Annotated in this window: 40 protein-coding genes (2 of these 40 running past the window's edge); 19 read left to right on the top strand and 21 right to left on the bottom strand. The window is 53.7% G+C overall.

What is annotated here, in order from left to right; translation table 11 throughout:
* Positions 1-1,047, bottom strand: partial view of a translocation and assembly module lipoprotein TamL gene (gene tamL / locus GGR27_RS14645; protein WP_168038620.1) — the beginning only. Its footprint begins 1,470 nt before the window's first position; the window shows 1,047 of its 2,517 coding nt (coding positions 1-1,047); it begins with the start codon at positions 1,045-1,047; its stop codon lies off the left edge, out of view.
* Between tamL and GGR27_RS14650 the strand changes: the two genes are divergently transcribed.
* The 4 genes from GGR27_RS14650 (at position 1,025) to GGR27_RS14665 (ending at position 3,897) form a co-directional block, all read left to right on the top strand.
* Positions 1,025-1,774: a TrmH family RNA methyltransferase gene (locus tag GGR27_RS14650; RefSeq protein WP_168038622.1), complete on the top strand. Its 750-nt coding sequence runs from the start codon at positions 1,025-1,027 to the stop codon at positions 1,772-1,774. The genes tamL and GGR27_RS14650 overlap by 23 nt on opposite strands.
* A 224-nt stretch (positions 1,775-1,998) precedes the next feature.
* The gene (locus GGR27_RS14655; protein ID WP_168038624.1) at positions 1,999-2,622 is read left to right on the top strand and encodes a flavin reductase family protein; all 624 of its coding nucleotides are present in this window, start codon (positions 1,999-2,001) and stop codon (positions 2,620-2,622) included.
* Between the two features lie 139 nt (positions 2,623-2,761).
* Positions 2,762-3,280, top strand: coding sequence for a hypothetical protein (locus GGR27_RS14660; RefSeq protein ID WP_168038626.1), 519 nt, complete (start codon positions 2,762-2,764; stop codon positions 3,278-3,280).
* Positions 3,281-3,303: 23 nt separating this feature from the next.
* Positions 3,304-3,897, top strand: a complete 594-nt coding sequence (locus tag GGR27_RS14665) for a Uma2 family endonuclease (RefSeq protein WP_168038628.1) — start codon at positions 3,304-3,306, stop codon at positions 3,895-3,897.
* Here GGR27_RS14665 and GGR27_RS14670 read toward each other — a convergent pair whose 3' ends face one another.
* Positions 3,898-5,007 (bottom strand): VWA domain-containing protein, encoded by a 1,110-nt coding sequence (locus GGR27_RS14670; RefSeq protein WP_168038630.1) that lies wholly within the window; start codon positions 5,005-5,007, stop codon positions 3,898-3,900.
* 110 nt (positions 5,008-5,117) lie between these two features.
* Here GGR27_RS14670 and GGR27_RS14675 point away from each other — a divergent pair, with 110 nt between their 5' ends.
* On the top strand, positions 5,118-5,759 hold the full coding sequence (locus GGR27_RS14675) for an MBL fold metallo-hydrolase (RefSeq protein ID WP_168038632.1): 642 nt from the start codon (positions 5,118-5,120) through the stop codon (positions 5,757-5,759).
* A gap of 394 nt (positions 5,760-6,153) precedes the next feature.
* Here GGR27_RS14675 and GGR27_RS14680 read toward each other — a convergent pair whose 3' ends face one another.
* Positions 6,154-7,044 carry an aldose 1-epimerase family protein gene (locus GGR27_RS14680; RefSeq protein ID WP_168038634.1) on the bottom strand — a complete coding sequence of 297 codons (891 nt, stop codon included), beginning with the start codon at positions 7,042-7,044 and terminating at the stop codon, positions 6,154-6,156.
* 131 nt (positions 7,045-7,175) lie between these two features.
* Between GGR27_RS14680 and GGR27_RS14685 the strand changes: the two genes are divergently transcribed.
* The 10 genes from GGR27_RS14685 (at position 7,176) to GGR27_RS14730 (ending at position 24,721) form a co-directional block, all read left to right on the top strand.
* Positions 7,176-8,816, top strand: a complete 1,641-nt coding sequence (locus GGR27_RS14685) for a CotH kinase family protein (RefSeq protein WP_168038636.1) — start codon at positions 7,176-7,178, stop codon at positions 8,814-8,816.
* 128 nt (positions 8,817-8,944) lie between these two features.
* Entirely contained in the window at positions 8,945-9,691 is a 747-nt protein-coding gene (gene rlmB, locus GGR27_RS14690; RefSeq protein ID WP_168038638.1) for a 23S rRNA (guanosine(2251)-2'-O)-methyltransferase RlmB, read from the top strand.
* A gap of 177 nt (positions 9,692-9,868) precedes the next feature.
* Positions 9,869-12,106 carry a patatin-like phospholipase family protein gene (locus GGR27_RS14695; protein WP_168038640.1) on the top strand — a complete coding sequence of 746 codons (2,238 nt, stop codon included), beginning with the start codon at positions 9,869-9,871 and terminating at the stop codon, positions 12,104-12,106.
* Between the two features lie 139 nt (positions 12,107-12,245).
* On the top strand, positions 12,246-15,482 hold the full coding sequence (locus tag GGR27_RS14700) for an ATP-dependent helicase (RefSeq protein WP_168038642.1): 3,237 nt from the start codon (positions 12,246-12,248) through the stop codon (positions 15,480-15,482).
* A 475-nt stretch (positions 15,483-15,957) separates the two neighbouring features.
* Positions 15,958-16,260, top strand: a complete 303-nt coding sequence (locus tag GGR27_RS14705) for a hypothetical protein (RefSeq protein ID WP_168038644.1) — start codon at positions 15,958-15,960, stop codon at positions 16,258-16,260.
* Positions 16,261-16,434: 174 nt separating this feature from the next.
* Complete coding sequence (locus GGR27_RS14710) at positions 16,435-20,025, top strand: hypothetical protein (RefSeq protein WP_168038646.1); 3,591 nt, start codon at positions 16,435-16,437, stop codon at positions 20,023-20,025.
* Between the two features lie 219 nt (positions 20,026-20,244).
* On the top strand, positions 20,245-21,564 hold the full coding sequence (locus tag GGR27_RS14715) for a flavin-containing monooxygenase (protein ID WP_168038648.1): 1,320 nt from the start codon (positions 20,245-20,247) through the stop codon (positions 21,562-21,564).
* Positions 21,561-22,331, top strand: coding sequence for an alpha/beta hydrolase (locus GGR27_RS14720; RefSeq protein ID WP_168038650.1), 771 nt, complete (start codon positions 21,561-21,563; stop codon positions 22,329-22,331). Before GGR27_RS14715 ends, GGR27_RS14720 begins: the two co-directional genes overlap by 4 nt.
* A 302-nt stretch (positions 22,332-22,633) precedes the next feature.
* Positions 22,634-22,813: a LytTR family transcriptional regulator DNA-binding domain-containing protein gene (locus GGR27_RS20625; RefSeq protein WP_168039050.1), complete on the top strand. Its 180-nt coding sequence runs from the start codon at positions 22,634-22,636 to the stop codon at positions 22,811-22,813.
* A 99-nt stretch (positions 22,814-22,912) separates the two neighbouring features.
* Positions 22,913-24,721 carry a DUF5060 domain-containing protein gene (locus tag GGR27_RS14730; RefSeq protein WP_168038652.1) on the top strand — a complete coding sequence of 603 codons (1,809 nt, stop codon included), beginning with the start codon at positions 22,913-22,915 and terminating at the stop codon, positions 24,719-24,721.
* 349 nt (positions 24,722-25,070) lie between these two features.
* On the opposite strand, the gene GGR27_RS14735 is transcribed toward GGR27_RS14730, so the two are convergent.
* The 8 genes from GGR27_RS14735 to GGR27_RS14770 all read right to left on the bottom strand — a co-directional run bounded on the left by GGR27_RS14735 (position 25,071) and on the right by GGR27_RS14770 (position 32,133).
* Positions 25,071-25,508: an SMI1/KNR4 family protein gene (locus GGR27_RS14735; RefSeq protein ID WP_168038654.1), complete on the bottom strand. Its 438-nt coding sequence runs from the start codon at positions 25,506-25,508 to the stop codon at positions 25,071-25,073.
* Between the two features lies 1 nt (position 25,509).
* A complete protein-coding gene (locus tag GGR27_RS14740; RefSeq protein WP_168038656.1) occupies positions 25,510-26,367 on the bottom strand; it encodes an HNH endonuclease in 858 nt (285 codons plus the stop codon).
* 656 nt (positions 26,368-27,023) lie between these two features.
* A complete protein-coding gene (locus tag GGR27_RS14745; protein ID WP_168038658.1) occupies positions 27,024-27,350 on the bottom strand; it encodes a type II toxin-antitoxin system RelE/ParE family toxin in 327 nt (108 codons plus the stop codon).
* Positions 27,344-27,631, bottom strand: a complete 288-nt coding sequence (locus tag GGR27_RS14750; protein WP_168038660.1) for a hypothetical protein — start codon at positions 27,629-27,631, stop codon at positions 27,344-27,346. The genes GGR27_RS14745 and GGR27_RS14750 overlap by 7 nt, the downstream gene beginning before the upstream one ends.
* Positions 27,632-27,709: 78 nt before the next feature.
* Positions 27,710-28,606, bottom strand: coding sequence for a tyrosine-type recombinase/integrase (locus tag GGR27_RS14755; protein ID WP_168038662.1), 897 nt, complete (start codon positions 28,604-28,606; stop codon positions 27,710-27,712).
* The gene (locus GGR27_RS14760) at positions 28,603-29,511 is read right to left on the bottom strand and encodes a tyrosine-type recombinase/integrase (RefSeq protein WP_168038664.1); all 909 of its coding nucleotides are present in this window, start codon (positions 29,509-29,511) and stop codon (positions 28,603-28,605) included. The genes GGR27_RS14755 and GGR27_RS14760 overlap by 4 nt, the downstream gene beginning before the upstream one ends.
* Before the next feature lie 60 nt (positions 29,512-29,571).
* Positions 29,572-30,945: an ATP-binding protein gene (locus GGR27_RS14765; protein WP_168038666.1), complete on the bottom strand. Its 1,374-nt coding sequence runs from the start codon at positions 30,943-30,945 to the stop codon at positions 29,572-29,574.
* A 219-nt stretch (positions 30,946-31,164) separates the two neighbouring features.
* On the bottom strand, positions 31,165-32,133 hold the full coding sequence (locus GGR27_RS14770; protein WP_168038668.1) for a toprim domain-containing protein: 969 nt from the start codon (positions 32,131-32,133) through the stop codon (positions 31,165-31,167).
* Between the two features lie 179 nt (positions 32,134-32,312).
* Here GGR27_RS14770 and GGR27_RS14775 point away from each other — a divergent pair, with 179 nt between their 5' ends.
* Positions 32,313-32,645: a helix-turn-helix domain-containing protein gene (locus GGR27_RS14775; protein WP_168038670.1), complete on the top strand. Its 333-nt coding sequence runs from the start codon at positions 32,313-32,315 to the stop codon at positions 32,643-32,645.
* A 500-nt stretch (positions 32,646-33,145) separates the two neighbouring features.
* On the opposite strand, the gene GGR27_RS14780 is transcribed toward GGR27_RS14775, so the two are convergent.
* The 5 genes from GGR27_RS14780 to GGR27_RS14800 all read right to left on the bottom strand — a co-directional run bounded on the left by GGR27_RS14780 (position 33,146) and on the right by GGR27_RS14800 (position 47,568).
* Positions 33,146-39,706, bottom strand: a complete 6,561-nt coding sequence (locus tag GGR27_RS14780) for a polymorphic toxin type 23 domain-containing protein (protein ID WP_168038672.1) — start codon at positions 39,704-39,706, stop codon at positions 33,146-33,148.
* Between the two features lie 56 nt (positions 39,707-39,762).
* A complete protein-coding gene (locus GGR27_RS14785) occupies positions 39,763-41,052 on the bottom strand; it encodes a zinc-dependent metalloprotease (protein WP_168038674.1) in 1,290 nt (429 codons plus the stop codon).
* Between the two features lie 654 nt (positions 41,053-41,706).
* Positions 41,707-41,844 carry a hypothetical protein gene (locus tag GGR27_RS14790; protein WP_168038676.1) on the bottom strand — a complete coding sequence of 46 codons (138 nt, stop codon included), beginning with the start codon at positions 41,842-41,844 and terminating at the stop codon, positions 41,707-41,709.
* Between the two features lie 185 nt (positions 41,845-42,029).
* Positions 42,030-47,054 carry a DUF4132 domain-containing protein gene (locus tag GGR27_RS14795; RefSeq protein ID WP_168038678.1) on the bottom strand — a complete coding sequence of 1,675 codons (5,025 nt, stop codon included), beginning with the start codon at positions 47,052-47,054 and terminating at the stop codon, positions 42,030-42,032.
* Positions 47,055-47,154: 100 nt separating this feature from the next.
* The gene (locus tag GGR27_RS14800) at positions 47,155-47,568 is read right to left on the bottom strand and encodes a hypothetical protein (protein WP_209037955.1); all 414 of its coding nucleotides are present in this window, start codon (positions 47,566-47,568) and stop codon (positions 47,155-47,157) included.
* Between the two features lie 436 nt (positions 47,569-48,004).
* Here GGR27_RS14800 and GGR27_RS14805 point away from each other — a divergent pair, with 436 nt between their 5' ends.
* Positions 48,005-48,997, top strand: a complete 993-nt coding sequence (locus GGR27_RS14805) for an AAA family ATPase (protein WP_168038680.1) — start codon at positions 48,005-48,007, stop codon at positions 48,995-48,997.
* 147 nt (positions 48,998-49,144) lie between these two features.
* Here GGR27_RS14805 and GGR27_RS14810 read toward each other — a convergent pair whose 3' ends face one another.
* Together GGR27_RS14810 and GGR27_RS14815 are read right to left on the bottom strand one after the other, a co-directional pair.
* Entirely contained in the window at positions 49,145-50,314 is a 1,170-nt protein-coding gene (locus GGR27_RS14810) for an acyloxyacyl hydrolase (protein WP_168038682.1), read from the bottom strand.
* Between the two features lie 206 nt (positions 50,315-50,520).
* The gene (locus tag GGR27_RS14815; RefSeq protein WP_168038684.1) at positions 50,521-51,705 is read right to left on the bottom strand and encodes a hypothetical protein; all 1,185 of its coding nucleotides are present in this window, start codon (positions 51,703-51,705) and stop codon (positions 50,521-50,523) included.
* Positions 51,706-51,905: 200 nt separating this feature from the next.
* Here GGR27_RS14815 and GGR27_RS14820 point away from each other — a divergent pair, with 200 nt between their 5' ends.
* Positions 51,906-52,412 (top strand): Crp/Fnr family transcriptional regulator, encoded by a 507-nt coding sequence (locus tag GGR27_RS14820; protein WP_168038686.1) that lies wholly within the window; start codon positions 51,906-51,908, stop codon positions 52,410-52,412.
* 144 nt (positions 52,413-52,556) lie between these two features.
* Entirely contained in the window at positions 52,557-53,120 is a 564-nt protein-coding gene (locus tag GGR27_RS14825) for a DinB family protein (protein ID WP_168038688.1), read from the top strand.
* Here the strand turns inward: GGR27_RS14825 and GGR27_RS14830 are convergent.
* From GGR27_RS14830 to GGR27_RS14840, 3 genes are all read right to left on the bottom strand, one after another.
* A complete protein-coding gene (locus GGR27_RS14830) occupies positions 53,117-53,896 on the bottom strand; it encodes a lamin tail domain-containing protein (protein WP_168038690.1) in 780 nt (259 codons plus the stop codon). The two genes, GGR27_RS14825 and GGR27_RS14830, sit on opposite strands and share 4 nt — an antisense overlap.
* Before the next feature lie 278 nt (positions 53,897-54,174).
* Complete coding sequence (locus tag GGR27_RS14835; RefSeq protein ID WP_168038692.1) at positions 54,175-55,491, bottom strand: RagB/SusD family nutrient uptake outer membrane protein; 1,317 nt, start codon at positions 55,489-55,491, stop codon at positions 54,175-54,177.
* 50 nt (positions 55,492-55,541) lie between these two features.
* A protein-coding gene (locus GGR27_RS14840; protein ID WP_168038694.1) for a SusC/RagA family TonB-linked outer membrane protein crosses the window boundary here: on the bottom strand, positions 55,542-57,671 show its 3' portion. Its footprint extends 831 nt past the window's final position; 2,130 of the gene's 2,961 nt are visible here — the last part of the coding sequence; its start codon lies beyond the right edge, outside the window; its stop codon occupies positions 55,542-55,544.

Consider the following 57,671-nt stretch of genomic DNA (forward strand, 5'->3'; position numbering starts at 1 on the left):
GTTGTCGTTCGTCGAATCGACCTGTTGGGTAATGCGGACGAAGCGATAAACGCCGAGGCCGTTAAGGGCTAGGTTGGTTTTCTCCAGGTCATCCCGGCTGTGCGACTCACCGGGGCGGAGGTAGATATTTTGTCGAAGAATACCCGGCCGCATCTGAAACTCCTCCTGGTCTGACAAAAACTGAACACCGTCGATTAAGGTATCCAGCCCGAATTTCTTCTGGCTCAAATTGAGTGGATCGTAATCCGTAAGAACACGGATGCCCCCCACGCGGTACTGTTCGTAGGACTTGCCGGCCTGCGGGGGGAGGATATTGAAAAATACGTCCGCGTACCCCTCCCGCCGGCTGGTATCGATTTCGAGTTGGTCAATGTAGGCGCCGCTGAAGAAAGCATAGCCGTTGTTGCGTAGGTAGCGGCTGATCCGATTCTTTTCGAGGTCCAGATTTTCCAGGTTGAGGGGCTCGCCCGCCCGGAGTTCGCTCTCTGGCCGGGAGGCTTGGAGCAGGCTGTCCACGCCCGGGTCGGGGCTAGTAAAGACGACCGAATCGATCAGGTAGCGGCGGCCGGCTTCGACGTGGTAGATCAGGTTCACCCTGCGTTTCCTCCGGCGATCCGCCTCGTGGTAGGCGCGGGCGTTAAAGTACCCTTTGTACCGCATGTAGTCCTGCATCGCCGTGGCGGAGCGTCGACTAATGCTATCGTTATAGATGGTCGGTTCCTGACCGATGGTGTTGCGCAGGAAGCGGTCGATGGCCGTCGAGTCTTTCGCTTTGTTGTTGGCCAAGTAAAAATACTCTCGGGGCCAGAGGACGAAAAAATCATCGTTCGGCTTCTGCTTGGCGATGGTCGATATTTCGTAGGTGACCTCGGCGCGGTCCTTGACGTTTTTGGGGTCGAGCAGATCGACGCTTTGTTTCACCAGCAGTTCCTGGTCGGCCGCCAAATATTTGGTAGTATTGCACGACGCCAGCAGGAGTAGTAGCCCGCCCGCCGGGCCGTACGCCCGTAAACCCCGCCTCAGCATGCCCATTAGCTCCGGTACCATCAAGTTCATAAGTAGTCTTCGCAGAAAGAAGGTTCGGCAAAACTACCACAAATTCACCGCCGAGGGCGGCCGCATTGTCGGGGAGCTACTCGGGCAGGATCGCTACCGGGTAGAACAGGTGTACGCGGTGGAAAATTGGGTGGCGGAGCACGGCGACTCACTCCGCGTGCCGGTTACGACCGTGACGGAGAAAGAGCTGGGGCGGATTTCTCAATTAACTACGCCCAACCAAGTACTGGCCGTTGTCGCCACGCCGGAGATTTCGGAGCAACTCCCCACCGCCATGGCGGCGGGCTGGAGTTTGTACCTCGACGGCATCCAGTCACCCAGCAACCTCGGCGCCCTTCTCCGCATCGCCGACTGGTTTGGCTGCCAGCACGTCGTTGGTGGGCCGGGCACGGCGGATTTGTACAACAGTAAATCCATCCAGGCCTCCATGGGCTCGTTCCTGCGCATCGACTACCGGGAGGGACATCTGTCGGACATCACAACTACTTTTCCCGATCTGATCACCTTCGGCGCGGACCTGGACGGAGAAAATATTTACACGCTGGAAGCACCCGATCGCGGTGTCCTCGTCATCGGCGCGGAAGGCCCGGGCGTTGGGGAGTTGGCGCGGTCGCAGGTGCAGAGGTGGGTGACGATACCCAGGGGAGTGGGCCGGCGGGCGGAGAGTTTGAACGCGGCGGTTGCGGCGGGGATTTTGGTGGGGGGGCTGGTTAAATAGTCTGGGGTCTATGGTCTCAAGTCCGTGGTACTCAATCCTTACTATTTTTGGTTTTTTTAGTTTCTTGCTGCAAGCGACCGGAAATAACCCATGAGAGTTTACGGTGTTTAAAACCCGAACACACCCTGCTACGATTCAACAATTAACCTAACGGGCTAAAGACTTCAGACTACAGACCGTAGACCAAAGACTGTAGACCAAAGACCAAAGATCAAAGATCAAAAATGCACCTTTCTCTAGAAGACATTCTCGCCCAGGAATCCATGTACCGCCGCCACTTTATGAACTCCCTGCCCGGGCCGCGTGGCGTTCATTTGGTAGGGACTAAAGGTTATCGCGGGCAGGAGAACCTCGGCGTTTTTAGTTCTTTCGTCCACATCAGCGCCAGTTCGCCACCGCTGCTCGGCTTCATCATGCGTCCGCTGACGGTGCCCCGGCACACCTACCACCACATGAAGGCCAGTGGCTGGTTCACGGTCAATACCCTGCACCCAGATTTCGTAGCGCAAGCACACCAAACGAGCGCCAACTACCCCCTGAACGAATCCGAATTCGCGGCGACGGGCCTGACGCCGGAGTACAGTGATGCCTGCAAAGCGCCCTACGTAAAGGAGGCTAGCATCAAACTCGGGCTCTCCTTCGAGGAAGAACACAAGATCACCGGCATCGAGACCTTTTTCGTCGTCGGCCGCGTGCGGGAAATCTTTGTACCGGACGAAGCCGTTGCCGAGACGGGCCACATCGATCACGAACTACTCGAAACCATGACGGTGGCGGGGTTGGATACTTACCACGAGGTGGGGAAGGGGCGGAGGTTTGATTATGCGCGGGTGAAAAAGAAGGGGTAGGCGGTAGGCGGTAGGCGGCAGGCGGTAGGCGGTAGGCGGTAGGTAAGAATAAACTTTCGTACTCAGACAACTAAATTATGGACCTATATTATCCTTGTATTCCATACTCTAGACTGTAGACCACAGACCAAAGACCATTATGCGCCCCCTATTTCTGCTCCTAGCCCTGCTTTGGTTGGGTCCCCTCGCTCTCCCCAACCACGCTTGCACCAGCGTCCGCGCCCAAAAAGTGATGCTGTTCGAGAAATTGAAGAACTCAAAGGCGGAGCGGCTGTACGAGGGCGACCGGCTCAGGTTTCGGATCAGGGGAGATAAATTTTGGCAGGAAGGCTTCATTCGCGAAATGCGGCCCGACATTCAGGCGCTGGTGATCAACGACCGGTTCATCCTGCTCGAAGAGATCGACCTGGTGGACCGCGGCAGCTCGTTCGGCAAGGCCGCCGGCTACTCACTAATGACCTTTGGCGTTGCCTGGACGGGCATCGGACTGATCGGCTACAACACGGATAAAGATTCGAATACCCAAATTTCCGGCGGTGAACTGGCGACGGGGGCGGCGTCCTTCGTGCTCGGCTACGCGCTGGTGAAACTACTGGGCCAAAAAAAATTCCGACCGGGGAAGTACAAGCGGTTGCGAATTGTGGACACGACGTTTTAAGGCAAAAAACTTATCTTAGCAGCATGACGCGCGTATTATCGGAACTAGATTTTCTGACCGACCCCTTCGAGTGGTCTTTGGATCGATACCATAGTGCCATTGAGGCCGGCGTCCTCACGGAGTACGACGCTGTGGAATTGATTCACGGACAACTAGTAAAGAAAATGCCAATTAGTGAAGACCATGCAGGAACAGTTGAAGAATTAGCGGACTTTTTCAGGGACCTTTTCGGCAAAAATTACCGTTATCGTTCCGAGAATCCGGTACCTGTTTTGCCCAAGTCGGAACCAGAACCGGACTTTGTAATTGCCAAGAGAAAAACAGGTAAAAAAACACATCCAACCCCTGAAGAAATATACCTCATAGTCGAAGTAGCTAATTCCACCTTACAGTATGACCGAAAGGTTAAAGGACCGATCTACGCGGGCGCAGGCATTCCGGAGTACTGGATCATCAATCTTAAAGCTCGAAAAATCGAAGTACATCTCTCACCCGTCCGGGAAGACAGTATATTTGATAGCGTGACAAGTTACGGGGAGAGCGAGACTTTTAAAAGTCCATTCGCGGGTCAGGTGGTAGTCAAAGACCTTCTACCCAAAGGCGACAAAGAGGATTGATTATCCGTACAAAGCCTTAGCTAACACCTCCGCAAAAGCCCCCGGCGTACTAGCAAACGGCTGCAAACCCATCTCCGCCAGCGCCGCCGCGATCTCTTTATCGTAAGCGGGCGCACCCTCGTCCGACAGCGCCAGAATGGGTAAAATGGTGAGTCCGGTTTGTTGCAAGCGACGCGTCGCGGCCAACATCCCGTCCACCGATCCACCTTCAAAAAGATCACTTAGTAGAATAAGTACCGTATCGCGTGGATTGGTATTGAGTCGTTCGGCATAACGCAAGGCCTTGCCGATATCCGTGCCACCGCCGAGCTGGATCGCGAAAAGGAGTTCGAGGGGGTCGGGGAGTTGGTCCGTGAGGTCGACGACGCTGGTGTCGAAAGTGACGACGTGGGTCTTCAGGGTGGAGATGCTGGCCAGAATGCAGGAAATCACCCCAGCGTACACGACGGAAGCGGCCATGGAACCGGACTGATCGATGAGCAAGATTACGTGCTTCAGGCCGGCACTAGAACGGCTGAGCCCGCGCAGGTCTATCGGCAGGACGGTCTTGTAGTCCGGCTGGTAGTGTTTCATGTTGCGGCGGATGGTCTGGTCCCAATCAATGTCCTGGGGGCGGGGCCGGCGGTTGCGATTATTCTGGCGACGACGCCCGGCAAGCGCCTGTTCGATGGGGCGTTTGAGCTCTTTTTCGAGCTGGCGGACGACCTTCATCACGACGGCGCGGGCGGATTCGCGGCTGCGGTCGGGGAGTAAGTTTTTGAGCGTGAGCAGGGTGCCGATTAGGTGGACGTCGGGCTCGATCGTTTCCAGCAGCTCGGGTTCGAGTAGCATTTGCTGGAGCCCGAGGCGTTCGAGGGCGTCGCGCTGGAGGAGCTGGACGGTGTCGGTGGGGAAGTATTTACGGATGTCGCCGAGCCAGCGGTTGACTTTCGGGGTGGAGGAGCCGAGGCCGCCCTTGCGATCTTGCTCGGCGTAGAGGGCTTCGAGGGTGTCGTCCATGCCGGCCAGGTCGGGGGGGAGGGGGATGGCGTCGATGGCTCCGGACTGGGGGTCTTCGGCTTTTTTACCGAGGATTAGGCGCCACTTTTGGAGGTATTTTTCGTTGGGCATGTGTTTAGCGTTCGGCTCGCTTCTTAGCTATTTTGGTGATTTGCTGGGCACGCGTGGTCATTGGTTAATTCGGGGGAGCTATCGCTTACTTTTGTGAAAATTTTTGGCGCATGACCCGGATTATCAAGCTTACCTTCAACCCCGTTCAGGAAAACACCTACATCGTCTACGACGAAGATACGCTGGACGCCATCATCTTCGACCCCGGCTGCTACGACAATGCCGAGGAAACCAAACTGCGGGAAACCATCGAAGAACACGGGCTGACGCCGGTGAAACTCATCAACACCCACTGTCATTTCGACCACATCTTCGGCAACGCGTTCGTGAAGTCCGAATACCGCCTGAAGTTGGGCATCCACGAGTTGGAAGAACAGATCCTGCGCGCCGCGCCACAGGTTGTGAGTATGTACGGCATGCCACCGATGACGCCCTCGCCCGATCCGGATTACTTCATCAAAGAAGGTGACGTGATCGAGCTCGGCGACGCCCGTTTGGAAGTGCTCCTCTGCCCCGGCCACTCGCCCGGCAGCCTCTGCTTCTACAACCGGGGCGAAAGCTACCTGATCGCCGGCGACGTACTCTTCCACCGCAGCATCGGCCGCACGGACCTGCCACTCGGCGATCACAAAACGCTCATCAAATCCATCAAAAATAAGCTTCTGCCGCTGCCCGATGACGTGCGCGTTTACCCGGGTCACGGGGAGGCGACTACGATTGGGGAGGAGCGGCGGGAGAATCCGTTTTTATGATGGCTGCGTGTTGAATTTTTTTGGAACACAAAATGCACATAAAAGAGAGATAAATACACACAAGGATGTTGGCGTGCATACTACTGGACACTTTCCCCAGACGCTTGGAGGACCTCAATAATTACGCCTTCGGCTTCACGGCAGAGGACGCTCCAAGGTCCTCAAATAGGTTTTTGGAACCTTGGAGCGTCTCGAAACTAAAGCGTAGCGAAGGGTTTCGAGTCCTCCAAGCGTCCGATTTGAAAATGTCCAGTAGTGTGGTTGGCGTGTTTCTGTAGGCTATCAAACACCATCCCTCATTGACGCTAACTTTGTTAGCGCACGTTATGCTCTTTTTTGTGCTTTCCCTTTTCTTTTGTGCCTTATGTGTTCCCCGCTTCTGTACGCGCCATGGTCAAGCCTCTAGCCCCAACACTTTGATATCATAACTCATCTCAAAAGTCTCCCCCGCCGCCAGTTCCACGATCCCTTCCTTCCGCACGAACTGCTTGTCCGAATCGTAAGCATCCGCCAATCCCATCCAGGGCTCGATGCAGACGAAATCGCCATCCGGTTTCGCCCAGATGCCAAGGTGCGTCCACCCGGCGTAATCGACCTTTAGAACGGGGCCGCTATGGCGACTTTCCAGTATTACGCTGGGGCTGTTGAGGTCTTTAAAAACGAGGGCGTCGTCGCTGAATAAGTCGTGCGTCAGGGGCAGGATGTTGCCGTCTTCCCAGGGCACGGCGTGGGTGTCGGGGCCGATGGTTCCTTCTTTCGTCACCTCCCAGCGCTTGCTGGTTTCAGCTTCCTCGAAACGGAGAAAATAGTCTTCGTACCGCTCCCCTTCCCGGAACGGAACGCGGAAGGCCGGATGGCCACCGAGGCAAAAAAACATCGGTTCGCTGCCGGTATTGGTTACCTCGTGGTAGCAGATCACGTGCTCGTTGCGCAGGCGGTAGGTGATGCGGAAATCGAATTCGTAGGGATAGGTTTTTAGCGTTTCTTCGGTGGAGCACATGCGGAAAGTCAGCCGGTCCTCGCCGTGGTAGAAAAGCTCCAGTTCCTCGTTGTTGCGCACCATTCCGTGCTTCGGGATGCGGTATTTTTCGCCGTTGATCGACGTCTCGCCGTCCTTGAGCATGCCGATAATGGGGAACAGGACGGGCGCGGAACTACCCCACACTTCCGGGTCGGCCTGCCACATATATTCCGCGCCATTCTTCAGGTTGATCAGGCTGGCCAGTTCGGCTCCCTTTTCTTCGACGGAAATACTAAGGCGGTGGTTTTCAAGGGCGTGGCGCATAATTCGGTGTTTTACGTTGACGGGGCGGGGGCACGGTAAATGTAGCCCGCCGCGTTAACTTTGGCGACTACTCAACTTTACCCGTGCTATTTCAAGTCAAATTCCGGCCCCGTGTTCGCTACTGGCTTTGCATGCCGTTATTGCTTTTATGCGCGGTCGCTGGTGCCAGGGAAATGGGAAAGAGCAGTGCAGATAAGGCACAACTCATCACGCTGAAGATCGCCATCGACAACTGGCGACTCTTCGACCCGGTAAAGGGCTGGTTCCGCGAAGGCCCCGACGTTCAATCCGGCGACTGGAAAAAAACCGGCGCCAACTACTGGACGCACGACAGCCACCCCGCCAGGGCTGAACTCATTACTCCGGAAGGCAAGACCGTCTTTGCCGGCACGGTAGACTTCCGCTTGTTCGGTGGCCTTAGTCGTATTCACCCCCAGAAGTCCTTCTCCCTTTCCTGCCGGAAAAAATACGGCCAGTCCCGCATCAAATACCCGGTATTCGGCGAATCCAGCCCACCCGAATTCAAATACCTGATCGCCCGCAACGCCGGTTCCGACTGGAGCTACTCCTACCTCCGCGACGCCCTCCTCACCGACCTTCTCGACGACCCCAGCTGGGAGCTCGACCTTCAGGCCGCCCGCCCCGCCCGCGTCTACGTCAACGGCCAGTATTGGGGCCTGTACCACCTCCGCGAAAAGATCAACCCCCACTACCTCGCCGAACGCTACGGCATTGCGGACAAGGACGACATCGACCTCCTCGAAGGCCGCGGTGGCGTCAAGCACGGCTACCGGAAAGACTACGATGAGCTCGTCCGGTTTATCCGCCGCCACGACCTGAGCGATCCGGCAGCGTACGCCGAAGTCCGCCGGCAAATGAATATCGACAATTTTCAGCGTCTCCAGATCGCCCAAACCTATTTCGATAACCAAGACGCCGGCGGCAATCTCCGCTACTGGCGCGACCGCACCGACCCCAACTCCCGCTGGCGCTGGATCCTCTACGACGTCGACCAGGGTTTCGGCCTCCACTCCGACACCGCTTACCAGCGCAACACCGTAGCATTTTTTACCGACCCACACGGCCCCGCCTGGCCCAATCCGCCCTGGTCCACGTTAATCCACCGCCAACTCCTGAAAAACCCTAATTACCGACAAAGCTTCGTCAATCGCTCGCTCGACTATCTTCACACCGACTTTTTACCCGAAAAAGTCGTCGCCACCATCGACCGCCACGCCGACCGGGTCGCCGCCGAGATTTCCCAGCAGAGTAAACGCTGGGGCATAAAACAGACCTACTGGCCCAGCCACGTGGAACGCCTGCGAGAATTCGGGCGGCAGCGGCCAAAATATTTGCGGGAGCACCTGCGTCAACACTTCAATGGCGGACCGGACCGGCTGGTAGAGATCACGGCTGATATGGGCGGTTTCGTGACGCTAAATGAGAACATTACGATAGAGGATGAAGCGTTTATCGGTCATTATTTCCAGAACTTCCCGTTACAATTGCGGGCTACGCCAAGACGCGGGTATCGCTTCGTGGGTTGGGAGGATGATAGTAGTTCGCCCGAAAGAAGTGTTGCTTTGCGCGACGCTGGTGATCGTCATTTGCGGGCAAGCTTCGAGTTAGTCGAACCCGGGGGGCCAACGGCACAAAACCCTGCACCCGCGACCGCGCAAGGACTAACTACGATGGATATTATGGGTAGGCTTAGCGTGGCACTATTTGTTTTTGGCCTCATTGCTGTTTATGGTACGTTGTGTAAAGGTTGAGGGCATCCTGCCCGAACGTAACAGCGGCAGCGCTACCGCATGACCCCGATAGCTATCGGGGTCGGGCTACACCGACGAAGTCAGCAGCGCAGCTAACCCCTCAACCTTGGACTTACCTTTGCCGCCGCATGAAGAAAGAAAGAGAAGACATCATCTACGGCCGCCACCCCGTCCTGGAAGCCCTGAACGCCGGCAGCCCGATCGATAAAGTGTTCCTCCAGCAAGGCACGCGCGGCGAATTCGAGAAAGAACTCCGCAACCTCTGCAAGCTGATGGAGGTGCCCTTCACGATCATCCCCGGCGCGAAACTCGGGCGGATGACGCGCGGTAATCACCAGGGCGTGATCGCGCAACTGGCGGCGGCGGCTTACCAGAAAACGGAGAATTTGATTCCGATGCTTTACGAGCAGGGCAAAACACCATTGCTGCTTTTACTGGACGGCGTCACCGACGTACGTAACCTCGGCGCCATCGCCCGCTCGGCGGAAGTTTGTGGCGCGCACGGCATCATCATCCCCCAGAAAAACTCCGCCGGGTTGACGCCGGATGCGGTGAAGAGTAGCGCCGGAGCCTTGCTGCGCATCCCCGTTTGCCGGGAAAAAAGCCTGGTGAATACAGTGGAATTGCTACAAAATAGCGGCATTAAAGTCATTGCTTCCGATCTCCAGGCGGAGGCGTATTTACACGAACTGACGCTGACCGAACCGTTGTGCGTCGTCATGGGCGCGGAAGGTGAGGGAATTTCTGAGGGTGTTGCTCGCAAGGCGGACGTGCGGTTTAGAATTCCACAAGCTGGGGAGTTGAATAGTTTTAACGTTAGCGTGGCGGCGGGGATTTTGCTTTATGAGACTATGCGTAAGAGAATGGGTGTTTAATTGCATTTAAGTTTATTTCCAAGAGCACCGGGTTTAGGTTTCAACACAAAAGGCACATAAAAGAGTAGAAAAGCACAAAAGGAACCGCTCAGAATATTAGATATGCTTTTCTGTGCTTCCCTTTTTATTTTGTGCTTTTTGTGGTAAAAAAATCTTTGCCCCGAATAAGTTATCAGTATGACCCAACAACCCAGGCTCCTTCCGCAATTACACCGCATCTACGTCAGCGCCCTCTGCCTATTGTTTTCATTAACAAGCATTGCGGCCCAGGAAGACTATAAAGTAGGCCTCGTACTCTCCGGCGGCGGCGCGCGGGGCTACGCCCACATTGGCGCATTACAGGTACTGGAGGAGGCTGGTGTGCGGATTGATTACATTGGCGGCACGAGCATGGGCTCCATCGTTGGCGGATTGTACGCGGCGGGCTACAGCGCCGATACGCTCGAAGTAATGCTGCGCGAGACGGACATTATGGCCGAATTGCAGGATGCCATCTCCCGGGAAAACCGGACGATTTACGAGAAGCTTTATAATGAACATTATTTACTCAACGTGAGCCTGAAGAACTTTGCGCTCCAACTACCCGCCGCTCTTTCGGATGGGCAACGGATACGCGACCTATTTACCCACTGGACGGCCGGCGTGCACGGTATTCGGGATTTCAGCAAATTACCCATCCCCTTCCTCTGCATTGGCACCAACATCGAAACGGGGGAAGCAATCGTCATCGAAAACGGCCTCTTACCGGACGCCATGCGGGCGAGCGCGGCCCTACCTGGCGTCCTGAGCCCACACAAAATGAACGGGTACGTTATGACGGACGGGGGCGTGAGTAACAACTACCCCGCCGAAGAAATTAAAAATAAAGGGATGGATTTTGTTATCGGCCTGACCGTGGAACAAGACCCCTACGCGGCCGCTGACATTAATTCTTTAGATAAATTATTGTTACAAATTGCCTTTTTCCAGGCGACCAAACGCAATTTGGAGCAATACGAAATAACGGATATCGACATTAAACCCGATTTAGGAGAATACACTCAATTGAGCTTCGACGCGGTGGAGGATTTGATCGAAGCCGGTCGCAAAGCGGCCACGGCACAATTAGACACTTTGAGAGCAATAGCGGCGTTGCAGCGCGAACGGCCGGCCAAGCAGGAGACGAGTATACCAAAATCTCTCAACGCGCCGGTGGTGGAGATTTCGGGGAATAACGATTTGTCCCGGGGGCAGGTGCTGAGTTTTTTCGAAGGAAACCTCCCGGGAAAGCTTTCCTGGGTGGATTTTCGGAAGTACGTCGTCGCCCTGTTCGCTACCGGGCGGTACACGCACATCGACTATGATTTCGAGCCCATTGAAGGGTCGGAGGACGAGGTGAAACTTTCCATTCGGCTGGAGGAGTCGAACGACTTCGGGCAGCAACTCCGGCTGGGTTTGCATTACGACCAAGTGTACCGGGCGAATATTTTGTTCGGGTTGACGTTTGCTGACTTCCTGGTCAATAACTCGCTGGCTACGGTGGACCTCGTCGGCGGCAATCGTTTCCGCTACCGCGCGGATTACCGCGTGAATCGAATCAACGGAATGGCGTTCGGCCTGCGGAGTCAACTGCATTTTGCGGACGTTGCTTTCGACCTGGATGAGCCAATGACCACGGACGGGCTTGTTTTTGATCAACTCGACTTCCGTTTCTCTGATATTTCGGCCGAGTTGTACTGGGACATTCGACAGACGAGCAACTCCTTCACCGGCATCGCCGCCGAATTTAAATACTACGGGACGCTCTCCGACCAAGTTTCCAGCACGGGAGGCTCCCGTGAATTTCCGTTGATGCGCGACCTGTACTTCGTGCCGCGCGCGTACCTACTCTACGACAAACTCGACAGCCAGAACTTCCCCATGCGCGGCTTTTCGATCGACGCCGAAGCGCGCCTGGCGCGTAACCTGACCGATCCGGATTTCCAGCGCAACGATTGGGCCGCTAATTTCGACCTGGAAACCAAGTTTCTCTTTCCCGTGTCCAGCAACTTTAGCGCCGGTTTTTACGGCACCGTCGGGTTTTTTGCGGATAAATCCTCCCTCCCCTTTCGCTACTACCTGGGTAGCAACAACGCCAACCTGATGAACAACTTCAAGGCCTTCCCGAGCCTGGAACTGGGCCGCGCATCGGGTAACAACCTGTTGATGGGGCAGCTCTTCGGCCGCCTCAAACTGGGCAGCCACCACTTTACCGCCGCGGCGCACGTGGCTCGGTTGGGTTTTGACGAAGATCTACCTACTTCAGTGGACCGAGAATTACTGGCGGCGGCACGGGTCACTTACGGGTTTAGCTCGCCGTTGGGGCCGATTGAATTAACGTTTGCGCAGGGGAATGAGGGGGGTCAGCTTTACTTCAACCTTGGCTACTGGTTCTAAAGGTTGAGGGCATCCTGCCCGAACGCAACGGCGGTAGCCTAAGTGATAAGCTACCGCCGTTACTTTCGGGCTACAAGCCCTCAACCTTTGGCGGAACATTCGCTCAAACCGTACCTTACCCTAACCCCAAGCCACCCGAATGCGCCACCGCCTCTACGAAAACAACACCACCTTCCAGGCCGAAATGGCCCGCCTCAACCCCGGCCAGCGCGCCGCCGTGGAGCAGATCGACGGTCCGGTAATGGTACTGGCGGGGCCAGGGACGGGCAAGACGCACCTACTCGCCGCGCGGATCGGAAACATACTTTTGGAAACGGATACGGGTGCGCACAACATCCTTTGTCTGACCTTTACCGAAGCCGGCGTGAAGGCCATGCGGGAGCGGTTGCTGGGCATGATCGGTCCGGAGGCGCACCGGGTCAACATCTCTACTTTTCACGGATTTTGCTCCAACGTTATCCAGCAGAATTTGCAGTATTTCGGTCGGCCGGGGTTGGAGCCACTTTCGGAACTGGAGCAGATTCGGGTAATTCGTACGTTACTGGACGAGCTGCCGGCGGATAATCCGCTCAAGCGGGGGTACAACGAGCCGTATTTCCACGAACCCTATTTAAGTCACCTCTTCGGAGCCATCAAAAGTGAAAACTGGGAGTTGGACCAGATCGAGCAGGATATTGATAAATACTTACGGGAGTTACCAGCTAAGGAAGGGTTTTTCTACAAACGGAAATACAAACAATTCGCCGCCGGGGATCCGAAGCCTGGTACAATCCAGGAGGAAACGTTGCGGATGGAGCGCCTCCGCGCCGGTGCCAGGTTATTTCCTTCGTACCAAGAGGAACTCCGCCGCACCCGCCGGTACGATTACGGAGATATGATCGGGTGGGTCTTGCGGGCGTTCAACGAGCATCCTTCGTTACTACTGACGTATCAAGAGCGGTATCAGTATTTATTAGTCGATGAATTTCAGGATACAAATGGTTCTCAGGATAATATCATTACGCTGCTCACTAAGCCGTGGGAGCGGCCGAATATATTCATCGTGGGGGATGACGACCAAGCCATCTATGAATTTCAGGGTGCGCGGTTACGGTCGATGGTGGAGTTTTTTAGTCGCTACGATGAAGTTAAGGTGGTAACCTTGCGGGAGAATTACCGGAGCCGGCAGGCGATCCTGGATGCGGCATCTACACTCATCCGGGGGAATGAATACAGGATCGGGAATGAATTACCGGAATTAGAAGTAAATAAAGAATTAAACGCGGCTACATTCACTAAAATTGAGGCCGACCCAATTTCCTCTGTTCCCCTTCCAGCTGATCCGGCATCCGTCCCGTATTCTGTCGGGACCCCTCTCAAAATACTACAGTACACCAATCAAACGCAAGAGTTAGCCGGATTACTCGAACAACTATTAAAATGGCAAGACGCCGGCGTGCCTTGGGAGGAAATAGCCGTCATCTACGCCACCCACGCCCAGGGAAAACGCCTGCGCCACCTCCTCGAACGCAGTGGAATTCCCTACCGCAGCAAGCGCCGCCCGAACGTGCTCGATGGCCGGCCCGTTCGCCAGACCCGTGAATTGTTAGCATATCTCGACGCCGAGCACACTTCCCCCGGCGCGAGCGAGCATTTAATTTACCGGATACTACATTTTCGCTGCTTCGGTATTGCGGCAATTGATTTAGCGCGGATGAATCTGGCGCGGACGTCCCGACTAAGTACGGGAATAGCTGGCGCGTCGCGGGAGCAGAGCGAGCGGGGATACAGCCCGAGTTGGCGGATGTACCTACAAATGCCAAAAAACTGGCCCGCTGACCTGGACACAAGCGAAAAAGTAATGCACGTAGGTGCCTGGTTGGAAACAATGATCGGCCAAGTAGGAAGTCTTCCGTTACCGGAATTGGTAGAAACGGCCATGAATGATTCCGGCCTGCTGCCCGATACCGTACGTGACCCAAACCGGGCTGAATTAGTACAACACTTAGCCACCTTCAGCGACTTCGTCATCGCCGAAGTGGCCCGCCGACCGAAATTACGTTTATTCGGATTGTTAGATACCCTCCAGCAAATGGACGATAACCGGCTTGAATTACCCATTCGTTCCCACCTCGATCAGGCTGAAGCTATTTTACTCGTCACGGCTCACAGCGCGAAGGGCTTGGAGTTCGATAAAGTCTGGATGCTCGATTGCGCGGAGAACAAATGGGGCACCGGCGGTGGCGGGCGTAAAAGCCAGTTCAAATTACCGGATACGCTATCCTTTACCGGCCCCAAAAGCGAAGAAGAAGCCCGGCGGCGGCTATTCTTCGTCGCTATTACCCGAGCGAAGACGGAGGTAATTATGTCCGTCGCCGATATTGACGATAAGGGGCGGGCGCAGGAGCGGGCCGTCTTTTTGGATGAGTTAGTGGCGGGAACGGACCTGGAAATAGAGGCGGGTGGATTAGCCAGCGAGGAAATCGCTCGATTGGCGGAGGTTCAACTTCAACCGGTGGATAAAACTACCCTTCCCGGCCTGGAAGCAGCCGCGATTACGGAGTTATTAAAAGATTTCCGACTGAGTGTTAGCGCGCTCTATGCGTATCTGGATTGCCCGACAAGGTTCTTCTACGAAAAGCTGTTGCGCGTACCGGATCGGGAGCGGGAAAAAACACTTTACGGGTCCGTTTTACACGAGGCGCTGGAAACTTACTTTAATCGGATGCTGTCGGATTCGGCCCGGATATTTCCAAGTAAGGAAGAATTACTTTTTAATTTTGAAGATAGTCTCGGCTTACGTCGAGGGTTATTCAAACCGGGCGCTTTCGCCGCCCGGCTGGAACAGGGGCGGAAGGAATTAAGTCAGTATTACGATACCTACCGCTCTACCTGGACGGACGACTGCGAAATCGAATTAACCATTCGCAACGCTGAAGTGGATGGTATTCCCCTAACCGGAAAAATCGACCGGGTGGACATACTCTCGGACGCCTACGTGCGGGTAGTGGATTACAAGACGAGCGCTTCAGGATCGGGTAGCAAGGGTAAACTTCGCGCGCCAACTAAATCAAAGCCGGAGGGCGGGGATTACTGGCGGCAATTGGCTTTTTATAAATTACTTTATGATAATAGGCCCGGGCAGATTCGGCGGGTAAAATCTGGCGCGATCAGTTATTTACTGGTCAATCAGGCCGGGGAGCAGCCTTTTGCGGAGTTAGCCTTGCAGCCGAAGGATATGGATGCACTGCGGAAGATCCTGAAGGACGTCTGGGAGCGGATTCAGGAGCAGGATTTCGTGGGGTGCGGGGAGTGTGAGTGGTGCCGGTTCGTGGCGGAATTGCGGGTGGGGGTGCCGGTTGGGCTGGGGGATTTTGGGTTGGATGATGTTAGTTGAGCTAGAAGTCAGTTCTAGCTGCGCTGCTGCCAACGGCGGTCATCGGATGTATCTTTTGTAGATCGTTGCGCAGCAATGATCTACAAAAGTTCATCAGATGTGTAACTGACGTGCCGCCCGAATTACACATCCGATGAACTTTTCAGCTGACCGCTTCGCAGCCAGCTGAAAAGATACATCTGATGAGAATCCGTTCTATATTTCTGCGTATCCAAAAGTTTTATACTTTAGAGTCATGGACATCAGGAATTTATCACAGCGAGTCTTTCACGTATACTACCGCGCTAATGATCGGCGCGAGATATTCATCGAGCACGACAACTATGTTGTTTTCCTCAGAAAAATGCATAAGAAATTAACCCCAGTGGCGCATTTGATTGCTTACTGTATCATGCCAAACCATTTTCACTTACTGCTAATCCCAAAACACGAGTTAAGAGAAAATATAGTATTAAACGGTAAAGCAAATAACTTCATGCCTACCGCAGAATTAAGCGAAGCCACCCGCACTTGGTTGATGGGCTTCACGAAATCATATAACAAGCATTTTAATCTTACCGGCTCCCGCTTTCAACCCCACGGAAAAGCCAAACACCATGACGGGAACCTCAAATTTGGCGTAGACTATCTCCACCAAAACCCAGTAAGAGCAAACTTAGTCAGCCACCCATCGGAGTGGGGATATTCCTCCTACAACGAATACTATTTTCAGGAAGACCCCGCCGATTGCTTTTGCGACCGCGATCTTGGCCGTCAGTTACTAGCTCTGTACCCCTGAAATTAATTCTTATAAGTTACAGAATTAGGATAGTGAGATTTCAAAACTTTAGGTCACCTCCAAGTCAGTTCTCATCGGATGTATCTTTTGGTTTCCAACGCGAAGCGTTGAAAGCCAAAAGTTCATCAGATGTGTAACTGACGATTCCCAGCCCAGCAAACCAAATTTAACCCTTTGTCCGTTCTACCCCCCGTGACGGCCTTTCTAAAATGGATAACCCTACCAGCCCTCCTGCTGCTAGCGACCGGCGGGCTCCGTGCCCAGTCCGGCTTGTCCAACTTGCGCGACACCCTCATCGCCATCCAATTCCCCGGCCAACTGGTGGATACCCTCACGATTGCGCCCACCACATTTACCTTGCACCTGCGCTCCGGCGCCCAAATCCCGAAAACTTCCTATAGTCTTTCCGGCCGCTATCTCTCTTGGAACGTGCCGATGACTTCTCTCCCGGACACCCTCCGCGCCCGCTACCGCGTCCTTCCCTTTACCCTGAGCGAGCGCGCCCGCTTCCTCGATTCTACCCAGTTGATTCAGGAAGAAGCCGGGCTCGTCATCGGTAGTTACGACGATTACATCCGCCCGAACCTCCTCGGCAACGACGGCAAGGTGCGCACCAACGGCAGCTTCACGCGGGGTATTAGTTTCGGTAACAGGCAAGACTTAGTCCTCAACTCCGCCTTCAACCTCCAACTCGACGGCGAGCTCGGTAACGGCATCGAAGTCTCCGCCGCCATCACCGACGAAAGCCTCCCCATCCAACCCGAGGGCACGACCCAGCAACTCCGCGAATTCGATAAAATCTTCATCCAACTTCGCAAAAACCGCACGCAGTTAACGGCCGGCGACTATGAACTCCGCAATCCGGAGGGGTACTTTTTACAATTTTACAAAAAACTGGAGGGGGCTACTTTTACCACGGTTTTAGGCGAAGAGGAGGCGGTAGGCGGTAGGGAAGTAGGCGGTAGTACGGACCTACCGCCTACCGCCTACCGCCTACCACCTAATTCCTCCCGCCTAACGACCGAAGGGAGCATAGCCATAGCCCGCGGCCAATTCACCCGCCAGCAAATCCAACCCATCGAAGGCAACCAGGGGCCCTACAAGCTCACCGGCTCCGGCAACCAGCGTTTCCTCATCGTCCTGGCCGGCACGGAACGTATCTTTCTCGACGGCGTCCTCCTCACCCGGGGCCTCGACGGTGATTACATCATCGACTACAACCTCGCCGAACTCACCTTTTCCACCCGCCGCATCATTACCCGCGACAGTCGTATTACGGCCGAATACGAATTCGCCGACCAGCGCTACGTGCGCACCCTCGCCACGGCCAGCACGCGCTACGACCGCAATCGCTACTCCGCCTACGTCAACGCCTACACCCAGCAGGATAGCCGCACGGCCACCGGCGACCTCGAACTCAACGCCAACCAGCGCCAGCAACTCAGCGACGCCGGCGACATTATTGGTGGTATCCCAATCCTGAGTATTGATACGCTGGATGGCCGCGCGGAAGTCCGCGCCACCTATGAATTGCAAGACACTTTTTACCTCTGCAATGGCATCCGGCAAGACACATTCTACCTCCGCAGCAGTATCGAAGGCCGCTACGTCGCGACCTTCACCAACCGCGGCCCGAACGGTGGCCAGTATGAGCTCGATCCCAACCGGCCGGCCAACGAGCGCGTCTACCGCTTTGTGGGTAACGACCCGGCTACCTGTCTGCCCAGCGGCGATTATGCCCCCGTCATCGACCTCGTCGCCCCCGGCCAGCAACAACTCATCGCCGCCGGTGGCAACTACTACTTCAAAGACGGCGGTGAGATCAGGCTGGAAGCCTCCGCCACCAAGCTTGACTTGAACCGCTTCAGCCGTGAAGACACCGAAGACGACAACGGCAGTGCCTTGCGATTGGACTACGACAAAGACTTCCAAATCGGCTCCGACAGCACCGGCTGGGCCATCGCCACGCGCGGCCATTTCGAATACGTCGGCAAAACTTTTAACCCCATCAACCCTTATCGGAGCCCGGAATTTTTCCGGAATTGGAACCTCAGTAACCGCCTAGGAACGGTGCAGCCCGAGCGGCGGGTAGAACGGATTGCGGGTGGTGGGCTCGGTATCGTGCGCCCGCGCCTGGGGAGACTAGATTATGATTTCGAGCAGTTTAGCCGGGGTGCGGAGTACCTCGGGCGGCGGCACGTGGGCAACGTACGGATCGCCACCGACGGCTGGCTCGTCGTTGGGGAAGCTAACTTTCTGAACAGCACGGAATCCGGGGCGGAGGGCAGTTTTCGTAAGCCTAGTCTGAACGTTACCAAGATTTTCAAACGTCTCGGCGGCTGGTCGCTGACGGGTAGTTATGCGGGAGAACAAGCTTTGCGTCAGGAGACGGCGGTGGATACGATTTCCCCCTTTTCCTTCCAATTCGATAAATACGCCGTCGGGATCGCCACGCCCACCAACGATAAGTATCGCCTCACCATCGGCCTCAACCGGCGGGAAGATAAATTACCACGAGGAAGCCAACTTGAACAAAGCACCTCCGCCAGCGAAATCAGCGCGGAGGGGAATTTCACGGCCAGCGAAAACGTGCAATTCGGCGGTAATTTCACCTTTAGGGATTTGACCATCCTCGACCGGGAACTGGTCGACGACACGCCCAGCCGCACCTTTCTCGGTCGTTTAGATTTGCGCACGAACGCCCTCAAACGCAGCCTGCGAACCCAAACCACTTACCAGGTCGGGAGCGGGCAGGAGCCACGGGTGGATTTTCAATACCTCTTCGTCGGCCCGGGTCAGGGACAGTACATCTGGCAGGATAGTTTGTACAACAACGACGGCAAGATCCAACCGAACGAGATGGAGATCAGCCCTTTTCCGGACATCGCCGATTACGTCCGGGTGAGCATTTTCACCAACGACTTCATCCGCACGGACAACGTCAGCATCAACCAATCCTTCAACTGGGACCCGGCTCGGCTCTGGCGGGAGGCCACGGGCGTAAAGAAGTTCCTCCGCCGCTTCAGTGCAAACACGTCCGTGCTCATCGACCGCAAAACGCGGGAGGATGATGAGATACAATCGTGGAATCCGCTGCAACTGGCCGTATCCGATTCTAGCCTAGTCGCCCTAAACCTGCGCCGGCGCCATGGCCTGTTTTTCAACCGCGCAAACCCGGTTTACGACATCCAGTTATCCAACAACGACCAGCGGCGGCGGCAGGTGCTGACGACGGGCTACGAATCCAACCGCAAGGAAGAGTGGATCTTGCGGTTCCGGCTGCGGCCCAACCAACAATTAAGCATCGAAGGGGCGGTCGAGAGCGGGCGGCGGGAAGCCGATTCGGAGTTTTTCAACAATAAGGACTTCGTCATCCAGCGGCGCGCCGTGGAACCGAGCGTGAACTGGCAACCGGGCAAGGTGAGCCTGACCACCCGGCTGATCCTCGCACGGGAAGAAAACGTCCTGAGTGAAGGCCTGGGGGAGAACACGGATCGGCTCGAGGCCTCCTTCGAGGGCAACTACAACCAGTGGCTGACGACGAGTTTTCGGTGGATCGACATCAATCTGGAAGGCAATTCCCGTAGCCCCGTGGGGTTCGCGCTGTTACAGGGGCTGCAGCCGGGGCGGAACTTACTCTGGACCGTCGGGGCCACGCGGGAACTCAACGACTATTTGCAGCTAACGATCAGCTACGACGGGCGGCAGACGGGGGAGGCGAAGACGGTGCACGTGGGGCGGGCGGTGGTGCAGGCTAGATTTTAGGGTTTTGGGTCTGTGGCCTAGAGTCTATGGTCACTGGTCAGACCATAGACTTTAGACCACAGACTGTTCTTTCTTGCGCGGTCGCGGGATGCAGGAGAAATGGGGGAAGAGCCATGCTATGGGAGGCTCGCTGTCAAGCCAGTTGCGCGCTGGATTACTACCTTTAGTTACCAACTAGTCAGCCTTAATCAGCTTTTATATATTAGAATAGACCGCGAAATGAAAAGAATTTGTGTAATCGGTGCGGGGCCCTCGGGAATAACCGCCATTAAAAACTTGCGCGACGAAGGATTGGACGTCGTCGCCTACGACAGAAATTCGGAAGTCGGCGGCAACTGGATTTATACGGAAGAGCCGGGGCATTCCAGTGTATTCGAGACTACGCACATCATCAGTTCAAAAACCTTGTCTCAGTACGAAGATTTTACGTTTGACGAGTTTGACAAAAGCGTCGCGGACTACCCTTCCCACGACGAATTAAGAAGGTACTTCCAGGCTTACGCGAAGAAGTTCGACCTGTACGAAGTAATTCAGTTTAATACCCTAGTGCTGCACTGTGAGCGTGTGGATAACACTACCTGGGAAATAACCATCGAGCAAGAAGGGAAGGTCAGCAAAGAGATTTTTACGGACCTGGTCGTTTGTAACGGTCACCACTGGCAGCCGCGGCACCCGGAGTACCCAGGTGAGTTCACGGGGGAATACCTGCATTCTCACGAATACAAAAAGGCGAGTGCCTTTGCGGATAAAAAAGTGCTAGTAATCGGGGGTGGAAACTCCGCCTGCGACGTAGCGGTAGAGACGAGCAGGGTATCGAAGAAAACGGGCATCAGCTGGCGGAGGGGATATAAAATCGTGCCGAAATTTATTATGGGCGTCCCCAGCGATGTATTCGCCTCAAAGTTGAATTTTCTGCCGTTGAAACTTCGCTACGCTTTGGCCAACCTGACCGTTAAGATCGCGACGGGCGGGAATAAGTTATACGGGCTCCAGGAATCGGCCTTCCGGGTGGAGCAAAGCCACCCGACGATCAACAGCGAGTTACCCTACAAAATTCGCCACGGAAAGGTAATCCCGTACGTAGATATTGAGCGATTTGACGATAAAGAAGTACACTTCAAGGACGGTAGTTCGGCAATCTTCGACACGGTGATTGCCTGCACGGGGTACGTACTGGTACACCCGTTTTTTGACAATGAATTTTTGAATTACAGCTCGGGCCCCGTCCCGCTCTACCTCAAGATGTTCCACCCCACCTATAGCAATCTCTACTTCATCGGCATGTTCCAACCCCTCGGTTGCATATGGCCGGGTTCCGAACTACAGAGTAAGCTCGCCGCGAGTGAGCTCGCCGGAAATTGGCAGCGGCCCGCTAACATCAAAGAACTGTGCGAAAAAGAGGTTACGAATCCACACTTCGACCAGATCAAAACGCCCCGACACACCATCACCGTTGATTACCATTTATTCGTGAAGGCTTTGAAAAAAGAACTACCCAAAAACCACCCGAATAAAAAATATAAAAAGGCGATGGCGTGATCTTCCTGAAATCTGCCTCAGAACGTTGTTTGGGAACTATTGTATTCATCCACGGCGTTTGCCACGGCGCCTGGTGCTGGGAGGTAAATTTTATGCCTTACTTTTCGTTGCGGGGGTATGATTGTTACGCAGTGGACCTGCCGGGGCACGAACCGGGGCAGATCAGCTCGGTAAACATTAATTACCTGACGATTGAGGACTACGTTGCCAACGTACACGCACTAGTTGACACTTTGGAAGAACAGCCCATTTTAGTTGGTCATTCCATGGGGGGATTCATCGTACAAATCTATTTAGAGAAATACCCTTGTAAAGCAGCCGTGCTGCTGGCATCCTCCCCACCTACGGGTGCCTGGCGAGCGGCCCTTAGGTTCATACGGAGACATCCGGCATCCATACTAAATTTAATAAAAAGAGATATAACAGGCCCTTTCCACCAATACGCGCGAAGTGAACTCTTCTACCAACACGTGCCACCCGAAACAATGAATGCATACCGCAAGAAAATGACGGCGGAGTCCTTCACCGCGTTTCTGCAATTATTGGCCCCCAGTATAAAATTTAATTTTCACCTATGCATACCAATATTAGTTATGGGTGCCGCTAACGATCGACTGTTTGACCAGGATGACATAAGTCGTACCGCAAAAAGATATCAGACCGGCCCGGTTATGATTGACGAATGCGGACATAATATGATGTTGGACACTAGTCACGAAACGGTCGCAAATAATATTTTTAATTGGTTGAAAGAAAACAGTCTATAAATTCCTACCGGAACGGGGGTCGAAACCAGTATGGAATTTATTACAACCCGTCAGGGATTTTTCAAGGTCCAGGGCCCACAACCCAACGGTAGACTATAGACCTTTTAACCAAAAACCGTAGCTTCCCTTTACCAACCCTGCACCTGCGACCGCGCGCCCAAATGCCGAACACGAAATTGTCCACGCCGACCACAAGCTCTACCGCATCCACGCCGACATCCTGTACGTCGAAAGCATACGCGAATACGTCACTTACCACACGACGGCGGGGAAAAAGGTAGCGCTTTGGCTCACCCAAAAAACTGGAGACGACGCTGCCCGGTAACTTCATCCGCGTTCACAAATCATACATCGTGGCAAAAGACAAAATTGATCACTTGGAGGGCAATCGATTGCACCTGTCGGTACCAGGGTTTCGAAGAGATACCGGTGGTACGAGTTACCGCGCGGTGGTGCTCCGCGAACTGTTCGGGGCTAAGTAGGGACTACCCCCGCACGGTGGAAAAAGCGAGCGTGGTCGGCCGCGAATGTTGCTCAAAAACGGCTATATTCGTCCGCACACGACTCAAACCCCCGTTGCCATGCGTTATCGCCATCTTCTCCTTTTTACTTTAGGTATCTTCTTCACTAGTCACCTTGGAGCCCAGGTCAGCATCACCGGCGAAACTAAAAAGTGGCACAAGATCACCCTCACCGTAGACGGGCCAAAAACGAAAGAAGACGACCGGTCCAACCCCTTTTTACACTACCGGATGGACGTCACGTTGCGCCACGATTCAGCGACCTACGTCGTGCCCGGCTACTTCGCCGCCGACGGCGACGCGGGGGAGTCCGGGGCCAGTAGTGGCAACCAATGGCGCGCCCACTTCGCGCCCGACCGGACCGGTGAATGGACCTACACGATCAGTTTTCGCGCCGGCAGCAACGTAGCCGTAACCGACAATCATAACGCCGGCGAACCGCTCCCCAACCTCAACGGACTCCGTGGTGCGTTCACGGTAAGCCCGACCGACAAAACAGGCAAGGACCTCCGTGGAAAAGGCCGCCTGCTCTTTCACGGCCGTCAGTATCCCGTCTGGGCCGAGACCGGCGAAATCTTTTTCAAGTGCGGCACCGACGCCCCCGAAAACCTCCTCTCCTACGCTGATTTCGACGGCACTTTCCACGACGATGGCTTCCGCGACGAACTCGTCAAAACCTGGGAACCCCACCTCCGCGATTGGAACGCCGGCGACCCCACCTGGCAAGACGGCAAGGGCAAAGCCCTCATCGGCGCGGTGAATTACCTCGCTTCCGAAGGCCTGAATTCCTTCAGTTTCCTCACCCTCAACATCGCCGGCGACGACGAAAACGTATTCCCTTACGTCAGCCACGACAACTACGAGCGCTTCGATGTGTCCAAGCTCGACCAGTGGGAGACCGTCTTCACCCACGGCGAACGGCTGGGCATGTTTCTGCACTTCAAAATGTCGGAAGTGGAGAACCAGGGGCTGCTCGACGGCGGCGATCTCGGCACCCAACGCAAACTCTACTACCGGGAACTCATTGCCCGCTTCGGCCACCACCTGGCCCTGAACTGGAACGTCGGGGAAGAGAACGGCAAGTGGCGCGGCCGGGAAGAAACGCCGGTGCAGACGACCAGCCAGCGCCTCGCCATGGCCCGCTATTTCTACGAAAACGACCCTTACCGCCACCACGTCGTCATCCACGACGGGCAGGAATTTTATGATATTATGGGTCCGGAAAGTAAGTACACTGGCCTGTCGCTCCAGACGAATCAGCCGAATTTTACCAACGTTTACCCCGACATTCGGTACTGGCTCGACCTATCTAAAAAAGAAGATCTCAAGTGGGCCGTCGCGATTGATGAGCCCGGCGATGCTCAACATAGCCTCGTTCCCGACGCAGATAACACCGAGCAACAACACGACAACGCCCGCCAAAACGCCCTCTGGGGTGGCCTGCTGGCTGGTGCCTGGGGCGTGGAGTGGTATTTCGGTTACAAGCACGCGCATTCCGACCTTAGTTGCCAGGATTTCCGTAGCCGCGATCTGTTTTGGGACCAGTGTCGGTACCAGCAGGAGTTTCTTGAGGATCAGCGGCTTCCGCTGGCTGATATGTCTCCGATGAACAAGACGACCAGTGGTGAAAATGACTGGGTGCTGGCGCAGGAGGGGGAGGTTTATTTGATATTGTTGAAGCGGGGGGAGCAGGGGGAGAATATTTTGTCGGTTCCGGCGGGGGAGTATACCGTTTCGCTGTTTAATCCGCGGACGGGTAAGTATGACTTTCGGGCGCGGCCGCAGGGTGCGAAGGATGGGGGGATACGCTTGCCGGTTTCGGAGGAGGAGGTTGGGATGGATTGGGTGGTTTTGGTGCGGGGGGTGTAGTTCTGAACAGTCCTGAAATAGATGAGCTGTCCTGTAATAGGTTGACAGAGATTCGACTATTGCTGACTTCCTCTGAAGATAACTAGTCGAGCAGGTCGGTAGCCCCACATCGTAAGCGGGAGGAACGAGCGCGGCGGTGTTGTCTCCTTCCTCAAAGTAGCCAAGAAAATACCGAAGCCGTCGATGAAGGTTTAGGTTATCTAAAAAGAGAAGAGTCCGTCAGAGAATCAAATAGTCGGAACTTGGAAGGGTTAGGTGAGTTGAAGAAGCTTGGATTGAGAAAAGTAAGTGCTTTATGTTTTGAATGACACTTGCGCTGGGATGCTAAGACACGGTTGACTTATGCCGATTAGTACAAATTAGTTAAAAAATCTTTAAGATTATCTGCTAAGTAAACTGGTATGTAATTCTCATTAAATTCATTCTCATGATCCCAAAAATATAAAGCGCCAAAATCTACTGTTCTACAGCTGAGAAGAATAAAATTACCAAAAGGATCAGTCGCTATCGGAATAAGATTTCTCTCTACGCGATCATCACCATTTAGATCATTGATGCAACTCTCTAAATCATAGTCATCGCCACTATTCACAGCAAGAAAATAGTGTACGCGAGATTCAGATGGTTGTCCATCTTCAATAAACGAAAAGACATCAGGTGTACAACTCCCTCCGTTATAATTGAGCATGTGTTCAATATATGCTGGCGGTAATTCTATATCGTACTTACCCTCTATTCTTTTTAGTTCCTCCAGTTTGACTTGAGGCTCTGTTTCAGTAAATGTCATATTATCCTCCTTGTGCCAAAATGGCTTTCCATAATTTAGCTCCCCCTGTGTGACCGGTTTGAGTATGAATAGTCCTGTTGACTAGCTGCATCCGGCCAAATTGTTGATGATGATGCCATGTCCATCCCTTTGGTGTTTTTACCAGACCAGCAGCGGCGTTAGCAGCCGCCTCATCTGCTAAGCGTCTACCAGTAGGGCCAATAATCACATCATTGGTGACGCTTGGGTGTAGATGGCCTTTAAAATTAGGATATCCATGGATATCATACGGAACATTTGTCTTTAGATGGTTTTTACCAGCCAAATGAGGATTTCTCGTACTTCTAGCAGAAGTCGTAACTTCAATTGGGGTATCTAGTGTTACTTCTCCGCTCCTATTACTAGCTATTTGGTCTTCTACATTAAAGTCATCTAGCACCGCACTAGCTGTAGGGACTTTAGGCGTGAGCCAATGAGTGAAGGCTCCAGTTACTCCCCCGAATATTCCACCTGTTATACCCCCAATCACAGCGCCTTGAAAAGCTTGGCTAACACCATTAAATACTCGGTCACTTAAGGAGCCAGTCCCAAAATATGTACCGTTTCCAAAGCCTTGTAATGCACCACCAACTGCTCCGCCAACGGCCCCGGCGGCGGCATAGGAAGTGACTGTAGCCCCTAGTGTTACTCCAACACTGGCAACTGGTGCGGCGTAAACACCTGCAACGCCTGCCGCGGCTCCAATACCGAAGGCTGCTAGACCATCGCCGAAGTTATTAATGTTATCCCGGTTTTGCCATAGATTAAAGCCACCACCTACTACACCCGCAACAACGGGAATGAACCAAACTAAATCCCCCGCCGGATCGGTATAAACCATTGGCGAGTTATACATTGAGTTGTACGGAGTTGCACTCATATCATGCTCCGCCTTAGGATCCACCGACTTCAACCACTGCGCCACCTTCCAGGCAAGTCAAGAAAAGGTCCGATGCCCGTTGGCACCAGCCAAAAGATACGACACTTTCAGTTTTTGTTTCAGCTGAAGAAAAAATTGGTTCGGTATCGGTCCATCATAACGACGCCGCCGGCCTCGCGGTGGCATCGTTGTGGCCTGGGCTGGATGATCGCTTTAGCCTGGCGCAGCCGGATAAGGTGATCATCCGGACCGGGCTTCGCGGGGTCTGGGGCGGCGACTTAGCCCCAGTGTTAGACGGGCCGTAACACAAGCTGCCACGTCCGTCGTTTCCGGCTTGGTCCGTCGGTCATCATTTTGGTCCGATGTTCGAGGTTCGGTTCCGGGCGGTGGAGCTTCGCGGAACCGGACGGCGGATAATGGGATGAATGGCCACTTTCGGGGTGGGAGCGCTGCGGCCAAGGGCCAGCTACCCGCAGTGGCCTGGCCTTAGCCGGACATTGTCGGGTAGCGATTCTTGGCCGCAGCGCGTGGGCGGGTTTCTTTCTCCGGTACCACAGCAAAGCCCCGGCTTGGAGAGTCCAGCGCCGGGGCGGTTCAGTTGTCAGTTTATTCAGTTCTTATAGATCGTTGCTGATCCGGTCGGGGTCCTCTGCGTCGTGGCTGATGTTGAGGATACGGACGGTGTCGGCCGTCGTTTCGATCCGGAAGATCAGTTTGTAAGAGTAACTTTTGGCGTAGCGGACTTCAAAAGGTACGTCCTCTGTATCGGGCAGTATTGGTTTGCTTGCCGGGAGTTGCTTTAGTTTGTCGGCCGCGTCGAGTATGTTGTTTCTCACTTTGCGCGCTACGGCTTTAGAAGCAACTTCTTCGAGGTAGTCAGTAATCTGATTCAGCCGCCGCCGTGCTTTGGGGCTGAAGACTACTTTAAAGACTTTTCCTACCATGATGCGGCTTCCTCTTGCAGGGCTTCCAACGTAACGAACTCGCCACGGTCACACGCCGCGTCGGCCTCCATTAGTTCCTGGTTGCGCTCGGTCACGGTTTGCTTTTTTGCCCACGGTGGAGCTGGTAAAGCATTGATTTCCGCGTCGGTTAACTCCTGGTCCTCTTGCTCCGTGTATTCGGTTTTCACCGCATCGAGTACGGAACTGATGACGCGCAGCAGCTTTTCGTCTGCTTGCTCGATCTGCTGAAGTAGGCCGGTACGGAGTTCGGTAGTACTCATGATTAAGAAGTTGGGAGGTTGATAAAGTCGTTGCATAAAGATAACGGTTTGATGATTCTGTTTGGTTTGATTTACTTTTTATTGTAGCGGGTGGTGCCGCTCGATGCCCGCCCGCAGTTGTTCCAGTTCGTTTTGCCGGTAAGCTTCCGTGCTGCTGATCTGCCGGTGACCGGCAAAGACCTGCACGGCCCGTAAGTCGTGACCTTCTTTCAGCTTCTGAGCGATCACGCTTTGCCGGATGCGCAGCGGCAAGTATCGTTTGGCTTCTCCGCCGGGGTTGACGATTCGCTTAATGGCCTGACTTTTCAGCGGCTGACCAAAGCGGGAGACCAACAACGTTCCAGGGTCCGCGTACCTAGTCAGTAGTAGCGGTCGATCCTTCGTCAGGTAGCCATGTAGCTGCATGATTTGGCTGGCTACCAACGGCAGCGTCCGCCCCAGATTACTGACGCTCTCCGCCACGTGGACCCGCCCCGCCGCCAGTTCGATATCTACCACCCGCAAAGCCACCGCTTCGCTGACCGTCAACGCCTGGTAGACCAGTAGCCCCATGATCATCCGATTACGCTCCGTCAGCCCCGCCATTTTACTCGTTCCCCTCGTCAGCACTTCGTCCAGTTCCTCGCCCGTGTGTAACTCATCCAGCCGGATGCGCCGGTCCACCGCATCGCGCAGCCGTAAACGTCGGCACGGATGGTCCGCCCGCCGCCCCGCCGCGATCAGGTAGTGGTAGTAGATCTTCATGCCGAACACCAGGTTTTTGAGTGTCCGCGGTCGAAGTCCTTTCGTGCGTAGTTCGTTCACGTAGTTCAGTACTTCACCGTAACCAGCTGCCAACGCTGCCGCTTCTCCCCCCGACCAGTTCAGATAACGCCCGATCGCGTAACGGTAGCCCGTTACGCTGGCAGCGCTGTATTTGCTTTGCAGCCATTGCTCTAAACCAACTTTCTCCGCACCTGCGTCCGCGCCCATCATACCCCCACGATTTTATCGATCAACTCCCCATCCACCTGCACGTACCGCTGCGTCGTAGCCAGTAACGAGTGACCCAAAAAAGTCCGTACTTCCTCCACGGCCATGCCTTCGGTGAGCAGGTGGCTGGCGATGGTGTGACGCAGTACGTGAACCGTCACCGACTTATCCACACCCGCCCGTTCAGCCAGCCGCGTCAGCCATTTTTGGATCGTGTGCCGCCGTAGCCGCCCACCCCGACCGTGCCGGATAAATGCCGGTTCCGTTCCACTTCTTCGCCGCGTGTATACCAGCAAGTCCCGCCGCACGCCCGCGCTCAGCGGGATCACCCGCCGCTTGTCGTATTTCCCCCGCTCCACCACCAGCAACTTATCCACCAGCCTCACCTCCGCCACGTTCAGCCGCTCGATCTCCCCGACCCGCAGACCGCAACCGTAGGCCAAAGCCAGCAACGCCCGTTCTTCCAGCCGATCACAAGCCCTGTACAAAGCCGTCACTTCCGCCCGCGTCAGGATGCTACGTTTCGGTCCTCGCTTCGGCCGGTTCATCGTAAAGCCCGCGAACGGATCGACGGCCACCAACCCACTTTGTAACAGGTAATCAAAGAGCAACTGCACCACCCGTAAGACCCGGTAAACGGTAAACTCACTCACCGGTCCGCCGTCGCTTAAACTGGGCGTTGCGCGCACGTATTCCCGATAAGCTTCCAGGTCCGCCGCCGTCACCGCTTCCACCCACCCCGGTCCGTGCCGTTCGCACCATTCCAAAAAGCGACGGATGCGCCACCGATCGGTCCGCACACTCGCCGTCGCGTAACCCAGCGCGGTAGCCGCCGTGGCCCAACCCGCCAGGTAAGCCCGGTGCTCGGCCCGCTCGACTAGATTCAGATGCGTACGCGAAGTCGCCATGTTTATTCTTTTCGCCGGAACGCCGAACGCCACCGGGATTTTGATAGGTTTTGTGAGCGTTTACTGGTCCTCTGGCGTTCGGCCTGGCGTTCCACTGCGTTCGCCTTTCTGCTCTAGTTTGGCTAGTTGAGCGTTCAACTCCGCCTTCAGGCGCGCCCGTAGCGCGGTCGAGTCATCCCAGTACGCCATTTTGTAGGTCAGACCCCGGTTGGCGTAGCCGCCCACCTGTTTGAGGTATTCAAGTTCCAGTAACTGCGTCAGGTAGGTGTGTTGCTGGGTCTTCGATATCCGCAGGGCTTGCCGCACTTCCCGCCGGGTGAACTCGTATTCCCGCCCCCGTTCCAGTATGTACTTTTTAAGGTTCTCAAAGAAGAACCTGAGCGCGCCGTCCAGCTCGTCCACCTTCAAAACAATGGCATCAAACAACAGCTCGCAAGCCGCTTTCAGGTCGCTTACCTCGGTGATTAGCCGCCCTTTCCCGTCCGTCTTCCGCTGGTGCTGGTGCAGCAGCACGATTTGCCGCACGAAGCTTTGGTACAGCGCGTTGAGCCGCCGCAGCTTGCTGGCCTCGGCCGGCAGGGCAACCGACATGGCATAAGGATTCACCACCACTTTAGACCGGTCCAGCAACCGCGCCCAACTCCGCAAAAAGTCCCGCAACGACCGTTCTTCCTCCACATCCACCAGCCCCGCCGCCCGCCGGTTCTGGTAGTCCACCACCGCCCGTGTTTGCTCCTTGCTCTCGTCGACGGCCACCACCAGCGACCGGCTCAGGTTGTCCTCGTAGACCTCCCCCTGCGTTGTCGCCGCCAGACTGGCCACCGGCCCTTCCACCGTCCGCACTTTGGCGAAGATCTCACCCACCTGGTCCTTGATCGACGTCGACGACGTCAGCCGCACCCGGCTCTGCAACTCGCGGAAGGCATACAGCGCATCCTCGCGCAGCCCGTCCAGGTCTTCCAGCACGATCAGCTTATGTTTTAGGTCCTCGCGCCCGTAATTGTAAAAACTCGAGTCCGTCACCCGCGTCAGCGTGATCACGTCATCGGGCGGCAGCAGTTCGGATATCTTCGTGACCAAGTGCGTTTTGCCGCTACCGCTCGTACCCTGTACTAGCGCGTGTAACGGCGCGTCCGTGCCGTGACTCAAGGCGACCAGGTAGAGTAGCAACCGGCTTTGTTCTTCACCGACGATCCCGGCTGCGCCCAGGTGCTCGCCCAGCTGATCGAGTAGGTCCGGCCGTTGCAAAAAAGTCAGTACCGCCGTCCGTTCTCCCGGCAGCATATTCGGGCGCGGACGCAGGTGCGAGGTTTTGGACGAGGAAGCAGGGATTTCTCGGTGCGCCTCCAACAGATCAGTTAGCTGGCGTAGGTCATCAAGTACCTGGTCTTTGCGTAAGGCCAGTACCGTGGCCGTCCGTTCGGCCAGGCTCACCGTTTGCTTGTATTCGTACAGATCGACTTTGACCCGGTATTCCTTGCCCGGTGCTCTGGATTTGTAGACTCAATTTCAAGCTCTCCGCCCCGCCCTGGATACCGCCCCGCACCCGGTAACGCGCCGCCGCGCCGAGGTATTCCAAGTAGTGCGACTTGGCGAGCAACTAGCCCACGTTCTCTTCTTCGTTTACCTCCTTTGCCGCCTCGCTCGACTGACCTATATATATAAGGTCTCTTCTCCCACCGTTTGCCGCGCTTCGTATAACTCCTTCAACCACTCGCCATCTTCGTCCGCGTAACTCATCCACATTCCGTTGAGGTCTTCCCCTTCCGGCACTGCCAGCGTCGTTACTTTCAACCCCGGACGCAGGGCGCGTAACTCGGCCGCGATCGCCGCCGTAGCTTTCCGGCCAGCCGCGTCACCATCCAGGGCTAGGACCACCTCGGTTAGTTCCTTTAGCCCTTTGACTTCCAGCCGATGCGCCGCCGTCAGCCCGTTGGTGCCGTAGAGTGCCAGCACCGTTACCCCATCCAGGATATCCAACACACTGGCCGCATCGATCACGCTTTCCGTCAATAGCAGTGTATCGGTGGTATCGTCCGGATGCTCCGGGTACAGCCCCGCCCGGTCCGGCGTGTAGTAATGTCCGCTTCCCTTGACCGCCCGGCCGTACAGCCCTACTACCTTGCAGCCCTCGTTGACCAGCGGGAAGATGATGCAGCCCCGTCCCCACCGTTCCTTCGCTTTCCGGCTCCGGTATCCGATTTGCATTTCCTCCGGGTTCAGACCGCGCAGCGTGCAGTACTCCCGACCGCTCGGCGTGCGCTGCATACCGGCAAAACTCTCTTCATAGATCGCGGTCAGGTCCAGTTCCGAGGCGGCCGGTTTTGGTGTACTCACCGGCTCGGTAGTCAGCGACCTACCACACAACTCCTTTGCCTTCAGGATCGCCGCCCGCTTCGTCCCTTTCTCCTTCGCCATGATGAAGTCGATCACGTCTACGCTTTGCACCGCGCAGCTACCGGCAAAGCAGTAGGCCGTATTCGTGTCGTGGTACACCTTCATGCTGGCCGACTCATCGGCGTGGAAGGGGCACCGCATCGCGCCGGTTGGCCCGGCTTCCAGACCGTAGTGGGACAGGACGGCGGCGATGGGTAGGGCGGCTTTGATCTGGGGAATGGTCATCAACGGTACTTTTTTCACTTTTCTTCCTCACTTGAAGAAAAAGCCATTTGTCACTTATCAATGACAAATGTACACTATGCCGCATACCCATACAAAACTTATCGAAGTTGTTTTTAACTCATCACGCACTTACTTTTGCACATATCGCAACATTTACTAGACTTTAAGCACCTTTCCGTATGAAGTTCGCCGATAAAATGACCCAGGCTAGAAAAGATAAAGGCTTATCCCGCTCCGAGTTGGGCGAGAAGTTGGGGACCTCCAGCGCGGTAGTCGGCCGCTACGAACGCGCCGAGATGGCCCCCTCGATCGAGGTGGCCGCCAAGATCGCGCGGGAACTGGACGTGAGTTTGGACTACCTGGCGGGTAACTCGCCGCTGGCCGTCAAGGACACGAAGATGATTTCCAGACTGGAAGGGATTGCCGCCATGCCGGAGCAGGCGCGTGATCAGGTGCTACACGTTATCGATGCGCTGATTTTTAAAGCGAAGTTCGATGGGCACCTGGCATAGCCTCACTTATTTGATAAACGCATTTGTGCTATCAGGCTTGGGACTGAACCGCCTGAACTTAAATTCATTCAACTGGTCATCGATCCAAGGGATTCTTATGATCGAGGGACTAATAATTTCACCCTCAGATATTTCCGCAGGGTAAACACTTCCGGTCCCACTCAACCAATAATTCACCTTGATTATATCACCTTCGATTCGATATATACCCCAAAACCAACGCAGCTGAACCGAGTTAGCCCCTGAGTGCTTCGTCCTTATGTGATCATCTAAGTCCTCTAAGTCACTTACTCCCTCAATGGTGTTCGTGGTGTACACAACTCCATTTTCGTAAAAGAATAGAGCTATGTACCCATTTTCATATTTCGTGTAGAAATACCCATCCATTTTGATAGCTGGCTGCGAGTTATCACCCCTGATTATGGTTAGTTTTTCTGCGCTCGTACAGTGAAGAAGAAGATAACAAACTGTAAAAAGAGCTGTTAGTCTTTTCATATCGTTTAAAATGACCATAAAGAGTAAGGGTTTTGGAACGATGAAGCTTGAGAATAAAAAGTGCCAGGATAACCTGATGGCAATCTCCTGAAGTAAGCTTGTGGCCTTATCTTCTGATGTGCAAACTCGTTCTGAAATTTGTTCCTTATTCCCTCACTATTCCATCCGGCACGGTAACCGTTGTATCCCAAGCTAAGCGCGCCTAGGCGATACATATCAGCTTTTCCCGTATGGTATCCTTGGGGGTAACCTGATGAAGGGTCGGTAGGTCTGCCAGTAGGATCACCAGTAAACATATTTAATCGTAAATCAATACCTGCGTAACCTATAGAAACGGCGTTGCTTCTAAATCTATCTCCTCCGTCTTTCAACGCGTTTCCTGCTCCTCCTAGAAGATCGAAAGGTGCGTCATCGTTCTCATAAGCGACACTCACTCCTTTCAGGTTAGCACGAAATCCTGCCACTCGTTGTCCAATCCCGGCACCACTAGTAGCATTCGTATAGAAGCCCGCGTTCCAATCAGAATTTCCTACACTAAAGCCTCCGCCTAAACTAGACGTAAAGCCTTTGACGGAATTCGGACCCAAACTCATGTTTGTGTAACCTATCCCCGCGCCAATACCTGCACTGAAACCATTTGAACTATAGCTAAGTCCTGCATTGGCCCCAATTGAAAATCCATTGCTGCCAAAAGCGATTGCTGGAGAGATAGACAGGTTAAATCCCCCCCCAAGGGCAATATTAGCTGATGGCAAATGACTACTTACGGCGCTGCCAACTGCACCAAGATAGCCACCCGATAACGCACCTCCTATCGCTGCACCTGCCCATCCTTGAAAGAAGTTATCTCCTTTTGCAGAATTGATGATTCCATTAGTTGCTACTCCTACCGCAGCAAATGCTAAGAATGCAAAATCTCCGTTGGGGTCACTGTAAACTATGGGACTATTCCACATTGAGTTATAAGGAGAATGCCCCATAGCTCCCTCCGCTTTCGGATCCACCTGCCACCATCGCCCAATGACCGGGTCCAAAGTCCGATACATAGCCATATTAACCCCTAAGTCAAAATCATCAACGCGCTCAATACCGTTGTATTCATAAGCCGTATCGTCCTGCTCACTACCACCCATCCAGGGTCCCACCATTTTCATGCCAAACGGCAGGTAATGGTTCTCCTGAATGATTTCACTCGGAACATCGGGGATGCCGTTGTTGTTCAGGTCTGAATACAGCAGACGGGTGTTACCTAGGTGATCGGTTAAGGCGTAGTCGTAGCGGGAGCCGTTGCCCCCCATATAAACCCGACCTTCTGAGTGAGCAACTGATTCTATCAAGCCGTTCAAATACTCGATTCCACCGATGTAATCTCGTTTATCTACGCTGTGGTTGTTACGATCGAACGACTGCCGGGTAAGTAAAGTTCCCGAAGCACTGTAGGTCATTACTAAACGCTGGTTAGGAATGGCCGGCCACGTAATGACTTTTGGTAGATCGAGGTGGTTGTACTCAACTTCAATTTCCTTAGAAGGATCGTACGTCATGTTTCCGTTTCTGTCGTAGCGGTAGGTTCCGGAGTTCGGTTTGTACCCTTTGGAGGTTCCAGTATCATTGATCGCTCGTAACCGATTACTTTTTTGTCCGGAAGCACCCACGTATTTGTAGTCCAGCTTATCCATTGGGTTGTTCAGATAGAATCTATCGGATTGCCCAATATTTACCCCGTCTCGATCAAGCGTTTCGATATTTCCACGCTCATCATACGTTAAGCTCTCTCGATAATAAGGCTTACTCGTAGCGATACTAGCGGCGTGAGCACGCTCGTAAAACTTAGCTTCCATCATTTGATCCAAGTGATCGTACTTAATGCCGAACAGCTGTTGCGTTCGGCCGCGCACTTGCGAGACTACGTAGCTGATGTCGCCGTTACGCCGTACGGGAGCGGGTGCCGAACCACTTACCCGTGGAGCTTCGTCACGGTATAACTGCAAATAAAAAAGGTCTTTCTTACTGTAACCACTGGTAGAAGGCGCTCCTGGATTAGGAACGGTACCGAAGTCATTATGCCTGGGTAAGGCAACCTGTGAGCCAGTCAATCCACCTCTGACGGAATTAATTCCTTCCAGCATTCCATTTTCGAGGTAGAAATAATCTATTTTTTGTAACCAATCGCGCGTCCCGCCCGAAAGACCCGTATGTCCTTGGTATTTTGTCTTTACGTTACCTTTTTCATCGTACACTAATTTATTAAGCTGCCGTCGGCTACCGCTGCCAACCTTAAAATAGTTTTTAGTATTTCTTCCCGCGTGATCGTATTCATGATCGGATGTAATGGCCAATGACCCACCGTTGAGTCTTCGGTGATTGTAGGTAGAAGAAGTAAGATTCATAGCTCCGTCGTAGACGTAGCTGGTGGACTCCGAATTACTTAAATTCGGATCCAGGTGATTATTGCCCGTCTGACTTTGTAACTGACCACAGGTTGAGTATGTGTTCGTAGTCTGTAGCCAATCGTTAGCTGAACCAAGAATTTTGGTACTAACGGTAGCTACTTTATCCTTGTCCCAGATTTTAGTACCGTAAGTGGTTATAATGAGTGGCTCCGTAGAAATAATACTGCCGGAATTGGAAACCTTGCGCAATCCTTCCATAGTCACTCGACCCAATGCATCGTGATCGTAGACGTACCACTTGTTCTCCGCAAGTAAGTTGCCGTCACGTTGGGCGACTAAGAGGTCGCGGGCGTCGTACCGATAATAAATTCTGTCTTTGCCAGGAATTTTTTTTGATTTCAATTTGTCGGTACCATCATATAGGTAGCTATAAATTAATTTCTCATCCGCGACCGTAGCCCCGGGTGGTAAGACTTTGGATAGACGGCCCTTACCGTCGTAGAGATAATATGTGTCACGCCGTTTGTCGGTTTGATCGGCCCCGTTAGTGCGTCGGCTCAAGACTTTTTGGCCAGTTTTGTTCTGGAAAACAGCGAACTTGTTACCATTGCCGTCAATAGTCACTTGCTTTGTTAGTTCTCCCTTATTGTAAGGTGTATTAGTTCCTTGCTTACGTACTAAGTCCGAGGCGGTATTAACCCCGTATTCAAAACGTGTAGTAGCCCAATCTGGCGGGGTAACCGAGATTTTTCTGCTCAGTGGGCTGGCTTCGTAAGTGTGGGTAGTATGCGCGCGGGAGGTAGGAATTTTTTCGTACCCTCCCCAATAAGAGGAGTAAACGTGTGCGTACGGTTCGTAACTGCGCGCGACGCGACCGTACTGGTCGTAATCTACCCCGGATATGATACTTTCATCGTTATCCGGACCAAGACGATGACCAACGTTGATAATATCACGCCCAAGCCCGTCTTTGTACTGGCGGGTCAGAATATAATAGTATGGTTTCGACCCGGACACGTTGGTATAGTCCACCATTTTTTCTACGACATTGACTCCATCGTGACCGTGACGAAACCGGTAAATGTAAGTAGAAAGAATATTGGTGCAGTCGTCGGTTGTCGTGAGAAGGCGACCAAGCTTGTCGTAAGTGTAACTAGTAGTGGTGCCATCTACTGCGGTAACGGTAGTTAATTTATTACTGTTGAAACTTTCATAAGCATATGAGGCAGTATGACCACCAAATGTCTTTGACTTAAGTTTCTTATTTTCGTAGGTCAAAGTAGTGGCCCCCCACCCCTCATCCCGATATTCAGCTAACTGTCCCTCGGGGGTGTAGCGTAGATAGGTGGCCTTTAGCCGTTCATCGGAATCAGCCTCCTCTCCAGTAGCATCCCAGGTAGTTCCGTACTGATATGTTTTGTAGAGGCGGGGAATATCTAAGCGACCACTCGTCGACGAACTCGGCGAGGCGCCATCCGCCCGATAGTATCGATAATCGAGTCTCGTAGCGGCTACTTTGTCTTCTCCGTGGTACTGTTCAGTTATGTAAGGGAGATGTCGCAAGTTATACTTCGCGACGGCAGCACGAGCGACCGAAGAACTTGCTGCAAACTGCGTTACGATTTTTCGTTCAACACCATCACTGTCCGTCGTCTTTACTTCGTTCGGTAGTAGATTATTAGTATGGTAGCCGTATTCGGTTACCGTCGTTAAACCGTCGACGGTGGAGGTTACGAATTTAGGACGATAAATGGCTGTCCGGATTTGGTACCCTTTGTTATAAATTCTGTATATCAATTTTCTGGTCACATGATCGTAAGACGGGATGTTCGTACGTACTGCATACATTCTACCCGTAGCGGAGCTGTTGCCGAATACTTGATAAGTATCGCCTGGGTTTCTAGTAGTACTTGAGGTACTTACCACCTGACTACCTTCATCGTAACTAGACGATTCTTTCAAAGCACCAGACTCTACCCTGTAGGGGGCGGGAGTGGTAGGAAATTGCGTGGAAGGTTCGCTTTCGGGCTCGACGTTATATTTATACTCTTCGCTCCCTATACCATTCTTGTCCACCACTACTCGGGCGTAGCCAATGTGATATCCATCAAAACCTGAGAGAGGAGAGACGCTAAAAGAAGTAAAGAGAACGGAACGATCATTAAGTCCATGGACATACTTCGGTTCACGAGCCAGTCTACCACTTGAAAAATTAGCGCCATCGCCAGCCCGATAAGAATAGCTTTGAACGATGTCTTTATCGCCATCAATACCGTCATGGATGCGAGTGCTTTTAATACGCAAACCTCCACAAGTCACATTCGATGGATCCTGATCGTGCGTAATGTTGAATGATACGGTAGCGTTCCTAGCGATCACTTTAATCACGTAACTCTGGCCGGGCACCATCGGGCCGGCAGCAGTGGGGACGCCAACGTTGGGTAGACTGCCACTGCTGATGGCAGGCCTGAAATCGTCTGCGCTTTGAGAAATTCGACTGACGAGCGTTCCATCGGTGGTGTAAACCTCCACACTCCCGTGGGAGGCTCCAGCGGGTTGGGTGCCCTCGATATCAAGCCGTCCTTCACGATGTGGATCGACCTGTAGTTGCCACCGAGGGTTACTGGCCGGTGTAATAGTACTGTAGTAAGGGAAGATTGACTCTTCGGGACGATTCGTAGAAGTACTGGAAAAGGCGTCTTCCTCAAAAGCCGTTTTTCTTCCTCTTGCTTTGGCGTAGGTGTTGGCCTCGTATTCCAACTCCAAAGAGCCACCAGTGGGATAAGTAACTTTTTTCAACATACCGTCCTGCATAGCCGGACCATGAGAGTCTCGGTTCGCGCGCCCTAGAGTCGTCCAACCTACAATGGAAATACCGGCACCCGTTGGTGTAAGACCTTTTCCGTATTCATTTGCTCCCTTTGCGGGGTTGAAATTATAGTAACCCCAGTGATCAATGTTAGGGTTGCGAACGGTCGGTGCGAACTGAAGGCCGCCCTTACCGATACGGCCAATGTAAGTAAAATCCCACGTCGGCTCAGTGAGACTACCATCACAGGATTTTTTCTGAACGCTCTCCAATTTTAGTTTAGAATGGTGGACACCGGGAATGTTAGGGTAACGCTCATCATCCTGAAAATAGCTGTAATTAAGATCATACTTTATGCACGTATTCCCATCCGTAACCTTTACGCTCTCAATTGACTTAGCACGATCACCGTCACCGGTGGAGGTGCCGAGATCACGCCGCCCACCATAGGTAAATTCAACTTCACCAATACCGGAATTGCTGGTTATCCTCTTCGGAACTAGTGACCTAACACCGTAATAGGAGTCTGCACGGTCCGAACATAGCTCTTCATCTTCCAACCTGCCAGTATGTTTTCGGTACCGCACTGTTTCCGCACACGCCGCGGAAGCAAAGTAGGTGTAATTGGTACGAGCGTACTCAATGTCAATACGGTGCAGGCGATCCGGAGTCTCAACGGCGACTAGGTGCCAACCGACGAGCCGATCAATACCAGCAGGTTCTCGATTTTCTAACTCGACGTAATCGTATCCACCAGCATAAGTCTCACCAGCGTTCATTACTGTTCCAAAGTGATACCGGACACCGTCCGGAAGGGTCAGTAGGATTCCGTCAAAAGCTCTGAAACCCGGGGCAATCACATTGATACGGACGTCAGATTTTGGTATCATTTGTACCTGACGGTTTGCATCAACAAAAAATTTACCGCTGTATCCACTTACGGAATACGTGAAAATGTCTGGTTCCGTATCATAATCACGAAGCGAACGGCTAGATACCAAATTGCCTTTGTAGTAGTAACCTTTGAGAGGATCATTATCTGCTAAGCCCCGTATCGTTCGGCTGATCATTCCCCCCGCGTTTAAATTCCATCCCAGGCCCACACTACTTGCCGGCGAAGCGACATCATTACCTGCTGTATGGTACTGTAGAACTACGGGGAGGGATAGCGGCCCGTCCGAAATGGTATGGATCGGCACCGTGACGCTACCCGTGCCGGTGTAGTTGTTCACCGGAATATCGGCATACTGTCCGTAGGCCAGGGCGGCGGCCGACACGGCGGGACGCTGGCTCTGTGCACTAACGAGGCTGGTCGTCATTACTGAGTAGAACAAAAAAGTAAAAAGGGGGTATAGAAATTTCATGCTACGGTAAGTTGCGAGAATAAACTACTGGGTGTTAGAGGGAGGGTTAAATAGGGTTACTGCACCGTGATACGGCTGACCAGTGATTGGTCACCATCTGTGGTGACGGAAATGAAATAAACCCCTTGGGTCCAAGTGTCAGTGTTGATTCGGAACTTGAGTTCTCCTGTGTTTTTGTCCACTGCATGAATCAAGCGTCCTTGTGTATTGTAGACTTCAAGTTGTTTAACGCGCGTACCAGCCGGGCCGCCCTTAACTTCTACCGTAAAGGCAGCCTTCACTGGGTTAGGATAAGTACTCAGGTGCAGCTGTTCATCTTGTGAAATACTAACATTGTCAAGAGAGGTTCTACTAAATAAACTTTTAGCAATATTACATTCAGTCTGCGTCTTGAGAAGATTTCCTCGTGGCCCTCCTTTTGAGAGAACGGCACGCATCCAAGTAGCCTGCCCTTTGGTAAACATATGTAGTTGGTCATCATCACCCGCGTCCATGAAATTCATAGTCATTTCCAGAGGATTGCCCGGGCATGTGGAAATATGCCCGGGGCTAGTGGTCCCGTAATTAGGTCCATTATGAACTGGAGTGTCCACAATGCCATCGTCACCGCAAGGACCACCATCGCCCCAAATTGGTGTTAGGCCTAAGTAGGTACCAATCAGGTGAGTAAGCGTTTTACCTCGGTTGTAAGGAGCCACCGCAGTACCGAAACTACCGAAATAACGGGGGTCGATTACGATACCATCGAGTTTTTCATTTCCCAAAGGCATCTGTGCGAAGCCAACATTATTGTCCGGTAGCGGTGCAATCCAAACATTAAGGTATTTTTTAGTGTCGCGTACGGGGAGCCCCGAAATACTTGTTTTCAACAAACTCAAATCATCTGGTAGTTGACGGGTGACTTTTTTACGATCAATAGTATAAGAAAGTCGGTCTAAAGATTTTTGGTCGGGAAAGCAAAAGCGTATTTTGGTATCGATTTTTGCCCGGGCGAAAGTACCCTGTAAGTCTCTCTCATCGGTGGTAGCCGGTTCAGTTAGGCCAGCGAAATCTTGATTGAGGGATATGAGTTGTTCGGCCATTTGCTCTTCCGTTACCCGATTCGATGCATCATTGTAGAGAACGTGAAAAATGATTGGTACGGTGATCTCTTCCCATTCGCTTGACTCATCAAAACGTGGGATTAATTCATGCACCTTACGAAATAGGTCCGGATCAGCCTGATCATTTTTTCGAAGCGTATCATTATAGGCGACGGAGGTAAGCATACGGTATGGCCTCTTCTTCTGGGCGGTGAGGATTGAGGAAAGGAACAGACAAAATAATAGTAGAACTAGGTGGCGCATAAGGTTATTTATAATGTGGGTTACACAAAAAGATGTGCTAGTTTTATAATTCGCTGATCCTTTATGTAGGCATGATGAAAGAAAGGTCATCGATTGCTCTTTTTGCTATAGGATAGTGATCAATATGCAGATAAGAGCAACTTATCTAAAGTTGCAGCCGAAGTTATTCTATCTATCCAGAACAGAGATAAATAGGCACGTGAAAAAAGGGAATGCACGTAATTGACCGCTATGGCGCTATTACGAAATTAGCAGAGGGGTGTTGACAGACAATAGTATAGGGATTTTAATTCAGGTGTAGCAGTCTAAATAGAATTAGTCCACCAATTGCTTTTATAAGAATAGGCAAGTTTTCACTTGGCATCTCTAATATAGTTATTCTATTCACATGTATGAAAGAAGCCACTTGATAAGGAGAAAGAATCATGTCAAATCATAAATATTTAACATTTTATTTTACATAAGTCGTCATTCTGTCCGGTTTTTCGCCGCTAACTCAATAGCTTTTTCAAAATGAGTGAAATGGTTTTTTAACCGTAGGATGGCAATCGAGGAACTTTGCCTGGTCTAACAACATCATTTCAGTACCACCTAAGAAAAAGTAACAAATTAACCAATTAACTCAGCATCCAATTGCGATTTTGCCTTTTGCCGCTAGTAAGTTACCGAAGGCCGAGCGTACTGGATGACTAGCCGCGTCGCCGCACTTACTTCCCGCCCCACCCTGTCGATGGTCGGAGAACCGATGACGTCAATTATTTGCTCTAATTCCTCCGCATTACGCCAATGCATTGCCACCATTTCTTCGTAGTACCCTTCTTCTGGTTGACCGCTCCGGAAGATCCGGCCGCACAACTCCAAGCCCGGTCGCTCTAACGCTACAATTTTTTCGATAATATACCACGGTTCATGATGGAAAGTAACGGGTAAAAACCCGGCTATCAACTCCCCCCCCGCACCAGCGTCAGCGCCCAAAACTACCGCATCAACTGCGCCAACACCGTAGGGTCCTGAATCCGCCCATCCTCCGCTAAGAGCCGCATCTTAGCAATGATCTCGGCTGACTTCGGATCGTCGTCAACAAAAGGAAGGAAGATGCGGCCGCGGTGCTGGCTGTGTACCGGAATGATGCCCAACTGCAAGCCATTTTTACTCACCATGCCGCTACCTAGGTGCACGCTGTAGACACCGTGCATGCCTTTAATAATGAGGTGGCGCTCCTTCACTTCCACGTTATCCAATCTAAACAAGCGTGCCGACTCCCGCGCCAAAGCCGCCCGCATCTCCATGCTGGAGTGGCTGGCCTCCGGATCGACCTGGCCGGCGTTGGCGACACTGACGACCAGGTCCACGTCGCGCATCGTTTCGCTGAATAAAATGGGGTCCAGTTCGTCGAGCGCGACGGGCTTATAGTTTTTGCGGGAACGGAACGCAACCTCCTCCAGGGTAGGGGCTTCGATTTCGGCGGCGGAAAACCAGTCGGCCATGGCGTAGAGGGAAGCGACGACGCCGCGTTTGTAATCCACCTTTTGGAGGCCCGCATCGTGGTCGACCGTCCAGCCCCGGCCGGTGAGGAGCGCGATGGTCTTCTTAACCTGGATCTGATTACCCTGGTAGCGGCTGGATTTGTACTTCTCCTCCCGCTCGTTGGCCGTCAGTAAATACAGTTCGCGGAAGATCTGCTTGAAGGGCTGGACGAGTTGTTCGTCGAAGGCGTATCGCTGAAATAGGTCCCACTGCACGGTGGCGTAAAGATCGGTGGGGTGGGCGATGCGGACGACTTCGTCCGGCGCCAACTCGAAGGGCTTGCCCGTCACGTCGTTCAGGACGCCCCGGCTCCAAAAACCTGAAATTTGCTTTTTGGGGTGGAACAAGACGAGCTTCGCCAGCAAGGTCTTCACGACGGGGTGCTGGTTAATCTCCCCGATTTCCTCAACCGTAAAGGTTTGACCGTCGACCATCGCCTTTTCGAGCGACTGGAGGGTGCGGCGGTACTGTTTGCGCAGCTCGGCCTTGTTTTCCTTGAGCTTGATAATATGCTTGTGCTTGCGGAGCTTGGCGGGAATGGTTTTCTGGGATTTCCCGTCCTTCTCCACGAGTATGTCCGCCTTGCCACGGTCGTCGATGACCAGGCTCACGGTTACGTTATCAATTTCCACGACGGATTCCGCCATAATGGCCTGGGTCGACTGGCCTTCCATGATCCAACTGAAGCGGACCGGATCGTCGTAGCCGGCGTTGCGCGCGAGGTTCTCCACGCCGATCTGCACGGCCTTCTTTTCGCTCTCCTTCCGCTGGTTCCCGAACTGCTTGCTCTCGTGGAGGAACTGCTGGAACAACTCGTAGCGCCTGAGCAGATCCTTGCGGGGGATTTTCCGGCTGAGGGGCACCAGCCCGAGGCCCTTCACGTACACCTTATCGCGCTTGTCTTTGATCTTCTTAAGCGTCTCCGTGATCTTCACTTCACCGAGCATGATAGCTGAATAAAGCTTGACCTGGCGGTGGCCATTGCCGTCGGTGACGTACTTGGCGGCGTCGTGCAATAGTTTCCAGTTTTTCTTACCGACGGCAGCGTAAACCTCCGTAAACCAGTCGATGTCGATGGCGCCTTCCCGGAAATCGGCCATTTCGATGGGGCTGTAGCGGGCGACGATGCCGGCCTTCTGGTCATTGGAATATTCGCTCGCGTGGGCGTGAAACCACCAGACGGCGCTTTCCAGGTTATCGATCTTCAGCAGCTCGCCGATCCAGGGCGCCCACTGGGGGGCGTACATGGCTATTTCCAGCCAGCGTTTTGTGGTTACCTTGGTTTCCTTTGCTCGGCTGACGAAGCTTTCTTCGGTGTCGACGGCGGCCGGAACGGTCTTTTTGATCAACGCGCTGAACGATACTTTTTTGTTCGTGTCGAGGCCGTAGCTGTAGCCCCGGTGCAGGGTTTCCTTACCGAGGCGTTCGTTGAGCCGGATGAGGTAGTCCGCCCCTTCGATGCGGTCGATTGCGTTGGTGTATTTCGTAGAGTCGGTGCTCAGGTCGCCGCGGTCCAGTTCCAGGCGGAGGAGGTTGGTGACGAGGTCGTCGGCCAGCCCGAGCGGGAGGTGGGTCAGGATGTTCTTTTTCTTCGCGTTGACCCGTTCGGCGGCAAAGAGCTTTTGGAGGAAAGACGGTTCGTGGAGGCCGTGGATCAAGAGCTCGTCCTGGCTGACGATGCCCTTACCGTACAGGTAGGCGGCCAGGGCGGCATTGGGACTGACGCCCCCGTAGTAGTACCTAGTAATCGCAACGGTAATTACCTCGTGGAAGCGCTCGGGTGGGTAAACTGCTGACTTAGAACCGACGAAAAGAAATTGCTTCAGGTCGTAAAACTGGGTGAGCATGCCCAGATCGTGCTCGTCGTAAGCCTGGCTGTTCTGGAAAGTGTTGTGCCCGGGGTAAAGCGCTTCCGCCAGGCTGGTCCAGTGGCTTTTGATCTCTCCGCGCGAGCGGTCCCGGTTGGCGACGAGCGTCCGGTGCTCGTCCGGCCAGCGGGCGAGGATGTCTTCCAGGAGATCGACCTGGAACTGGTTCATGGTCGCGTGGTCGGCCCGGGCGTAGTAAAAAACACTGATGACGTTCGCCAACTGGCTCTTTAGCTTCTTACCGGCCCCCCGCTCACCAATTGTGATGTTCAATTCCGCGACCTCGGGGTAGTAATGTTTGCTGAACCGTTCGTACCAGGCCCGTCCGTTCCCCTGGCCCATTCCGTGGCAGTGCATGAGGGTGAAGAAGAGCTCGAAGTCGTTAAGATTGGTCGACTCATACCAAGCTTTAAATTGCTCCGCCAGTGGCAGGTCGTCAATCTTTTCGGCGTCGCTCAGGTCCTTATTATGGGGGTTCCGCCTGCTGATCTCATTGCCCAGCAGGTGGGTTTGCTCGTAGTTATCGTTGTACTTGACCGTGTATTCGTAGGTGGCGTTTTCCAGGACCACCTGGACCAAATCCAACAGCGCCCGGTGAATCTTTTTAGCATCGACGAAGTTGGCAAACAGAAAGGTTTCCGTGGCCCCGGTCAGCTTACTCAGCAAGCCGGATTTCTTCGGCGCGGTAAACTTCAGTTGCGGCTCGATGATCGGCCGCACGTTAGCGTAATCAATCACGCCGAAACCATTCTCCAGTGAAAATGAATCCTTGTTCGCCACCGGAGAGAACCGTTCCAACAGTACTTCTTCATTCTTGGAAAAATTAGGCCGTTCCCGGTAAGTGGCGATACTGTCGTCGATGTACTGCACCAGGCGGCCGCTCTCCTTCAGAACGCTCAGCACTTCCAGCCCCACCAGCCGCTGGTCTACGGATTTTGCCGGCAGCAACTCATCACCAAACTGGCGGATCATCGCGTCCGGCTGCTGCAGAATGATGCCAATCAATGCACCCCGTAGTTGCTTTCCCTTGCGGCGCAGCAAGTCGGTAATCACGGTAACGTCTTCGTCCACCAACTCCACATTGCGGAGCAGCGTTACCCCGGTCGCCATCACGCCGCCGCTGCGGTCCGTTAACGACTGGTGCATAACCGAACGGACCCACGGTTGGCGGCGGGTGTCCAGCTTAGGGTGAGCCTTCTCCGCATAGTTAAGCGACCAAGTGTAGTGCTTCGGAAACAACCTCCGCATCAGCGCTTCGCGGGAAGTGCTGGGGATCGCGGAAAGATCCTCGGCCAGCACCAGTAATTGCGCTTCGGAGGCTCTGCGGATGGCGACCTCGTAAAAGTATTCCGGCGTGACCTTGGGTGCGATCCAGTCAAATACCCCGGGGTCGAACTGTTTGCCGTCCTTCGGCAACGCTTTGGCGTGGGCGACGAATTTCTCCAGCAGCTCGTCGGTCATTACCCATTCGGCGGGCAAGTTCATCGCTACGTAGTAATCCAGCAACGGCCGTTCACCAAAAAATTCATTGGCCCATTCGCCCACGCGGGCGTGGGTGGCATTCGTCTGCGTGAGCAGGTACAGCGCGGCAATTTTTTTCTCCAGTGGTAAGGTGTACAGCGCTTCCGCGGCCACGTTCGTCGCTGAGTTAACGTCGCGCACGCCCGTCGCCCAGAGCGCGACGTAAAATTCCATGTTGTTGTCGCTCGCCAGGCCGCGGTCAGTGGCGGCTTTGCCCCCGTCGAGGAAGGCGTGGGCCATCCCCAGCGCCCGGTCGATCGTCTTTTTCTTCGGCGCTTCCCAGCCGAAGCCAAACCAGGTATCCACACCACGAATAACGGCGCTGAAGCGGGCCAGGTCGTTATCAAGAATCACTTTAATGAAGTGAGTAAAGGCACCGTAGCTACTCTGGTCGACGGTCTCGAAGATCGTCTGCCGTAGCCCTTCTTCCCGCTGGGCGGCGAGCAATAATTTCTCCACCAGCGCCCAGCTCTCCGGCTGGTCGGTCATCAACAATCCCTGGATCAGGGCACGGGTGGTGGCACCGATCTCGTCTTCTCCCTGAAAGATATCCCAGGCCAGTTCGTGTAGTGGCCCGCTGCTTCCTTCGGCCGTCAGCGCGCAGGCCAGTAAGGGACTCAAGCTTTCGCCATTATATTGAGTATACACAACGTAGCGCATCGAATCCGCCGCGTCGAACGAATGAAGCCCGTTGCTGCACAACTCGTAGAGGTCGTGGAAAACACTGATTTTCTTAACTAAGTAGTGCGCGGGGTTGGCGCTGCGGAACGGCCGCCGCGACCAGCCGTGTTGATAGGGTAAGCTGCTGAGCAAGTCCCAGGCGGGGGCGACGAAGGCTACCTTTTCCGGTCCGAAAAGCGCCGTGGCAAGTTGCTGCCCCTCCTCGGTCGTCCAGGGGTTTTCACCGACTTCGAAGTGCTCCAGAAAAAGTGCCTTGGGCTCCTTATTTTTTAGCTGGTAGTAATTCTTACGGATAGCTTCACTTAGGGCCGCGTACTTCGTCGAGAACCCTTTGGTCACGGAGAATTGCTCGGCTTTTCGCTTGTTGGCTTTGAAAACTAAGTCAGCTTGGGTGGCGGTGATCATGTCGGGTATTTTAATAGGTGCATTAGTAATATCTCTCAGCTAAAATATCGGAGGTGGCGCGGTCGCAGGTGCAAGGATTTATGGAAAAGAAGCAAGGGTTTTACCAATACGTACCCGTCAGAAACATCATGCGCAAGAATGCCAGTACGCTGGTTTCAGTGAGCGTAATCGGTGCGGCCAAATCCCGGAGCTCTTCGTCGTTGTGGAACACGATAAACAGCCCGTCCTTAAAGGCTTGCCGGGCTACCTCGATACTGTCTTCCACCGTAGCTAACTTCCGATTGGCAATGTCCCCGAGGCCGACCTTACCGGCCTGCGATTGCTCCTGAATATCCCCTGGCGTCAGGAAAGGCATCAGCAGAACCTCCTCCCGTTTCAGGTTGAACCGCGCGACTTCCTGGTGAACTACGGCGGTCAGCAGCTCGTCCAGGTTCCTGACCGGCGGCAATGCGTAGTCCACCGTGCGGACTTTCTTCTTGCCGAGGTGCTTGAGCTGTATAGATATGGGGAGCATAACTTGTTGGTTCCGTGGTGAGACATAACAAACTTATACCCTATTTGATTACCACACAACATTATGTAATCAAATTATTTAAAATAAACAAGAACTATCACTACTCTTCGAGCACGTTCCGAGTATTTACTACATTTCTACTCCCGGGTTCGGGGCCGATTACAGCTTGATGGCGTGACTTTGCTATCTTTAAATGACAATATTTTACCGCATAGCACGAAATTCTACGAAGCAAAACAACGGCCGCTTCGGCGTAGCCGAAAAGAGATTTTTGTGCTTTTGTGTTTGTGTGGCGAAAAGACCTACGCAGCATCCGTTAGCAATTTATCCACTCGATCACCCCACCACAATTTTTCCGCGCAGCGAAAACGATCGGACCGACCCTAAACCACAAATGCCCTAACTTCGCCGGCCAACCCACCCAACCAAACCGCCCATGGCCAGCGTCGACATTCAAGCCCTCAACGAACAGATCCTCCTCGACTCCGAAGTGATCACCCGCATCCGCCAGGAAACGGCCAAAGTCATCGTCGGGCAGGAGTATATGGTGGATCGGCTATTGTTAGGGCTGCTCAGCCGTGGACACATCCTACTGGAAGGCCTCCCCGGCCTCGCCAAAACGCTGGCCATCAACACCCTGGCCAAAACCATTTCCGCCGACTTCAGCCGCATCCAGTTCACGCCCGACCTGCTGCCGGCCGACATCGTCGGTACGATGATCTACAACCAGGCCGTCAACGACTTTACCGTCCGAAAAGGGCCCGTATTCGCGAACTTCGTGCTGGCGGATGAGATCAACCGCGCGCCGGCCAAGGTCCAGTCCGCCCTCCTCGAAGCCATGCAGGAACGGCAAGTGACGATCGGCGACCAGACCTTTAAACTGGAAGAACCCTTCCTCGTTCTCGCCACCCAGAACCCCATCGAGCAGGAAGGCACTTACCCTCTCCCGGAAGCCCAGACGGACCGCTTCATGCTCAAGTGCACCATCGGCTACCCCACCCGGGAAGACGAAATCGAGATCATGCGCCGCAACATCAGCCAGGGCTTCGAAAAAGTAAACGCAGTGGCAACGACGGCCGAGATCATGAAAGCCCGCCAGAGCGTCCGCAACATCTACATGGACGATAAGATCGAGCGCTACATCATCGACATCGTCTTCGCCACCCGCGAGCCGGAAGCGTACCGACTGGCCGATCTCAAACCCCTCATCACCTTCGGCGGCAGCCCGCGCGCCAGCATCAACCTCGCCCTCGCCGCCAAAGCCCACGCCTTCCTCCAACGCCGTGGCTACGTAACGCCGGAAGACGTGCGCTCGGTCTGCGAAGATGTCCTGCGCCACCGGATCGGATTGAGCTACGAGGCGGAGGCGGAGAATATTCGGCAGGAGGATATTATTGCTCGGGTTTTGAATGTGGTGGAGGTACCGTAGAGTAGGAAGATTAGGCGGTAGGAATAAAGGCGGTAGGCGGTAGGCTGGTAGTCGGTAGGCTGTCCGTAATTTACAGCCTATCGCCTAATCTTTCTACTACCTACTACCCTTGCACCTGCGACCGCGCCCGAGTCGCCCCTTAACGACCTAAAGCGCGTACCCCACGTGCCATTCCAAAAACTTCGCCTGCGAGAACCACCGCGCGTTTAGCACTAGTTCGGCGTAAATCGTCTGATTAAAGCGGTAAGCCAGTCCGATTTTTTGGTGAATGCGCGGGCCGTCGAAGTCGCGGTTGTAATTGTGAAAATAAACTTCCAGCCGGGCGGTTGCGGAGAACCGGTGGAAGACCAATTCGTAGAACGGATGCACGCTGAAACGTAGGTTGCGCCCGCTGAACGCCGAACTGGATTTTCGCAGCGCACCATTGTGAACCGTCGGCCGTGCCGTCGCACCGCTGTGGTACAGCGCCGTCGCACCCACGCCAATTCGAGATTTTGGGGAAACGCCGCGACTGTACCCGATCGTCGCCCCACCCAGGCCGAAACCGAGGGCTTCGTATTTTTCTTCCGGGTTCAAGCCGGGTAATTCGTAGAGGTGCTTATCCAAGCCGCCGTATACGGATATCCGCCATTCTTCGCGTTCGCGCAGAGGCACTTCCGTTCGTACTAGCTCCGTACCGGAGGTTGCCTGTTTTAAATCCACCGGCCGAGCGAGCCGGTACGTCAGGCCCACGGCTAACGCCATCACGTTGAGACCGGCGTTCGGGCGGCGCAGGTTTCCGTTGGAAGCGTGGCTAATCTTGAAGTCTGTTTGTAAGCTAAAATGGTCGCTGAGTACCCAGTTGAGGCCCAAACCAAGCCGGGCGTAGGCGGCTACGTGGGTACCCACCACTTCGTTGTGAGGGTTGGTGGTAAAGTTATAGGGAGCCCAGCCGAAGGAAACGCCGAGCTCCGCGTGGTAATCGAAACTGAGCCCCCGGCGGCGAAAGAAGGGCGCCCGGAAGTAGCGGTACACCGCCAGGGGGGAGCCCATTTCTTCGGGTGATTCCAGCCGCAACCAGGACACGCCAAACCCACAAATCGGGTCCAAATATCGCCGCTCCCAGGGACGGCTCCGGCCTTTTTGCCGGGCTACTTTCAGCGATGCCGCAGCGTAATCATTGAGGGGCTGGCCGCGAAGATTATCGCCCTTGACGAAGCCGTCCGTCATCATCACCTGCCCCCACTGGCCTTCGCCCGTGAACAGCCAGGTATCCTGCGCGCTGAGGTTCGGGGGTGTTATCAACAAGAGAAGGGCAATGGCTAGCGGGCAATGCATTGGGTGGCGTGTGTATTTCCAGTTCGGGCTTTAACCCGTGTGCGTCTCTATGTACAAGATGGTCTTTTTGTTACAGTTAGCGTAGAATACGGTGAGAATTAGGCAGCAAGAGGCAGGCGGTAGGTGGGTAGGCGGTAGATCACGCCCGCCCCTACCGCCTACTAGACTACCACCTAATTCTTCCTACCGCCTATCCTTCCTACCGCCTACTTCTTCTCCAATTTACCCATCACTTCCAGCAGCATGTTGACCCCGATAGCGTCCATCGCATCCGCGCCCTGGCCGCCGCTCCCACCACCGATAACGATCTGGGGGACTTTGACTTTCGCTAGTTCTGCAGCAACGCCAATCCGGGTGTCCTTTTCGATCTGCGCTTTCTCCAGCGGCGAGAGACCGGCGGATACCTTGAGGCGGGCAACTTCGGCGGAAGCTTTACCCTCGGCGAGAGCCTTATCGGCCTGGAACTTTGCCTGGAGGGCTTGCTCCTTGCTGACGGCCGTCTGGGCCTGGGCACGAATTTCGGCTTCAATCTTAGCGGCTTCCTCCGTGGCGCGGACTTCGGCGACTTTCTGGCGGCCCCGCATTTCGGCCGTGAGGGCTTCTTGTTGGGCGGTGACGAGTTCCTGCTTGGCGATGGCTTCGCGGGTACTCTGCTCGACCTTAGCCTTCAGCTTTTCGTTGACGACCGATTCGTATTCCACCAGCGTGATGGCGACGAAGTTGGGGATGATGTCGTACTGCTGCACGTCACTTTTGGCGAGGATGAAGGTGCCGTCGGCGTTCGTGCGGGGGTTGTTTTCGTAGGACCGTATCTTCTCGCCGCTCGACGTGTCGATGCGGACCTTTTCCTGCTGGTCGATAATGTACTGACCGTTGCGCAACTGGAATTTGAAGGCTTCGGCGAGCTCCGATTTGCCGCCGGAGTAGTGGCGCTCGCTGTCCATCAGCTGGAAGGAGTAGTTAGCGCATTCTTTCGAGTAGTCAGCTAGACTGGCGGCCAGGCGACTCTGCTCGCGGTAATCTTTGTGGATGGCCAGCATCCGCTCGTCGTTGTTCGGCAGTTTCCACTTGACGGAGTAGCCGACCTGGTTGGCGTAGGTGCCGTCGGCGAACTGGCAACGGATGGGCTCGGAAAAATAGCTGATGTCGGACTTCCGCTTTTCGAGGCGCTCCACCTGGACGGTCACGACGTCGGCGTAAGTAGTGGTTTTACTGAAAAAACCCGCCCAGTACATGCCCGTTTTGAAGCGGACGGTTTCTACGCCGTTAATGCCCTGCACGACGGTTCGGTAGCCCTGGTCGTTCACGGAAAAAGGATTGAAAGCCAGCGACGCCAGGACGATGAGGAAAAAGCCGGCAATTAAAAGGATTTGCTTAGTGGTAATTTTCATAATGGGTGTAATTAATTGTTTTGATTACCCCAAAATTAGGCGTGAAAATCCCTTTGTCAAGTGGTTCTCGACGAAGCTAGGCGGTTCTTCGATTTGTCAAGGAGGGCACGGGATGAAGGGGCGAGGTCGCAGGTGCAGGGTTTAAAACAGCTAGCGAGTAGTGGGGCCAGCGGATGACCTATTTCCCGTACTTTAGCCTAATGACCTCCCCGATAACCGAGCTCCACCGTTACCTGGACGAACACCGACTCTGGTACAAGACCATCGAGCTGAAGCGTGGTGAGTACCTCCACCGGGCCGGTGATCGAGACGGTAATATTTACCACATCCTCTCCGGTACCCTACGTGCCTACGCGATCGTCAACACGGACGAAGCACAGACCATTCGCTTCGCTTACGTAAATGACTTCTACGCCGCGATCGACTCCTTTATTTCGGGCGCGCCAACTATTCTTTACGGTCAGGCTTTGCGCAAGACCACGGTACGAATGACTCGCCGCGATGTGTACCAGGAGCACGTCATGAAAAATCCGCAGTTAGCTAAACTCCGGCACCAGATGCTCGGCTGGATGGTCACGGGCCAACTGGAAAGAGAGATCGATTTGCTAACGAACGACCCCGCCGAGCGCTACCGCCGGGTACTGGGACGTAGCCCCAGCTTTTTCAGGAAGTCCCCGCAAAATACATCGCTAACTATCTACGGATGACGCCCGAAACACTGTCGCGGGTCCGGCAGCCAGACCTTTCGTGCAAGTGAGCACTCGGGAATATTGTAAAACCTTGATCTCGCGTAAGAACCGGGTAGTGATTCTACCAGACCTTTACGTTAATCACCAATCCACAGCATAAGCATGTCGCCCCGCAACACCACCGAGCTCCTCGAAAAACTTACTACCCATACAAATCGGCACCTGGCTTCTGCCCGAAGTCTTCTTGCTCTTCCCGACAAAACCTTGCACCTGCGTCCGCGCCCAGAAAGCTGGAACGCACTCGAATGCCTCGCCCACCTGAATCATTACGGTGATTACTACCTCCCCGAAATCCGCCACCGGATCGAGACGACGAAACATAACACGCCACAGCCCACCTACACTTCCTCCTGGCTCGGCAATAAATTCGCCACTGCCCTGAAGCCGGGACCGAAGACCCGTAAAATAAGTACGTTCAAGAGCGCCAATCCCGTCAACTTCGCGACAGAAGCCGACCGGACCACGATCGACGAATTCATCCGCCAGCAGGAAGAAACCCTCGACCTACTCCAACGCGCGGCGAGCGTGGACCTGACGCGGACCAAGACGGGCATCAGTATTTCTCAGCTACTAAAACTTCGACTTTGCGACACCTTACGCATCCTGATCTATCACAATTGGCGCCACGTGGAACAGGCGCAGCGCGCCTGCGACCTGACGGATTAGCGTTTGCTGAACCGTACGATACCGCTGCGACCCGCTTCGTCGCGAATCCGTAGTAAGTAGAGACCGGCCGGCAAGGTGGCGACGGACAAATCCGCCCGTATGCCATTCACTTCCTGGCCGGGTAGGGCGATCCGGCCGTCCAAAGTTCGCACCTCTACCGTGAACCGACCCTTCGTGTTTTCGGGCAAATCGATGGTCAACCGATCGCTGGCTGGGTTGGGGGAGACCTTTACTAAATCATTTAGCTCGCCCCCCCGCGTACTTACGGGCGTTTCGTTATCAAAACCCGGCGTGCTGCGCTGGGCGACGAAGGGGCCGGTACCGTTCGGGACGCGTGACAGCGACTGGTTAGTCGTCTGCTCGCCGAATTCCGTGCCGTCGATCGTGCTGCCGTCGGCGTTGGAGAGGTAGATAGCCTCACCACCGCGGCTTAGCTTGAAGTTGACGTGAATACCCTGCTGATCGAGGTCTTCGTCGGCCCAGAGCAGGAGGTAGCCATCGGCGGCAATGGCCGTGCCGGCGGGGAACTTAAACTTCAGCCGGTCGTCGTCTTTGTCGGAGATGTAGGTGTCGCTGAGGTCTATCGCGGCGTCGGTCGTGTTGTAGAGCTCGATCCAATCGGGGTAGCCGCCGTCGGGGTCGCTGATGTTGCTGGTGGAGTCGTTGTCGGCTACGAATTCGTTGATGGCTAGGGCGCCGGCGGGGAGGGTGGTTTGGGCTTGTAGGGTGGTTGCTAATGTTAATAGCAGCAGGGGGGAAAGTAGGAAGCGAAACATTGGGTTGATGTTTATGGGGTTTAGGTTTCTAGGTAGCAAAAGCTACGCAAAGGTAGGGAAGTCTTTGTTTGGATTATCACCGGGCCGCGCCCGGAGAGGGTTGGCGCGAATTTGGAAGAAGTGATGATTACACGAGCTGACTTAGCACTAAACCGGAATTTTAATTAAACGAATAGGGGCGACAGCAGTGTAAATCGGGGAATAGGCTTATTACAAACAAAACGCGCCCTCCCCGCAGTTGGGGAAGACGTGTTTTGGGCTCAAGTAACCTTATAAACTCAGACTCCTTCCGAGTTAGGAATTGGGAATTGAGTGAATATATCATCGCCGGCCCGGTCAATAGGTAGAAAATTCGCATTGAGCCGCCCGTAGCGACGTAGGTCAAACATCTGGTGACCTTCACCCCAAAGAGAGTAAGTCCGTTGCTTTAATAACTCGTTAATTAATTCATTACGATCGTTGTTATCATCAAAATCGTCGAGCCCGGCACCAGTGCGCACGATATTTATACCCCGCTCGGCATCGTCCAAATCACCTGTTTGCAGGTTAGCCTCCGCCCAAATAAGGACGAGTTCCTCGTTACGGATGAAACTCATTGGCGAAGTAGCAGATGCGTAGAGGGCCGTTTCAAAATTACCAGCTAGGCCATCTTGACCGGTTTCTTGCACGCGCTGACGCCACTTGCTAGACCGATTATCACCTTCTTCTAACCCATTGATAATGCGAGGATTTACGACCCACTGGTCGCCACTCTGGCCGGGTGCTTTGAAAGCAGGGTTTAAAATATCACCGGCGGCAGTACTGAAAACATGATTAGGGCCAGTAGATAAGTCACCGTCCAAGTCCAAGAAGCTATCCTCCACCAGCTCTAACGCTTCTTGGTAGCGACCGGCACGCGTAGCGACCCTGGCCGCCAGCGCGCGGTTAACCTGCGAAAAGGTGGCTGGGGTAGCGAAGTTGGTAAAACCCGTACTCAGGGTAAAGGCAAACTCCGCCCCACTCAGTTGCGCATTAGCCTCATCAAACAAGGCTAAAATCATATCGTACCCTTCCTCTTTGCTAACGTAGGGACCAAGATTCTCTGGATCAGCCACGTCGATTCGGACACCATTTTCATCCAGCAAATCAAGCACTTGACTAAGCATTAAAGCTTTGATCGTGTTGGCAAACCCACGGTATCCAGCGGCTTCCGCAGTATTTATTTGGTCCGTATTGTCCACCGCTTCAAGCAGGGTATTTGCATTTTTTATTACTCGATACCGCGAACCGAAAGGAGCGGTTACGTAAAATGTGTTGTCATCGAGTATAACGTCATCTTTACCAAGTAGGTCTTCCGTATTCCGGGGGTCGGCATCGAAAATATACAGTTCACGGGCAACGGTGCCCGATGCGCTTTGATAAACGTCAAAACTATTTCGCATACGAGCCTCGATGCCGGTAGCCAACAAATTAAGTTCGACTTGGCTGGCATTACTGAGCACACCGTTCAGGCTCGGCCCGTTCAGGTCGAATTGCTCTTCGATCTCACAGGACGGCAGGGCCAGCAATAGCAAAAGTGCCGGCAGAAAGACGCGTAGTGCGTTAGGGAATTTCATGGTTATAGTATTTATAGCTTTCTTCGGACGGAAGCCAGAGAAAGTAGATATTAAAAGTTGGCACCAACGTGGAAGTAAAACTGACGGGAAGAAGGGAAGGGCGTTACTTCGACGTTCGTTGAAAGTCCGCCACCACCTTTAGCGGAGGTTTCCGGATCGTAAGAGCTGTAGTCCGTTAGCGTAAAAATATTTCTTCCAGATATCCCCACTTTTAGCCCTTCGATGAATCTACTCTCCAGTGGGATGTTATAGTAGATAGAAGCTTCCCGGAGGCGGAAGTAGGATCCATCTTCAATAAGTCCTACGATGTTATCATCCGCCCGCGGCGTCTGAATACCAATATCCGTTAAGTAGCGTGTCAGGTTCAGAATATCGCTGCCCTCGCGCCAGTGGAAAAGTGCGCTAGCGGAAAAATTACCTACCGTTAGGTTGTTACCCCAGCCAAACTGGAAGTCCGGCTCGGTATCACCAACCTGCGTGGGAATGCCATCAACGTTCAGCCAGAGCCCCGTAATCGGACTGCCCTCATCGATGTAAAAAGTACCGAGCCCTAAACCAAAAGCAGTGGCCGGAGGAACGAAACTGGGGATGTCCCCATCACCTTCACCATTGCCACCTTCAATACCCAGGCGAGTGATTTCACTGTCGTTATACCAAAAATTCAGCGTAGTACGGTAATCGACATTACTTGTCCGAATAGGATTTAAGCCAAGTTGAATCTCCAAACCCTGATTTCGTAGATCAAGATCATTACGAATCTCGTTACCGAAACCGGAACTGGTCGGTAGTGACCGGTCGTATAGTAGATCGTTCACGTCCCGGATGTAATAGCTCGCAACGAGATTAACCTTATTTTCTAGCAAGCCGATGTCGATACCAAATTCTAATTCGGAACTCGTCTCCGGCTCCAAATCAGGCTTTCCCTGGCTGCCATTGACCGTAAAGCCGGACTGCCCCCCAATATTTACGGGGCTGAGGGAAGTGAACAGGCGACCGTACTGTGCGCTACTACCCGTTTGACCGTACGCAATGCGGGGTTTAAACTGGGTGATAAAATCGGTGTTCCAAAAATCAAATTCCGTCAGGTTCAGGGCCATGCTAGCGCGGGGAAAGGCAAAAAATTTGTTGGGATCACCGTTGAGGCTCGACTTGTCAAAGCGAACGCCGACGGTAGCAATAAAGCGATCATTAATGTTCACCTCCTCCTGCACGACAAACCCGAATTCTTCTACTAGATTAAGTACCTGATTAATTTCCTGCGCACCGCCTTGAGTCAAATTCTGCTGTAGCGGGATAAGTTGTGTCGTTTGATTATAAACAAAGTCATTATCAAATTTCAGGTAGGTGACGCCACCCTGAGTCGTGAAGTTGATACCGCTGTCCGTGTAATAATCGTAGACACCGATTGCGCTGTAGTTATAATTAAAGACGTTGTTTTTACCAATGCCCAAAAATCCATTCTGAACGCCACGCTGAGACTGAAATGTCTCGGGGACGTAAACCTCCGTCTCGTTATATAAAAAGTCTAAACCACCATTCAGCACGAAGCGGAGCGATTGATTGTTCTTGGTGAAGGCGCTATACGTCAGGTTAACTCCCTGAAGGACACGATCGATGTTCTCGATATTCCGCGTCTCGTCCCTCGTCTGGATGGGGTTACCAGAAAAGGTAGGGTTATCTGGGTAGACGCCGTCTTCGTCCGGAAAGAGGTTGTACCAATCACGCGTGAACGCAAGCGTGTAGCCGTAGCTCAAACCGCCTTCGTTCTCGTTACCGCTGAAACCACGGCTGGCACTGGAGTTGATGTAGTTGGTATTGGATTGAATTTTAATCTTGTCACTCAGTTGATGGGTGACGTTCAGGCGAGTAGTGAAACGTTCGTAGCCCGTTCCCTTGATGATGCCGTCCTCATCCCGGTAGCTTCCACTAAGAAGGAAACGGGTTTTGTCGCTACCACCGCTAATGCGCAGGCGGCTATCTGAAATCAAGCCTTGCTCTCCGTAAATTTCATCTTCGTAATCAAAAATTTCCCCCCTCGCCGTCGCTGCATCAAAGCGCGCTTGTTCTGCCCTGCCAGCGGCGATCTGCGCTGCTGTCGGGGGCGATTCCGCATCACCAAAATTAGTAGTAAACTCCTCAAACACTTGCTGAGAAGTGAAACTCCGCCGGCCTACTTTCCG

Origin of the sequence: Neolewinella antarctica, from assembly GCF_011927835.1 — a bacterium.
Taxonomy (GTDB): domain Bacteria; phylum Bacteroidota; class Bacteroidia; order Chitinophagales; family Saprospiraceae; genus Neolewinella; species Neolewinella antarctica.

Coding starts and splice junctions, on each gene's coding strand:
- GGR27_RS14650 (WP_168038622.1), top strand. CDS start 1,025: ATGCCCATTAGCTCCGGTACCATCAAGTTCATAAGTAGTCTTCGCAGA.
- GGR27_RS14655 (WP_168038624.1), top strand. CDS start 1,999: ATGCACCTTTCTCTAGAAGACATTCTCGCCCAGGAATCCATGTACCGC.
- GGR27_RS14660 (WP_168038626.1), top strand. CDS start 2,762: ATGCGCCCCCTATTTCTGCTCCTAGCCCTGCTTTGGTTGGGTCCCCTC.
- GGR27_RS14665 (WP_168038628.1), top strand. CDS start 3,304: ATGACGCGCGTATTATCGGAACTAGATTTTCTGACCGACCCCTTCGAG.
- GGR27_RS14670 (WP_168038630.1), bottom strand. CDS start 5,007: ATGCCCAACGAAAAATACCTCCAAAAGTGGCGCCTAATCCTCGGTAAA.
- GGR27_RS14675 (WP_168038632.1), top strand. CDS start 5,118: ATGACCCGGATTATCAAGCTTACCTTCAACCCCGTTCAGGAAAACACC.
- GGR27_RS14680 (WP_168038634.1), bottom strand. CDS start 7,044: ATGCGCCACGCCCTTGAAAACCACCGCCTTAGTATTTCCGTCGAAGAA.
- GGR27_RS14685 (WP_168038636.1), top strand. CDS start 7,176: ATGCCGTTATTGCTTTTATGCGCGGTCGCTGGTGCCAGGGAAATGGGA.
- rlmB (WP_168038638.1), top strand. CDS start 8,945: ATGAAGAAAGAAAGAGAAGACATCATCTACGGCCGCCACCCCGTCCTG.
- GGR27_RS14695 (WP_168038640.1), top strand. CDS start 9,869: ATGACCCAACAACCCAGGCTCCTTCCGCAATTACACCGCATCTACGTC.
- GGR27_RS14700 (WP_168038642.1), top strand. CDS start 12,246: ATGCGCCACCGCCTCTACGAAAACAACACCACCTTCCAGGCCGAAATG.
- GGR27_RS14705 (WP_168038644.1), top strand. CDS start 15,958: ATGCCTACCGCAGAATTAAGCGAAGCCACCCGCACTTGGTTGATGGGC.
- GGR27_RS14715 (WP_168038648.1), top strand. CDS start 20,245: ATGAAAAGAATTTGTGTAATCGGTGCGGGGCCCTCGGGAATAACCGCC.
- GGR27_RS14730 (WP_168038652.1), top strand. CDS start 22,913: ATGCGTTATCGCCATCTTCTCCTTTTTACTTTAGGTATCTTCTTCACT.
- GGR27_RS14735 (WP_168038654.1), bottom strand. CDS start 25,508: ATGACATTTACTGAAACAGAGCCTCAAGTCAAACTGGAGGAACTAAAA.
- GGR27_RS14740 (WP_168038656.1), bottom strand. CDS start 26,367: ATGGTTTATACCGATCCGGCGGGGGATTTAGTTTGGTTCATTCCCGTT.
- GGR27_RS14745 (WP_168038658.1), bottom strand. CDS start 27,350: ATGGTAGGAAAAGTCTTTAAAGTAGTCTTCAGCCCCAAAGCACGGCGG.
- GGR27_RS14750 (WP_168038660.1), bottom strand. CDS start 27,631: ATGAGTACTACCGAACTCCGTACCGGCCTACTTCAGCAGATCGAGCAA.
- GGR27_RS14755 (WP_168038662.1), bottom strand. CDS start 28,606: ATGATGGGCGCGGACGCAGGTGCGGAGAAAGTTGGTTTAGAGCAATGG.
- GGR27_RS14760 (WP_168038664.1), bottom strand. CDS start 29,511: ATGGCGACTTCGCGTACGCATCTGAATCTAGTCGAGCGGGCCGAGCAC.
- GGR27_RS14770 (WP_168038668.1), bottom strand. CDS start 32,133: ATGACCATTCCCCAGATCAAAGCCGCCCTACCCATCGCCGCCGTCCTG.
- GGR27_RS14775 (WP_168038670.1), top strand. CDS start 32,313: ATGAAGTTCGCCGATAAAATGACCCAGGCTAGAAAAGATAAAGGCTTA.
- GGR27_RS14780 (WP_168038672.1), bottom strand. CDS start 39,706: ATGAAATTTCTATACCCCCTTTTTACTTTTTTGTTCTACTCAGTAATG.
- GGR27_RS14785 (WP_168038674.1), bottom strand. CDS start 41,052: ATGCGCCACCTAGTTCTACTATTATTTTGTCTGTTCCTTTCCTCAATC.
- GGR27_RS14790 (WP_168038676.1), bottom strand. CDS start 41,844: ATGCATTGGCGTAATGCGGAGGAATTAGAGCAAATAATTGACGTCATC.
- GGR27_RS14795 (WP_168038678.1), bottom strand. CDS start 47,054: ATGATCACCGCCACCCAAGCTGACTTAGTTTTCAAAGCCAACAAGCGA.
- GGR27_RS14800 (WP_209037955.1), bottom strand. CDS start 47,568: ATGCTCCCCATATCTATACAGCTCAAGCACCTCGGCAAGAAGAAAGTC.
- GGR27_RS14805 (WP_168038680.1), top strand. CDS start 48,005: ATGGCCAGCGTCGACATTCAAGCCCTCAACGAACAGATCCTCCTCGAC.
- GGR27_RS14810 (WP_168038682.1), bottom strand. CDS start 50,314: ATGCATTGCCCGCTAGCCATTGCCCTTCTCTTGTTGATAACACCCCCG.
- GGR27_RS14815 (WP_168038684.1), bottom strand. CDS start 51,705: ATGAAAATTACCACTAAGCAAATCCTTTTAATTGCCGGCTTTTTCCTC.
- GGR27_RS14820 (WP_168038686.1), top strand. CDS start 51,906: ATGACCTCCCCGATAACCGAGCTCCACCGTTACCTGGACGAACACCGA.
- GGR27_RS14825 (WP_168038688.1), top strand. CDS start 52,557: ATGTCGCCCCGCAACACCACCGAGCTCCTCGAAAAACTTACTACCCAT.
- GGR27_RS14830 (WP_168038690.1), bottom strand. CDS start 53,896: ATGTTTCGCTTCCTACTTTCCCCCCTGCTGCTATTAACATTAGCAACC.
- GGR27_RS14835 (WP_168038692.1), bottom strand. CDS start 55,491: ATGAAATTCCCTAACGCACTACGCGTCTTTCTGCCGGCACTTTTGCTA.